The 57,671-nt window shown below is 37.6% G+C and carries 51 protein-coding genes and 1 other annotated feature (1 of these 52 running past the window's edge); of the genes, 42 read left to right on the top strand and 9 right to left on the bottom strand.

Annotated elements, in window-relative coordinates; translation table 11 throughout:
• Window positions 1-384: glycerate kinase (locus ACO6FI_RS07655; protein ID WP_485456830.1), on the top strand; the 384-nt coding region annotated here is incomplete at its 5' end.
• A 42-nt stretch (window positions 385-426) separates the two neighbouring features.
• On the opposite strand, the gene ACO6FI_RS07660 is transcribed toward ACO6FI_RS07655, so the two are convergent.
• Window positions 427-1,515 carry a PTS sugar transporter subunit IIC gene (locus ACO6FI_RS07660; protein WP_485456831.1) on the bottom strand — a complete coding sequence of 363 codons (1,089 nt, stop codon included), beginning with the start codon at window positions 1,513-1,515 and terminating at the stop codon, window positions 427-429.
• Window positions 1,516-1,729: 214 nt separating this feature from the next.
• Here ACO6FI_RS07660 and rpmG point away from each other — a divergent pair, with 214 nt between their 5' ends.
• From rpmG to ACO6FI_RS07730, 14 genes are all read left to right on the top strand, one after another.
• Window positions 1,730-1,879, top strand: coding sequence for a 50S ribosomal protein L33 (gene rpmG, locus ACO6FI_RS07665; RefSeq protein WP_008751059.1), 150 nt, complete (start codon window positions 1,730-1,732; stop codon window positions 1,877-1,879).
• An 8-nt stretch (window positions 1,880-1,887) separates the two neighbouring features.
• Window positions 1,888-2,085, top strand: a complete 198-nt coding sequence (gene secE / locus ACO6FI_RS07670) for a preprotein translocase subunit SecE (RefSeq protein ID WP_009446337.1) — start codon at window positions 1,888-1,890, stop codon at window positions 2,083-2,085.
• An 8-nt stretch (window positions 2,086-2,093) separates the two neighbouring features.
• A complete protein-coding gene (gene nusG, locus ACO6FI_RS07675) occupies window positions 2,094-2,627 on the top strand; it encodes a transcription termination/antitermination protein NusG (RefSeq protein WP_009446338.1) in 534 nt (177 codons plus the stop codon).
• Between the two features lie 80 nt (window positions 2,628-2,707).
• Window positions 2,708-3,133 (top strand): 50S ribosomal protein L11, encoded by a 426-nt coding sequence (rplK, locus tag ACO6FI_RS07680; RefSeq protein WP_060931729.1) that lies wholly within the window; start codon window positions 2,708-2,710, stop codon window positions 3,131-3,133.
• A gap of 17 nt (window positions 3,134-3,150) precedes the next feature.
• Entirely contained in the window at window positions 3,151-3,846 is a 696-nt protein-coding gene (gene rplA / locus ACO6FI_RS07685) for a 50S ribosomal protein L1 (protein ID WP_060931728.1), read from the top strand.
• A 126-nt stretch (window positions 3,847-3,972) separates the two neighbouring features.
• Window positions 3,973-6,300 carry an EcoAI/FtnUII family type I restriction enzme subunit R gene (gene hsdR / locus ACO6FI_RS07690; RefSeq protein WP_485456832.1) on the top strand — a complete coding sequence of 776 codons (2,328 nt, stop codon included), beginning with the start codon at window positions 3,973-3,975 and terminating at the stop codon, window positions 6,298-6,300.
• 2 nt (window positions 6,301-6,302) lie between these two features.
• On the top strand, window positions 6,303-7,823 hold the full coding sequence (locus ACO6FI_RS07695) for a class I SAM-dependent DNA methyltransferase (protein WP_485456833.1): 1,521 nt from the start codon (window positions 6,303-6,305) through the stop codon (window positions 7,821-7,823).
• Window positions 7,820-9,289, top strand: a complete 1,470-nt coding sequence (locus ACO6FI_RS07700) for a restriction endonuclease subunit S (protein WP_485456834.1) — start codon at window positions 7,820-7,822, stop codon at window positions 9,287-9,289. The genes ACO6FI_RS07695 and ACO6FI_RS07700 overlap by 4 nt, the downstream gene beginning before the upstream one ends.
• A gap of 259 nt (window positions 9,290-9,548) precedes the next feature.
• Window positions 9,549-10,655: a hypothetical protein gene (locus tag ACO6FI_RS07705; protein ID WP_485456835.1), complete on the top strand. Its 1,107-nt coding sequence runs from the start codon at window positions 9,549-9,551 to the stop codon at window positions 10,653-10,655.
• A gap of 144 nt (window positions 10,656-10,799) precedes the next feature.
• The gene (locus tag ACO6FI_RS07710; RefSeq protein ID WP_485456836.1) at window positions 10,800-14,945 is read left to right on the top strand and encodes a hypothetical protein; all 4,146 of its coding nucleotides are present in this window, start codon (window positions 10,800-10,802) and stop codon (window positions 14,943-14,945) included.
• 138 nt (window positions 14,946-15,083) lie between these two features.
• The gene (locus tag ACO6FI_RS07715; RefSeq protein ID WP_314767386.1) at window positions 15,084-15,494 is read left to right on the top strand and encodes an endosialidase; all 411 of its coding nucleotides are present in this window, start codon (window positions 15,084-15,086) and stop codon (window positions 15,492-15,494) included.
• A gap of 54 nt (window positions 15,495-15,548) precedes the next feature.
• Window positions 15,549-16,913: a DNA repair protein RadA gene (gene radA, locus ACO6FI_RS07720; RefSeq protein ID WP_485456837.1), complete on the top strand. Its 1,365-nt coding sequence runs from the start codon at window positions 15,549-15,551 to the stop codon at window positions 16,911-16,913.
• A gap of 67 nt (window positions 16,914-16,980) precedes the next feature.
• Window positions 16,981-17,448 (top strand): Cys-tRNA(Pro) deacylase, encoded by a 468-nt coding sequence (gene ybaK / locus ACO6FI_RS07725; protein WP_009446346.1) that lies wholly within the window; start codon window positions 16,981-16,983, stop codon window positions 17,446-17,448.
• 8 nt (window positions 17,449-17,456) lie between these two features.
• Window positions 17,457-20,054, top strand: a complete 2,598-nt coding sequence (locus ACO6FI_RS07730) for an NYN domain-containing protein (RefSeq protein ID WP_485456838.1) — start codon at window positions 17,457-17,459, stop codon at window positions 20,052-20,054.
• Between the two features lie 23 nt (window positions 20,055-20,077).
• On the opposite strand, the gene ACO6FI_RS07735 is transcribed toward ACO6FI_RS07730, so the two are convergent.
• The 4 genes from ACO6FI_RS07735 to ACO6FI_RS07750 all read right to left on the bottom strand — a co-directional run bounded on the left by ACO6FI_RS07735 (window position 20,078) and on the right by ACO6FI_RS07750 (window position 22,945).
• A complete protein-coding gene (locus ACO6FI_RS07735) occupies window positions 20,078-20,218 on the bottom strand; it encodes a FeoB-associated Cys-rich membrane protein (protein ID WP_009446349.1) in 141 nt (46 codons plus the stop codon).
• A 27-nt stretch (window positions 20,219-20,245) separates the two neighbouring features.
• Entirely contained in the window at window positions 20,246-22,405 is a 2,160-nt protein-coding gene (feoB, locus tag ACO6FI_RS07740) for a ferrous iron transport protein B (protein ID WP_485456839.1), read from the bottom strand.
• 9 nt (window positions 22,406-22,414) lie between these two features.
• The gene (locus ACO6FI_RS07745; RefSeq protein ID WP_009446352.1) at window positions 22,415-22,639 is read right to left on the bottom strand and encodes a FeoA family protein; all 225 of its coding nucleotides are present in this window, start codon (window positions 22,637-22,639) and stop codon (window positions 22,415-22,417) included.
• Between the two features lie 93 nt (window positions 22,640-22,732).
• The gene (locus ACO6FI_RS07750; protein WP_008751074.1) at window positions 22,733-22,945 is read right to left on the bottom strand and encodes a FeoA family protein; all 213 of its coding nucleotides are present in this window, start codon (window positions 22,943-22,945) and stop codon (window positions 22,733-22,735) included.
• Window positions 22,946-23,232: 287 nt separating this feature from the next.
• On the opposite strand from ACO6FI_RS07750, the gene ACO6FI_RS07755 reads away from it, so the two are divergent.
• From ACO6FI_RS07755 to thrS, 5 genes are all read left to right on the top strand, one after another.
• Window positions 23,233-23,490: a DUF6110 family protein gene (locus ACO6FI_RS07755; RefSeq protein WP_060931718.1), complete on the top strand. Its 258-nt coding sequence runs from the start codon at window positions 23,233-23,235 to the stop codon at window positions 23,488-23,490.
• 140 nt (window positions 23,491-23,630) lie between these two features.
• Window positions 23,631-25,667, top strand: coding sequence for a heavy metal translocating P-type ATPase (locus tag ACO6FI_RS07760; RefSeq protein ID WP_485456867.1), 2,037 nt, complete (start codon window positions 23,631-23,633; stop codon window positions 25,665-25,667).
• 132 nt (window positions 25,668-25,799) lie between these two features.
• Window positions 25,800-26,165 (top strand): metal-dependent transcriptional regulator, encoded by a 366-nt coding sequence (locus tag ACO6FI_RS07765; protein WP_274970320.1) that lies wholly within the window; start codon window positions 25,800-25,802, stop codon window positions 26,163-26,165.
• Window positions 26,166-26,295: 130 nt separating this feature from the next.
• Entirely contained in the window at window positions 26,296-27,528 is a 1,233-nt protein-coding gene (locus ACO6FI_RS07770; RefSeq protein WP_124952227.1) for an FAD-dependent oxidoreductase, read from the top strand.
• 40 nt (window positions 27,529-27,568) lie between these two features.
• Window positions 27,569-27,761, top strand: a binding site (T-box leader).
• Window positions 27,762-27,804: 43 nt separating this feature from the next.
• Window positions 27,805-29,760 carry a threonine--tRNA ligase gene (thrS, locus tag ACO6FI_RS07775; RefSeq protein ID WP_485456840.1) on the top strand — a complete coding sequence of 652 codons (1,956 nt, stop codon included), beginning with the start codon at window positions 27,805-27,807 and terminating at the stop codon, window positions 29,758-29,760.
• Between the two features lie 47 nt (window positions 29,761-29,807).
• Here thrS and ACO6FI_RS07780 read toward each other — a convergent pair whose 3' ends face one another.
• Entirely contained in the window at window positions 29,808-30,284 is a 477-nt protein-coding gene (locus ACO6FI_RS07780) for an RNHCP domain-containing protein (RefSeq protein ID WP_485456841.1), read from the bottom strand.
• A 235-nt stretch (window positions 30,285-30,519) separates the two neighbouring features.
• On the opposite strand from ACO6FI_RS07780, the gene ACO6FI_RS07785 reads away from it, so the two are divergent.
• Window positions 30,520-31,326, top strand: a complete 807-nt coding sequence (locus ACO6FI_RS07785; RefSeq protein ID WP_485456842.1) for a CAP domain-containing protein — start codon at window positions 30,520-30,522, stop codon at window positions 31,324-31,326.
• A gap of 52 nt (window positions 31,327-31,378) precedes the next feature.
• On the opposite strand, the gene aroA is transcribed toward ACO6FI_RS07785, so the two are convergent.
• Both aroA and ACO6FI_RS07795 read right to left on the bottom strand, forming a co-directional pair.
• The gene (gene aroA, locus ACO6FI_RS07790; protein ID WP_485456843.1) at window positions 31,379-32,629 is read right to left on the bottom strand and encodes a 3-phosphoshikimate 1-carboxyvinyltransferase; all 1,251 of its coding nucleotides are present in this window, start codon (window positions 32,627-32,629) and stop codon (window positions 31,379-31,381) included.
• Between the two features lie 10 nt (window positions 32,630-32,639).
• On the bottom strand, window positions 32,640-33,731 hold the full coding sequence (locus tag ACO6FI_RS07795; RefSeq protein ID WP_485456844.1) for a prephenate dehydrogenase/arogenate dehydrogenase family protein: 1,092 nt from the start codon (window positions 33,729-33,731) through the stop codon (window positions 32,640-32,642).
• Window positions 33,732-34,025: 294 nt separating this feature from the next.
• Here ACO6FI_RS07795 and ACO6FI_RS07800 point away from each other — a divergent pair, with 294 nt between their 5' ends.
• The 4 genes from ACO6FI_RS07800 to htpG all read left to right on the top strand — a co-directional run bounded on the left by ACO6FI_RS07800 (window position 34,026) and on the right by htpG (window position 40,843).
• On the top strand, window positions 34,026-36,128 hold the full coding sequence (locus ACO6FI_RS07800) for an elongation factor G (protein ID WP_485456845.1): 2,103 nt from the start codon (window positions 34,026-34,028) through the stop codon (window positions 36,126-36,128).
• 265 nt (window positions 36,129-36,393) lie between these two features.
• Window positions 36,394-36,915, top strand: coding sequence for a sortase B protein-sorting domain-containing protein (locus ACO6FI_RS07805; RefSeq protein WP_485456846.1), 522 nt, complete (start codon window positions 36,394-36,396; stop codon window positions 36,913-36,915).
• Between the two features lie 229 nt (window positions 36,916-37,144).
• On the top strand, window positions 37,145-38,668 hold the full coding sequence (locus tag ACO6FI_RS07810; RefSeq protein WP_485456847.1) for a 4Fe-4S dicluster domain-containing protein: 1,524 nt from the start codon (window positions 37,145-37,147) through the stop codon (window positions 38,666-38,668).
• Between the two features lie 126 nt (window positions 38,669-38,794).
• Entirely contained in the window at window positions 38,795-40,843 is a 2,049-nt protein-coding gene (htpG, locus tag ACO6FI_RS07815; protein WP_485456848.1) for a molecular chaperone HtpG, read from the top strand.
• A 46-nt stretch (window positions 40,844-40,889) separates the two neighbouring features.
• Here the strand turns inward: htpG and ACO6FI_RS07820 are convergent, their stop codons facing one another.
• A complete protein-coding gene (locus ACO6FI_RS07820; RefSeq protein ID WP_485456849.1) occupies window positions 40,890-41,303 on the bottom strand; it encodes a TOBE domain-containing protein in 414 nt (137 codons plus the stop codon).
• Between the two features lie 209 nt (window positions 41,304-41,512).
• Here ACO6FI_RS07820 and ACO6FI_RS07825 point away from each other — a divergent pair, with 209 nt between their 5' ends.
• From ACO6FI_RS07825 to ileS, 17 genes are all read left to right on the top strand, one after another.
• Window positions 41,513-42,355 (top strand): DegV family protein, encoded by an 843-nt coding sequence (locus ACO6FI_RS07825; RefSeq protein WP_485456850.1) that lies wholly within the window; start codon window positions 41,513-41,515, stop codon window positions 42,353-42,355.
• A gap of 112 nt (window positions 42,356-42,467) precedes the next feature.
• Complete coding sequence (locus tag ACO6FI_RS07830; RefSeq protein ID WP_485456851.1) at window positions 42,468-43,754, top strand: galactokinase; 1,287 nt, start codon at window positions 42,468-42,470, stop codon at window positions 43,752-43,754.
• 11 nt (window positions 43,755-43,765) lie between these two features.
• Window positions 43,766-44,161: a DUF4190 domain-containing protein gene (locus ACO6FI_RS07835; RefSeq protein WP_485456852.1), complete on the top strand. Its 396-nt coding sequence runs from the start codon at window positions 43,766-43,768 to the stop codon at window positions 44,159-44,161.
• 25 nt (window positions 44,162-44,186) lie between these two features.
• Window positions 44,187-44,639, top strand: coding sequence for a transcriptional regulator NrdR (nrdR, locus tag ACO6FI_RS07840; RefSeq protein ID WP_060931703.1), 453 nt, complete (start codon window positions 44,187-44,189; stop codon window positions 44,637-44,639).
• Window positions 44,636-45,157 (top strand): YqeG family HAD IIIA-type phosphatase, encoded by a 522-nt coding sequence (locus ACO6FI_RS07845; protein ID WP_485456853.1) that lies wholly within the window; start codon window positions 44,636-44,638, stop codon window positions 45,155-45,157. Before nrdR ends, ACO6FI_RS07845 begins: the two co-directional genes overlap by 4 nt.
• Window positions 45,150-46,025 (top strand): shikimate dehydrogenase, encoded by an 876-nt coding sequence (gene aroE, locus ACO6FI_RS07850; protein WP_485456854.1) that lies wholly within the window; start codon window positions 45,150-45,152, stop codon window positions 46,023-46,025. The genes ACO6FI_RS07845 and aroE overlap by 8 nt, the downstream gene beginning before the upstream one ends.
• Window positions 46,022-46,462, top strand: coding sequence for a type II 3-dehydroquinate dehydratase (gene aroQ / locus ACO6FI_RS07855; protein ID WP_485456855.1), 441 nt, complete (start codon window positions 46,022-46,024; stop codon window positions 46,460-46,462). The genes aroE and aroQ overlap by 4 nt, the downstream gene beginning before the upstream one ends.
• Window positions 46,463-46,537: 75 nt before the next feature.
• Window positions 46,538-47,098 carry an elongation factor P gene (gene efp, locus ACO6FI_RS07860; RefSeq protein ID WP_288915809.1) on the top strand — a complete coding sequence of 187 codons (561 nt, stop codon included), beginning with the start codon at window positions 46,538-46,540 and terminating at the stop codon, window positions 47,096-47,098.
• Between the two features lie 102 nt (window positions 47,099-47,200).
• On the top strand, window positions 47,201-48,970 hold the full coding sequence (gene argS / locus ACO6FI_RS07865; protein WP_485456856.1) for an arginine--tRNA ligase: 1,770 nt from the start codon (window positions 47,201-47,203) through the stop codon (window positions 48,968-48,970).
• 462 nt (window positions 48,971-49,432) lie between these two features.
• Window positions 49,433-50,779 carry an electron transport complex subunit RsxC gene (rsxC, locus tag ACO6FI_RS07870; protein ID WP_485456857.1) on the top strand — a complete coding sequence of 449 codons (1,347 nt, stop codon included), beginning with the start codon at window positions 49,433-49,435 and terminating at the stop codon, window positions 50,777-50,779.
• Window positions 50,779-51,738, top strand: a complete 960-nt coding sequence (locus ACO6FI_RS07875) for an RnfABCDGE type electron transport complex subunit D (protein WP_298052750.1) — start codon at window positions 50,779-50,781, stop codon at window positions 51,736-51,738. The genes rsxC and ACO6FI_RS07875 overlap by 1 nt, the downstream gene beginning before the upstream one ends.
• Window positions 51,735-52,346, top strand: a complete 612-nt coding sequence (locus tag ACO6FI_RS07880; protein WP_485456858.1) for an RnfABCDGE type electron transport complex subunit G — start codon at window positions 51,735-51,737, stop codon at window positions 52,344-52,346. Before ACO6FI_RS07875 ends, ACO6FI_RS07880 begins: the two co-directional genes overlap by 4 nt.
• A 9-nt stretch (window positions 52,347-52,355) precedes the next feature.
• Window positions 52,356-53,177, top strand: coding sequence for an electron transport complex subunit RsxE (gene rsxE / locus ACO6FI_RS07885; protein WP_485456859.1), 822 nt, complete (start codon window positions 52,356-52,358; stop codon window positions 53,175-53,177).
• The gene (gene rsxA, locus ACO6FI_RS07890) at window positions 53,177-53,755 is read left to right on the top strand and encodes an electron transport complex subunit RsxA (RefSeq protein WP_298052742.1); all 579 of its coding nucleotides are present in this window, start codon (window positions 53,177-53,179) and stop codon (window positions 53,753-53,755) included. The genes rsxE and rsxA overlap by 1 nt, the downstream gene beginning before the upstream one ends.
• 10 nt (window positions 53,756-53,765) lie before the next feature.
• A complete protein-coding gene (locus ACO6FI_RS07895; RefSeq protein ID WP_060931695.1) occupies window positions 53,766-54,581 on the top strand; it encodes an RnfABCDGE type electron transport complex subunit B in 816 nt (271 codons plus the stop codon).
• 589 nt (window positions 54,582-55,170) lie between these two features.
• Window positions 55,171-55,899 carry a DUF554 domain-containing protein gene (locus ACO6FI_RS07900; protein WP_274969362.1) on the top strand — a complete coding sequence of 243 codons (729 nt, stop codon included), beginning with the start codon at window positions 55,171-55,173 and terminating at the stop codon, window positions 55,897-55,899.
• A gap of 298 nt (window positions 55,900-56,197) precedes the next feature.
• On the top strand, window positions 56,198-57,671 hold the start of the coding sequence (ileS, locus tag ACO6FI_RS07905; protein ID WP_485456860.1) for an isoleucine--tRNA ligase. 1,640 nt of this gene lie beyond the right edge of the window; only the first 1,474 of its 3,114 coding nucleotides appear in the window; the start codon lies at window positions 56,198-56,200; its stop codon lies off the right edge, out of view.

Below are 57,671 nucleotides of genomic sequence, written 5' to 3' on the forward strand. Positions count from 1 at the left end.
GCGGCAGGCGGACTTGGATATGCATTCTTTAACTTTACAAATTCAAAGCTTGAATCGGGAATAAAAATAGTCCTTGATGAGACAAAGCTTGAGGAATATGTAAAGGATGCTGATATTGTAGTTACAGGAGAGGGCAGACTCGATCATCAAACCGTTATGGGAAAGGCTCCTGTAGGTGTAGCAAATATTGCAAAGAAGTATGCTAAAAAAGTCATAGCATTCTCAGGAAGTGTAACAGAGGATGCAGGAGTTTGTAATGAGCACGGAATAGACGCATTCTTTCCTATTCTAAGAAGAATAGTTACATTGGAAGAAGCGATGCAAACGGATACTGCGAAGAAAAATCTGACTGATACGGCAGAACAGGTATTCAGACTGCTATAAAAAAAGCAGCTTAGTGAGATAATCATTAAGCTGCTTTTTTCTTTAGAGTTTCAAATCTCCGTCTTTTACAAGTCCCGCTTTTCTTACGAACATATGGATAACAGGTGTGATAACGGCAGGTAGGATAAAGGATATCATAATAAGTCCGATCCAATCAAATGAAGTGATGGCGGATTTGGCACCGCTTGTTACATCATTTATCCAACCTGTATACACTCCGATCTGGCCTACAAGACCGCAGGTACCCATACCGGATGATACTGCGGCACCGTTCATTTGTAACTTGAATATGCAGGTTGCTATAGGTCCCGTAATCATGGATGTGATACATGGCGCTATCCAGACTCTCGGATTCTTTACAATATTGCCCATCTGAAGCATGGATGTACCGATACCTTGTGAGATAAGTCCGCCCCATTTGTTTTCAGGGAATGAGATAATTGCAAAGCCGACCATCTGTGCGCAGCAACCTGCCAGTGCGGCACCGCCTGCAAGTCCTGTAAGTCCGAGTGCGGCACAGATTGCTGCAGATGAAATAGGAAGTGTAAGTGCCACACCTACAAGAAGTGAGACCAGTATTCCCATAAGGAAAGGTTGAAGGCTTGTAGCCCACATGATGACTGTACCAAGCTTCATAGCGGCCTTTCCGAGAGTCGGTGCAAGCAGTGCGGATAAAAGTATTCCGACCGAGATAGTGACAAGCGGAGTGACCAGTATATCTATTTTGGTTTCTTTTGACACCATCTTACCTGCTTCAGAAGCTATTATTGCTACAAATAGTACTGCAAGCGGTCCTCCTGCACCTCCAAGCGCATTTGATGCAAAACCCACAGTAATCAGTGAAAACAGTACAAGCGGCGGAGTGGCAAGTGCATAGCCTATTGCCACTGCCATTGCAGGTCCGCTCATGGCACTTGCAAGAGAACCTACAGTATAGTCAACTCCTGCAATGGTGGCTACAGTGCTTGTAAGAAAGCCGATATTAAACTGCTTTCCTACAGTATTGATAATAGTACCTATTAAAAGTGAACAAAACAGTCCCTGTGCCATAGCTCCCAAAGCGTCGATACCATATCTTTTTGCCGAGATAACGACATCCTTTCGCTTAAGAAATAACTTTAGCTTTTCCATAATGAACGCCTCCATTAAATTATGTTTACTTCCGGTACAATTCTAAAACTTTACAGTGGTTTGTCAAGCCGAATTTATAGCGTATTTACAAAAGTGACAAGAAAAATAGTGCTTGACGAAAATAAGTTATTGTGCTAGAATGTGAAAGATTAAAGGATGCAAAGTCCTTTTTTTTTGGATTTTCAAGTCTAATTCGAACAATGGAGGTGGAATTGTGCGTACAAAGATAACACTTGCTTGTACAGAGTGCAAGCAGAGAAACTATAATACGACTAAGGATAAGAAGAATCATCCTGACCGTATGGAAATCAAAAAGTATTGTAAGTTCTGTAGAACTCATACAGTGCATAAGGAAACAAAATAGGAGTATTTATGGCTGAAGGAAAAAGCGGAAAGATATCTGACTTTTTGAAAGGTATAAAGACAGAGTTTAAAAAGATAGTATGGCCAACTAAGGATGATATTGTAAGAGAGACTATTGCTGTTATTTCATCATCTATAGCTATCGGTATTATAATATCAATACTGGACTTTATCTTCAAACTATTACTAAACTTTGTTATCAAATAGGTGATAATATGGCAGAAGCACAATGGTTCGTAGCCCATACTTATTCAGGCTATGAGAATAAAGTAAAAGTAGATATTGAAAAAACAATTGAGAATCGTGGGCTTCAAGACCAGATACTCGAAGTTACGGTTCCTATGGAAACCATACTTGAAGTGAAAAACGGTGTCGAAAAATCGTCAGATAAGAAACTTTTCCCGGGATATGTCCTTATTCATATGTATATGAATGATGAAACCTGGTATGTCGTAAGAAATACCAGAGGCGTTACAGGTTTCGTAGGTCCGGGAAGCAAGCCGGTACCACTCACCGAAGATGAGCTTGTAGCACTCGGCTACAGCGGCAACGCTACAAAGCCGGAAGCAAGGCTTGAGGTTGACCTCAAGGAAGGCGATATGGTTACAGTCATCAGCGGAGCATGGAAGGATACCGTGGGAGTGATTACCGCTGTCAACGAAAAAAGAAAGACTGTTTCTATCAATGTAGAAATGTTTGGACGAGAGACAAAAGTAGAGCTTGAGTTCACAGAAGTAAAGAAGGTGTAATCCGGCATAAGCCGTTATTACATAATGCATTTTAAATGCGTGGGAGGGAAGTTCCCGAAATTACCACAAGGAGGTGCCATATGGCAAAGAAAGTTACAGGATATATAAAATTGCAGATACCTGCAGGTAAAGCAACACCGGCTCCACCTGTCGGTCCGGCTCTTGGACAGCATGGTGTAAATATAGTTGAGTTTACAAAGCAGTTTAATGCAAGAACAGCAGATCAGGGAGATTTGATCATCCCTGTAGTTATCACAGTTTATGCAGATAGAAGCTTTAGTTTCATAACTAAGACTCCACCGGCTGCAGTTTTACTTAAGAAGGCATGTAAAATAGCTTCAGGATCAGGCGTACCTAACAAGACAAAGGTAGCTAAGATCACAAGAGCTCAGCTTCAGGAAATAGCAGAGCTTAAGATGCCTGACTTAAACGCAGCAAGTATTGACGCAGCTATCTCTATGATAGCAGGTACAGCCCGTTCAATGGGTATCACAGTAGAAGACTAATTTAGGAGGTAATATACATGAAACACGGAAAAAGATATGTTGAAGCTGCCAAATTAGTTGATCGTAGCGTACAATATGATGCAAACGAGGCAGTAGCTATACTTAAGAAAACAGCAGTAGCTAAGTTCGATGAAACAATAGAATTACATATAAGAACAGGTCTTGACGGACGTCATGCAGACCAGCAGATTCGTGGTGCGGTAGTTCTGCCACACGGAACAGGTAAGACTGTTAAAATCTTAGTTTTTGCAAAGGGGCCTAAGGCTGATGAAGCTTTAGCAGCCGGAGCTGACTATGTAGGAGCTGAGGAGCTTATTCCGAAGATCCAGAACGACGGTTGGTTGGACTTTGACGTTATCGTTGCAACACCTGATATGATGGGCGTTGTAGGACGTCTCGGTAAGGTACTCGGACCTAAGGGACTTATGCCGAACCCTAAGGCTGGTACAGTTACAATGGATGTTACAAAGGCTATTGCAGACATCAAAGCAGGTAAAGTAGAGTATCGTCTTGATAAGACAAACTTGGTTCACGTACCTGTAGGAAAGGCTTCATTCAGTGAGCAGCAGCTTTTAGAGAACTTCCAGAGCATCATGGATGCTATCAACAAGGCTAAGCCAAGCACAGTTAAGGGTGCATACATTAAGAACATCGTTTTAACTTCAACAATGGGCCCGGGAATCAGACTCAATGTTGCTAAGCTTGTAGGCTAAAAGCCAATATAATAAAGACGCGCAGACTGCCGCATACTCGTAAAGAGTGTGCGGCAGTTTTTTGTTGTGAAATTCTTAATACATATAGTATAATAGAAGTACTTATTAACTGAGGGGTGTGATGCTATGACTACAGTTGACAAACAGAAAATGACCGAGGAAGAAATTAAATTGTATTATATTACTCCTGCCATTGTGAACGGTTGGGGAAATCATATTGGTATGGAAAATAAGATTACTGACGGCAGAATAAATGTTAGTGGAAATATCACGAATAGGAGCAGTGCAAAATTTGCTGACTATGTTCTATATCTTAATGACGGTAAACCTATAGCAGTTGTGGAAGCAAAATCCAATAAATATCCTGTATCATATGGATTACAGCAGGCAATGGAATATGCTAAGATGATGGATATTCCATTTGCATACTCTTCAAACGGTGATGCATTTTTTGAACATGATTTTTTGACTGGCGAAGAAAAAAGAATTGAACTTGATAAATTTCCGACTCAGGAAGAGCTTATAGCCAGATATTATAGTGAGACAAATGATGGAAAGGGAATGTCCGATAATGAAAAAAAGATTGTATCACAACCTTATTATTCGTCACAAACGACATTTCCACCTAGATATTATCAGAGAAATGCTATAAATAGAACTGTAGAAGCAATCGCAAGAGGTCAGCAAAGGCTTTTAATTGTAATGGCTACAGGTACAGGAAAGACATATACAGCTTTTCAAATAGTATATCGTCTACTTCGTTCAGGACTAAGGAAAAGAGTGTTATATCTGGCAGATAGAAATATTCTTGTGGATCAAAGTATATTACAAGATTTTGCACCACTTGAAAAGACAATTTACAAAGTGAATTTTTCAGATAAAGAATGTCTTAGAAATATAGCTTCACATGAAGTCAATTTTGCACTATATCATCAAATGGTTGGCCAAAATGATGAGGAGAATTTTAGAAAAATTCCAAAAGACTATTTTGATCTTATTATAGTTGACGAATGTCACCGTGGAAGTGCCAAAGAAGACAGCAATTGGAGAAAAGTACTTGAATATTTTTCAGATGCAACTCAGATAGGAATGACAGCAACACCAAAGGAAAGTGAAAAAATTTCTAATATTGATTATTTTGGAGAACCTGTTTATACCTACAGTTTAAAGCAAGGAATTGAAGACGGGTTTCTTGCACCGTTTAAGGTTATTAATATAACAACAAATATAGGTGACGGCTGGAGACCAAGAAAAGGTCAAATAGATATTGAAGGAAATCTTATAGAAGACAGAATCTATAATAATAGAGACTATGACTACAATATAGTAATAGAAGATAGAATTAGAGCTGTAGCTGAGGAAATAACGGAATATCTAAAAAGTACTGACAGAATGCAAAAGACAATAGTGTTCTGTGCATCTGAGGAACATGCCGAGCGTATGAGAATAGCTTTAAATAATCTAAACAAGGATCTAATAAAAGAAAATTCTGATTACTGTGTCAGAATAACCGGTTCAGATGTATATGGAAAGTCAAAACTTGACTACTTTATTTCTGTGTCAAGTAAGTATCCGGTTATCGCAACAACTTCAGAATTGCTTTCAACAGGCGCAGATTGTAAAATGACTAAGCTTATAGTACTTGATAAGATGATTGAAAGTATGACTATGTTTAAACAGATTATAGGTCGTGGAACTCGTATAAGAGAAAAAGAAGGCAAAACACATTTTGTTGTAATGGATTTTAGAAATGTAACAAAGTTGTTTGCAGATCCTGAATGGGATGGTCCTATTGAACAAGATGAAGGCTTTCAAAAGGGAAGTACTACAACAAAAAATAATAGAGTAATAAAAGAGGAAGGCAAATATAATGTCTTACGTCCGATTGTCAATGACAAAGGTTGTAGTGTAAAAATTATAAACAGAATAGTTTCAGTGTACAATCCGGATGGTAAATTGCTAAGACAGGAAGATATTATTGACTACACAAGAACAAACATCAAGGGTGAATATGCTTCGTTATCTGACTTTATTAAAAAGTGGAAAGATTCAGATAAAAAAAGAACTATTGAAGAATTGTTTTTAGAAAAGGGTGTTGACATAAAGGTATTGAAGAAAGACCAAGAAATGGAAGGTATAGATGATTTCGATTTTATCTGTTATGTGGCATATGGAAAGAAGCCGTTGACAAGAAAAGAGAGAGCAAATAATGTGAAAAAGAGGGATTTCTTTAGCAAGTATTCATCTGATGCGCAGGAGGTACTCAATATATTGCTTGACAGATATATGAATCAAGGTATTACAGATGTTGAGGACATTAAGGTATTATCTTTATCGGATTTTGAAAACATTGGTAAGCCGGCAAAAATTGTAAAGATGTTTGGCGGTAAGTCGAGTTATGAAGCTGCATTAAAAGAACTTGAAGATAATATATATGAGGTTGAGGTAGTTTAAATATGGCTATGAAGTCGGGGTTTATAAAAAGAATAAGAGATATTATGCGTATGGATGCAGGTATCAATGGAGATGCTCAAAGAATTGAGCAAATGGTATGGATACTTTTCCTAAAAGCATATGATTCAAAGGAAGATGATTGGGAGGTAAGTGAAGATAATTATAAGTCAATAATACCTGAAGATTTGAGGTGGAGAAATTGGGCAAAAGCGGACAGTAGCGGTCATGCTATGACAGGAGATACACTACTTGATTTTGTTAATAATAAATTATTTCCGGTGTTAAAGGGTAATGATATAAAAGATGGAGATAAGATACTATATAACGGAATCAGAGTTACACCTGATACACCAATGAAAAAGGCAATTGTCTATTCCGCGTTTGAAGATGCCAATAACTATATGAAAGATGGAGTATATTTGCGTCAGGTAATAGATGTTATTGATGAGATCGAGCTTGATGATGTTAAGGAAAGTCATGCTTTTGGATTTGTGTATGAGGAAATTTTGAGGGAGTTGCAGTCTGCAGGCTCATCAGGTGAATTCTATACGCCTAGAGCAGTAACTGATTTTATGGCAAGAATGATACAGCCTAAGCTTGGTGAAAAAATGGCGGATTTTGCCTGTGGAACGGGAGGTTTTATAACATCGTGGCTTAATGTATTATCAGAACAGGTAAATGATACTTTAGATAAAAGGATGCTTGACAGCAGTATTTACGGTATTGAGAAAAAACCGTTTCCATACTTATTATGTGTGACAAATATGCTGTTACATGATATAGAGACGCCAAATATTTATCACACAAATTCTCTTAAACATAATCTGCTTGACTACACAGATGATGATAAATTTGATGTTATACTTATGAATCCACCATATGGTGGGCATGAAGATAAATCTATTCAAGGGTTCTTCCCTGACGACTTGGCAAGTTCTGAAACAGCCGACCTGTTTATGTCGGTTATTATGTATCGTTTAAAGAAAAACGGTAGAGCAGCGGTGGTTGTACCTGATGGATTTTTATTTGGCTTGGACAATACGAAAGTAAATATAAAAAAGAAATTATTAACTGAATTTAACTTGCACACTATTGTGAGACTACCAAATTCAGTATTTAGCCCATATACTTCTATTTCAACCAATTTGCTTTTCTTTGATAATAAGGAACCGAACGGTAAAACTTGGTTCTATAGAATAGATATACCGTCGGATAGAAAGCATTTTTCAAAGACAAAGCCTATGGAACTTAAACATTTTGATGAATGTGTTGAATGGTGGAGTGATCAAAAAAGTATTCCGGATGGAGAAAATTTCAAGGCACAAGAGTTTAGCACAGATTTTCTGGTTAATGAACAGGGATGTAATCTTGATTTATGTGGATATACACATGAAGAAGAAGAAATACTTGATCCGATTGATACAATAAGAGAATATCAAGAAAAGAGAGCTACCTTGAACGCAGAGATAGATAAAGTACTCGCCAAGTTGGAAGCATTATTACCGGGAGGTATCATAGAATGACACCGGAACAATTAAAATCAAGTATCCTACAGTATGCAATACAAGGAAAGTTGGTAGAACAAAGAGCTGAGGAAGGAACAGGAGATGAACTGTATAAGAAGATACAGTCAGAGAAACAAAGACTTCTAAAAGAGGGAAAGATAAAAAAAGAAAAGATACTGCCTGAGATAAGTGAAGATGAGGTTCCTTTTGATATTCCTGAAAGTTGGAAATGGGTAAGGCTTGGTAATATAATTAATAAATTAACAGATGGTACACATTCAACACCAAAATATATTGATTATGGTATCCCATTTCTTTCGGTAAAAGATATAAGTTCAGGAAGACTTGATTTTTCAGGTTGTAAGTATATATCAGATGAAGAACACAAAGAACTATACAAAAGATGTAATGCCGAGAGAGGTGATTTACTATTAACAAAAGTTGGGACAACAGGTATACCTGTAATAGTAGATACAGATATAGAATTTTCACTATTCGTTAGTGTAGCTCTTATAAAAATTTCAACAGGTAATCTTAATGTTAGTTTTTTAAAGTATATTATAAATTCACCACTTGTACAGAATCAGGCCAGAGTGAACACAAGGGGTATTGGAAATAAGAATTGGGTTATTAGAGATATTGCAAATGTTTATTTTCCGCTACCTCCTCTAGCAGAGCAAAAACGTATAGTTAATAAAATAGAAGAACTTCTTTCATATATAGATAGATATGCACTATCATATAAAAAACTTGAAAAGCTTAATGACGAATTTCCAGATTATATGAAAAAGTCTATTTTGCAGTATGCCATTCAAGGTAAACTTGTGGAACAAAGGGCTGAAGAAGGAACAGGAGATGAACTGTATAAGAAGATACAGTCAGAGAAACAAATACTGATAAAAGCGGGAAAGATAAAAAGGGAAAAGGTACTTCCTGAAATAAATGATGATGAAATACCGTTTGAAATACCGGATAGTTGGAAGTGGGTAAGATGGGGTGAACTATCATTTTCTATCCAATACGGTTATAATGCACCGGCAAAAATAAGTGGAAGAATCAAAATGGTACGTATAACAGATATACAAAATGGAGTGATAGATTGGGACAATGTGCCATTTTGTGATATAGATGAAAAAGATATAGATAAATATAAACTGGCTGAAAATGATATTTTATTTGCAAGAACAGGAGGTACTGTTGGAAAATCTTATATTGTAAGAGATATTTTGGAAGAATCTATTTACGCAGGATACCTTATAAGGACTAGGTATAGCAATATGTTAGATCCAATGTATTTATATTACTTTATGCAAACAAATTTGTATTGGAATCAGTTAAGAACTGGCACAATTTCCACTGCACAACCAAATTGTAATGGACAGACATTATCAAAGATGCTTATACCTCTTCCGCCAATTATAGAGCAACAGCGCATTGTTTCGAAGGTTGAAGAACTACTACAATGTATAAATACAAGTAAATAAACTATAGATAAGTAAATATTATATATTAGTAACAATATTATATAATATTTACCATAAATTGGTTTATTTAAGTAGAGGTAGAGTTTAATATAGTTTGAATTTAGAGTTTGTAAAATATTTGAATAATGAAAATTCTATTATAAAGAAATGCTGATAAATAACACTTATATAAGGTATTATATAGTAACTATGGATTAGATACAGCTTGGAGAATTGAAAATGACTAATAATAACAATATATGTGAGGAATGTATTAATTATGAAATTTATTAATTATATTCTTAAAACAAAAATACTAAAGAATATAAAACTTATCATCAAGGAAAGAAACAAAAATATATTATTAAAAAAATTAAAAAGTCAACAGTTGAAAGATATAAAGTTTTTAAAAAATCTTTTAATAAAGATTTTAAAAAAACCAAAAGAATGCTTTGGACTTGATTTTTCTAATATGGAAGAATTTAATATATTTAATGATGTTATAACTAGGTGCAATGAAGTTGATTATGATGATAATAAGACTGTAATGGCTTATGTAATGCTTCATTTGCTAGAAAGATATCATCGTTTTCAATATATGCAATTAAAATTATTAGAGACAAAGGATTGTTATATTATAAGTAATTTAACAGAAAAACAAAATAAGGATGAATTTGATTATACTATTAGAATATTAGATGTAGGAACAGGGCCTGCACCGGCTCTTTTGGCATTTTCGGACTTTTATGATTGGGTTAAACAACATAAAGATATAAGATTAGAGATTAAATCTGACTATGTTGAAAATAGTCATTCATTTAGGGATTTCCTACATAGATTTACAGAAATTGCACTTAAAGAGGGAAAAAAATATCATGTTCCTTTTCATCATGGTAAACATTATAATATTAAAGAATATTCAGGAAACGATAAGTATGAGTTGGTGATTTTTAGTAATTTTTTAACTTCATCAAAATTTCTAAACAGTATTAAGACTAATTTAAATGATATTCTTAATAGAATGACTAACAAATCTATTGTAGTTATCAATGGTGGAAAATATAATAACATATATGATAAAATTAATAATTATTTTAAACATAATAAAATTAAGTATAAACAATACAAAGGCCAATGGGAAACCATCTTTTCAAATTCTAATCGTATAGTGCTGAAAAAGTCTAATGATAAAACAGGAAAAATTGTAAATGAATATTATAGAGAATTAAAACGGCTTCTAAGTGCTAAGGGGGTTTACGATAAGTTACCAGAGAAAGCAAAACAACTTATAGATAATGGTTCAAAGTCAGGGGATAGTTCAATATGGTATTTGCTGGCCTATCAGAAAAGGTCATATGATGTTAATAAATTAAAAAAGATAAAATGATATTAACCTAAATTATTCATAATAAGGCTCTTAATGCGAATAAAGTAATACTGTATAGTATTTATATATTAATAGATACGAAGTATAATATATATAACATAAATACTAGTTAATAAAATGAAATGAATAGAAAGGTGATTTATTATGAAAAAAAGTGTAAAAAGGAAAGCTGAAAAATATAATCAGTTTATACTTAGCACAAATGGTATTAATTACAGGGATAAAAAAGCTGTGATCGATCAATTTAACAAAAGTGTAAGAGAGTATAAGCGATTTTGTGATGTGCTGAGTGGTGGAGATGAGGACTTGGCATCTAAAAAGTTACGAGATGCAGGTACAGACCTCTATACATGTTGTGAATGGGCATTAAAAAACTATTTGTACAAAAGGTATGATGAAAAGCTTAAGTCTGGTGAAATTACAAAACATGAAAGGGAATACAAGGTTGGAAGACTTAGTTCAAGAAAGGCTACAATAATGATGCTTTTAGATGAATTAAAAATTTTGGCATCACCTAGTGTGTCTTCTAATGGAATTGACTGTCAAAAGATTTTAAGTAATGCTAAAGAGGTTAATAACAGGCCTAAGCATGATCGAACTATTCCTAATCCTAGTAAATATAAAGAAGTATTGGGAGAAATTAGAAAAATAATAAATAGTTATATAGATTCTGATGCTAAACTAGAGTTTATAGATGACTCGATTTACGGTGAAGGGAAGGAGTGGTATGAACTATTAGAGAATACTTCTGATTTTAATTCTACATATTCATATGTATTAATAACAAAAAAAGTTGGAACAATTAATCTAAAAGGGCTGTTTTCACTTAAATGGGATCTGGTTATAGATATGGATCCTGATAGTGATATAGATGGTTTGGCTAAGGAATATTTTGAAATAAGAGGGGTCAGGCCGAGAATTTGTACTTTAGATTATACTAACGCAAGAAAAAAGTTTGTATCATCACCCGCACCATACTGGGTAATGGCAAATGGAACTTCAGATAAACCGGAAACTGTGGTAGATCCTAAAAAATGGGGTACTGCCCATGGAAAGTACCTTACTACACTTCTAGAAGAATATCATAAAGAGTATACAAAGCCTGTAAAAGCTTTTATATATTCAATTGAAGATGAAAAGAATCTTAGGAAAATAGTAGAAGCCTTTAATGATATATATGATGGTGGTGAAGAGATAGATTTTTGTTTGCTATCTGCAGATAGGGAGCTTAATTATATTGATTATGAGAATTTTAAATTATCTAAACTTAAATTTGAGGAATTTGCTGATAATTTATTGGTATATAATCAAGATAGTCAGTTTATTGAAAGTATGGTTAAATATGAATTACCGGCAGAAAATAGAAAAAAAGTTAGCATTGATGAAAATTTTGCCACAGAATTACAAGATTCTTTTGAAGCTGTATATATTGATGTTGATCATGAGGACGAACTTGATTCCAGGAAGTGTGACAGAAGTTTTTTTTATAAAGGAATACAGAATATAAGTTGGTATGGATTAAGAGAGCAATTTGATATTATTCAACCTGATAAAAAAATGATTGAAGATAAAATAAGACAGGACTTGAAGGAAAGAGCAAGATTGTTAAGAAAAGTATACTATATTCCCGGGATTGGTGGGACTACCATGATGCGAAGACTGGCATGGGAGTTTAGAGATGTTTATCCAACATTGATTCTGAATCGTTTGAATGAGCATACTAGTAATAACTTACAAAAAATTTATGATTTAACACATATGCCGGTTTTGATCTTTGCAGATAATAATGAAATAGATATTGAGGAAGTGAAAAATCTTCAAATAGACCTTAAGCTGAAGGGCTTTGCTTTTGTTATTTGCTATTTTCAGAGAAAAATTAGAGGAATAAATAGTAATGGAGGAAGTAATTATACATTTATTAATGAGTTTGGAGCAAGCGAAGCTAAACAAATGAAAAGTAAGCTGATTGACTTCTTACCAAATCAAGAGGCTAAAGAAGAGTTTGAGAAACAGGTTTTGAAATTAAATGGAAATGATAGACTGCCATTTATATTAGCTATGTATGCATTTGATAAGGAATTCAAAGGTATAAAACCATTTATAGCAAGGTTTATTGAAGGAATGAATGATCAATTAAAAAAAATACTGTTTGCATTATCTATAGCAGATTATGCGAATGTGGCAATTGATAAACAATATTTTATGGATTTATTCTACGATAAATCGGTGGATAAGTTCTTATTGGAAGAAGCCCCTGGAATTAATGAACTTGTTCGTATTGAAAAAATATATGAAAAAGAAACTATAAGGATACGTTATAATTTGTTCGGTGAAGAGATTCTTAGACAACTTTCAAACGGACGTGAGTCAGAAGAAATTGTATTCTTAAATCTTGTTGATTATATACTTGATTTTATTGAAGATTCTAGGAGTAATAGTTATACGATTAATCAGAATACATTGAGTCTATTAAGAAGCTTGTTTATAAGTAGAAAGACAGATGTTAACTCTGAAAAGCCAGTATTTTCTCCTCTTATAACAAAATTAAGAGAGGAACATCGTACAAATACTGATGGAAAATATGATCCTTCAAAAGATGCAATTGTAAGCATATTTAAAAAGTTGGTTAAAGTATACCCAGAAGAGCCACATTTTACAGCACATCTTGCAAGATTTTATTTCTATATTGATAAGAATTACGAATGCGGATTCCAAAACATTAATGCAGCAATAGAAATGTCAGAAATAGAAAATGGGAAGGTGGATCCTTTGTTTTATCATATGAAAGCGATGGGATACTCCTCAAGAATAACAAATATGTATATTAGGGATTTGCTACGTAGCCTTAGGGAGGATCCTCAGTATGATATTTCAATATATAAAGAAAATATACAGGAAGATGCAGAACGAGCATTTAAGTATTTTGAAATTGTTAGAGATAGCAATATTGGTGTAGCAGGGCATGTTTCAGAGATTAACCTATGTATTCAAATCGCAAATCTTGCAAAGAATTTACTTGAAGGGATAGAAAGCTTTGAGGAGTATATTTCTTCAGAAAATGGTAAATGGGCTATGCAATATGTCGATAGGGCGGAAACAGTTTGGGAAGAACTGAAACAGTTGGCTTCAGATTCAGTATATGAAGATTTAGATGGTATAGAGGAAAGAATTAAAACTCTTACGTCATCTGTAGAAGAAAGTATTGAAATATGGACCAAGTATATAAGTAATTCTAATAACAGAAACTGTGCACAAGCAAGAAGAATTCTTGCCAGATCATATTTGAAGGTTGCCGATAGTACTTCTGATTTAGAATCAAAAAAAGAATATTTTACAAAAGTGGTTAGTCTTATGGAGGATAATATATCAGAAGATAAGCAACATGTAGGGAATATAAGGATTTGGTTTGATGCAGTTAAAAGGCTCGAGGTGGAAAACCAAGATGATTTGATGTATGATGCGATTGTTAAGCTAAATCAGTGGATCAGTATTACTGACTCGGCAGATGCACACTACTATAGATTTGTTTTAAAGTGCATCCAAAGTATTATGGGAAGTACATTGGCTGAAAGCGATTTACCAAAGTTGCTAAGAGAGTTAAAACAAAAATCAGCAACCTTATATAATCGTACAATACCAAGGCATTGGCTTTCAAAGAATGGCGAAGGAATTAACGCACTGGTAACAAACAATAGAAATAAGAAAGATGCTATACCAGAAGATGAAATGTCAAGAATATTGTATCCATTGATAGGTAGAATTAGTAATAGCTATGTCAATGAAAGTCATGCATATATTGACTGGAAAGGGATTGAAGTATATTTTAATCCTTCAGCAACTAATGGTGAGATCAGTAAAATAAATATCGGACAAAGAGTAAAGTTTGGAATTGGATTTAGTTATGACGGACCAAGGGCATATAACAGTTCTATTAAATTATTGGGAAATGATGAAGTAGTTGAGCCTAAAAGAGAAATTGAACCGGGAATTATTGTAAAATGTGAGGTCATTAAAATCGTAGAATATTTTATTCAAGTAAAAATTGTTGGATTCTCTGAGTTTGGAAGCATTCATATTAGTGAATTAGTGGAACCGTTCTCTGCAGATATTCGCCCTAATGTTGGAAGTCTGCTTGAGGGTAAAGTTATAGGTAAAACGTTTGATAGTGCTAAAAATCGTTATATTTGGCGTATAACAATGAATATCGATAATATTCAAGATGATACAAAAGATGAAACAGAAATGGCTAAAGCAATTAGGTTAAGTGGTATGAAAGTAGAGAGAGATTGACTTATTTGGTGTAGCACTTATAAAAGAAAATTTATGTTATAGAATTCACATATCCATTCTCAATAATATACTTGTTTGAAGTTTGCAAATGTTGTATACTATTCATACAAAAACAACATAGCTTGGTGGGAGGTTAATATGCCGGTAGTAGAGAGTTTGATTTGCAAAGAGGCAGATGGTAAACTTAGTTTTGGCAATTATATTCTTGGTACAAAATCAAAAGTAGAAGATTTTGGACATGATGGAGATGTATACAAGGTGAAGACTTATAAAGAGATTACAAAACTTGAGAAGAATTCAGCATTTGTATATGAGTCGGTTCCGGGAAGTACAGTAATGGGATTCGAGACTACCCCAAATTTGACTACATTTGAAATATACGGTTTTGGAGATACTCAGATTACCATCGGGTTGGAAGAGGATACAGAATATGAAGTTTATGTAGACGGAGTCAGCATAGGAGGTATGAAGACAAATCTGTCAGGTAAACTTATATTCAGTGTAGAGCTAAGCGAAAAGAGCACAAAAGTTTTAATCAAAAAAAGATAGTTACATGGGGCATCCGGTTAAGAAGATGCCCCTTTTTTAAATAGAAAGGTTTTTATGGCAAAAGCAAGTAAAAGTGCGTTCTTTTGTAAAGAATGCGGCTATGAGTCGCCGAAGTGGCTTGGGCAATGTCCTATGTGTAAGGCATGGAACAGCCTTATAGAAGAACCGGTAGTAAAGACAAAGACTGTTGCCAAAGGATTGTCAAGTAATACTTACAAAAAGCCCTCAAGACTTTCTGAAATACAGCTGGAAGAAGAAGACAGGTTCCACACAGGATTTGAGGAACTTGACAGAGTGCTTGGAGGCGGAGTGGTAAGAGGCTCGCTGGTATTGGTAGGCGGAGACCCGGGAATAGGAAAGTCCACACTGCTTTTACAGGTATGTAAGAATATCTCGGACAGTAAAAAAGATGTCCTGTATATCTCAGGAGAGGAAAGCCTTAAGCAGATAAAGATGAGGGCAAAGAGAATCGGTGATATCACTGAAAACTTAAGCTTTCTTTGTGAGACAAATCTGAATATTATAAAAGAGACAGTACTTAGTGAGAAGCCTGATGTGGTGGTAATTGACTCAATACAGACCATGTTTAATGAGGAGGTGGCGTCTGCACCCGGAAGTGTAAGTCAGGTAAGGGAGTCCACCAATCTGCTTATGCAGGTGGCTAAGGAAAATAATATTGCCATATTTATAGTAGGTCATGTGACCAAAGAAGGACAAGTTGCAGGCCCGAGGGTTTTGGAGCATATGGTGGATACAGTGCTCTACTTTGAAGGCGACAGGTTTGCCTCATACAGAATACTTCGTGCGGTAAAGAACAGGTTCGGATCCACCAATGAGATAGGAGTGTTTGAGATGCAACAGGCAGGACTTATAGAGGTGAAAAATCCTTCAGAGTTTATGCTCTCAGGCAGACCCAAGAATGCTACCGGAGCGGCTGTAGCCTGCCTTATGGAGGGTAGCAGACCTATTTTGGTAGAGGTACAGGCCTTGGTCGTGCCTACAGCTTTCGGACTTCCAAGAAGGACGTCTACAGGTACGGATGTGAACAGAATCAATCTTTTGATGGCGGTTATAGAAAAAAGGTGCGCACTTGCAATGAGCAGATATGATGCATATATAAATATTGCCGGTGGACTTAGAATAAATGAGCCTGCACTTGACCTCTCCATTATAATGTCGCTTATTTCAAGTATGAAAAACAGGGCAATAGATGAGAAAACCGTAATATTTGGAGAGGTGGGTCTTTCAGGTGAGGTCAGGGCGGTGAGTGTGCCTGAGATCAGGATAAGAGAAGCGATGAAGCTTGGATTTGAAGTATGTATACTGCCTAAGGTAAGCCTTGAAAAGATTTCATTCAAAGGTAATATAAAGCTGATAGGTGTAAGCAATATAAACGAAGCGGTTTCATTACTTAGCTGAGAGAGGTATATAAAGATAATGTAAGCCGATAAGGCAGAATATTTATTGATATAGAAAAGAGAGAAATATGGATGAGAAAACCAATGTAATGCGACTTTTAGATCAAAAGAAGATAAAATATAATCACTATTCATATGTAGATACTCCGTCTACAAACGGTGTTGAAGTGGCCAAGTTACTGGGTCAGGATGAAAACAGAGTATTTAAGACTTTGGTGACTGTGGGCAAATCTAAGGCAAACTATGTCTTTGTAATACCGGTTGCAAAGGAACTGAATCTAAAGGAGGCTGCAAAGGCTGTAGGTGAGAAGTCTATTGAAATGCTTAAGTCTAAGGACCTTTTGCCGCTTACAGGCTATGTACATGGAGGATGTTCTCCTATAGGAATGAAAAAGAGGTTTACGACAGTACTGGATGAGACAGCTAATAACTATGAGAACATAATATTCAGCGGCGGAAAGATAGGATATCAGGTGGAGATGTCGCCAAAGGATTTGGAAAAGTTTGTTCCTTTAAGCTTTGCACCGCTTACATAGGTGAAGGTATGATAAATGTTGGTATATTGGCACATGTAGATGCCGGAAAGACTACATTGATAGAAGCCATACTTTATAAGACCGGGAAACTTAGAAAAGTCGGCAGAGTGGATTTTGGCGACAGCTTCCTCGATAATGATGAATACGAGAGGAAAAGAGGTATTACAATCTTTTCAAAGACGGCAAGGACTAAGATAGGATATAAGGATATAAATATAATAGATACTCCGGGGCATATTGATTTCAGTGCGGAGATGGAAAGGTGTATATCCGTACTTGATATGGCAATACTTGTTATAAGCGGAAGTGAAGGTGTGCAGTCACATTCACATACGCTCTTTAAACTTTTGAAGGAGGCAAATATACCTGTACTTATCTTTGTAAATAAAATTGACAGTGACAAGTTTGATAAAGATAAGGTGATGGATGGCTTAAAAAAGTCGTTATCAAAAAATATAGTAGATTTTTCGGCAGATAAAAAGGTACTTGAGGAAGAAGTGGCATCCTGTGATGAAAGCCTGATAGAAAAATTTGTCGAGGGAAAGAAGATAACAAAGGAAGATATAAAAGAATGTATACAAAAAGCTAAGGTTTTTCCCGTTATCTTCGGTTCGGCTCTTAAGCTTATAAATATAGAAGAAATACTTGAATTTATAGATGAAAAGGATTATCCTGAGGCGCTTTCGGGAATAATATATAAGATAAAATATGATGAGAGCGGCAACAGACTTTCATTTATAAAGCTTATGGGAGGAAGCCTGTGTGTCAAGGATACTCTAAATGACGAAAAGATAAATCAGATAAGGGTATATGACGGTGATAAATATGTAGCGGTTGATATGGCAAATCCCGGAGATATTGTGGCGGTGACAGGGCTTACAAAGTCACATGCAGGTGATACTTTCGGAGATATAAAAAGACCGATACAAAAGCTTTTGCCTGTACTCAGCTACAATATGATATTTCCGGAGGATATAAGTATAAATCAGATATATCCCAAGCTTATTCAGATATTTGACGAAGTACCTGAAATAAGGATGGAGTATGATGAAGAACTTTCAAAAATAAAAGTAAATCTGATGGGTGAAGTTCAGATAGACCTTATAAAGAATCTGATAAATGAGAGGCTTCATATAAGCTGTGAGCTTGTGGACGGAGGCATTATTTATAAGGAGAGTATAGTGGGAAGCGTTGAGGGAGTAGGGCATTTTGAACCTATGAAGCACTATGCGGAGGTGCATATACTCATATCACAAGGTGAGAGAGGCAGCGGTATAGTATATAAAAATGATGTATCTGACGATGAACTGCTAAAGAACTACCAAAGTCAGGTAAGAAATACCGTGGAAAACTCCAAGTTTAAAGGTGTACTTACAGGCAGTGAGCTTACAGATGTGGTGCTTACTTTGGTGGCAGGCAGAGCACATGAAAAGCATACCGAGGGCGGAGATTTTCTTGAAGCCGTACATAGAGCCGTAAGACACGGACTTATGTATGCAAAATCCATACTGCTTGAGCCTTACTATGACTTTGAAATAGAACTTCCTATAGAAAACCTGGGCAGACTCTTAAACGACCTCAACAATATGAATGCCGAGGAGATAAGCTATGAAGGAACGGATGTACTTCGTGTAACCGGATTTGCGCCTACCGTCAATATTCAAAATTACGGCAGTGTACTTTTATCCTATACAAAAGGACTTGGACGGATTGCATTCAGTCTCAGAGGCTTTTTGCCATGTCACAATGCGGATGAGATTATTGAAAAGTGTAATTATTATCCGGAGTTTGACGTTAAAAATACTGCGGATTCCGTGTTTGCTTCACATGGTGAGGGCTTTATAGTACCTTGGAATGAGGTATTTAACTATATGCATATACCGCTTAAGAAGTTTGAACTTGTAAAAGAAGAGGAGAAAATAGAGACCGTTCGTTCCACCTATGATGCAAGCAAGGCTGACAGTGAAGAGCTGATGGCAATCTTTGAGAGGACATACGGTAAGGTAACTCCAAGAATAGGAGACCGGGATGCGCCTGTCAAAAAGACACCTGAAAGAGAATATGTATACAAGGAAAGGGAAAAGAAAAAGCACTATCTGCTGGTAGACGGTTACAATGTTATATTTGCATCAAAGTCACTAAGTGAACTTGCAAATACCAATATTGATGCGGCAAGAGACAGGCTTTTGGAGCTTTTGATTGACTATAAGGCGTATAAGGACTATGAGATAATACTTGTTTTTGACGCATACAGACTGAAAAATCATGATACGGAGATACTTAATTTTTCAGGAGTATATGTGGTATATACAAAGACTGCAGAAACTGCGGACCAGTATATTGAAAAGACCACACATGAGATGATGAAAAAATATGATGTTACTGTAGCCACCTCTGACGGTATTGAGCAGATAATAATAAGAGGCAAGGGTGCCATACTTATATCTGCAAGAGAGTTCTTATATGATCTGGAAGAGACAAAAGAAAACTTCAGAAAAGAGCATATAGAAAAACAAAGTGTCGGTAACAGACTATTTGATTCGCTAAAAGGTGAGTTAAAACAACAAATAGAAGATATAAGACTTGGAAATAAAAAAGAGCCGTAGCTTTTGCTGCGACTCTTAATTTTTTAGTGATGACAGCTGCCTGAACAACCGCCACAGCCACCTCCACAGGATGACTTTCCGTTTTTCTTATCATTGTATATAGTTCTTACAATAAGACCTACTACACCGACCAATACAGCTGAAATAATAACTGTTGCTACCATAGTGATCTCCTTTCTTTAGTAAAACAACTATGCTCTTGCGTCAGCCTTTTGTTCAGGATGTCTCTCTTCATAAGGCTTACGTACAAGACCATAAATAATAGCAATAATACCGATAAATCCGAATATTGTACCGATACCGAACTTACCTGTAATTATAAGTGATCCTATCTGATATATAATCATTCCGACTATATATGCAAACCCACATTGATATCCTACAGCAGTCCAGAACCATTTTACACTGCTCATCTCTCTTCTGATAGCACTCATCGCTGCAATACAAGGAGCACACAGAAGGTTGAATATGAGGTATGAGTAAGCCGTTAGAGGAGTGTAGTCAGCTCTAAGAAGTTGCCAGATACCCTCACCTGTATCTTTATCAAAATTTGAAACATGGTATAGAATACCAAATGTACCTACGACATTCTCTTTTGCCATAAGTCCTGTGATGGCTGCAACTGCCGGTTTCCAAGTACCCCAACCGAGAGGAGCAAAAATCCAGGCAAAAGTATTACCGATATGTGCAAGCAATGACAAATCCATCTGTTCTTCTGTAAGGTATGTGAAAGCACCGTTTACAAAGCCGAAGTAGCTTAAAAACCAAACAAGTATAGTGGCAAGAGTGATGACTGTACCTGCTTTTTTAACAAAGCTTGTTCCTCTCTCAGCCATTGATCTGATTACAGAACCTGCCGTAGGTATATGGTATGCAGGAAGCTCTATAACGAACGGTGAAGGATCACCTGAAAACATCTTGGTCTTCTTAAGCATGATACCTGAGACGACAATAGCGGCAATACCTACAAAGTAAGCTGATGAAGCAACCCACGGGGAGTTATCAAACAATGCACCTGATATAAGTGCTATAACAGGAAGCTTTGCAGAACATGGAATAAATGTGGTTGTAATAACCGTCATTCTTCTGTCATGTTCACTTTCAATAGTTCTTGAAGCCATAATTCCCGGAACACCGCAACCTGTACCGATAAGAATCGGAATAAAGCTCTTACCTGAAAGACCGAATCTTCTGAATACTCTGTCCATAACGAAGGCGATTCTTGCCATATATCCGCAACCCTCCAATATAGCGAGGAAGAAGAACAGTGTAAGCATCTGAGGAAGGAAACCGAGAACCGCACCTACACCGGCTACGATACCGTTTACAATAAGTCCTACAAGCCACTCTGCAGCGCCTACAGACTCTAAAAAGCCTTGAATGCCAGGCTGTATAATGTTTGCGATCAATTCATCATTTACCCAGTCGGTCATTCCTGTACCGATAGTGGTAATAGAGATATAGTAAACCAAGAACATGATGGCTGCAAATATCGGAAGACCTAAGATTCTGTTTGTAACGATCTTATCAATCCTATCTGAAATACTTACATAGTCCTTGTTCTTTACTTTGTAGAAGCTTGCAATTACATTTGAAATATAGTTATATCTCTCGGATGTGATAATACTCTCAGCCTCATCGTCCATAGCATCTTCACAAGTTGTAATTATCTTTTCAATCTTATTAAGTGTGTCATCCGATATGTTAAGCTGTTCAACAGCTTTTGCATCTCTTTGGAAAAGTTTAATTCCGTACCATCTCTTTTGAAGATCAGGTACATTACCCGGCAAAAGATCAATGATATCTTTTACAGCGGACTCTACGTTTTTGTCAAATACATGCTGCTCTTTCGGAAGAGTCTTTGACTTTGCAAGAGAGATAGCCTTTTCAGCTGCTTCCATAATTCCTGTACCCTTAAGTGCGGAAATCTCTACAACAGGACATCCGAGGCTTTCACTCATCTTGTCAAGGTCAAGCTTGTTTCCGCTCTTTTCAAGTACATCAAGCATGTTGACGGCAATAACCACAGGAACACCAAGCTCGGTAACCTGTGAAGTAAGATATAAGTTTCTCTCAAGGTTTGTACCGTCAATTATATTCAGCACAGCGTCAGGCTTTTCATTGAGAATATAATTTCTGGCTACAACTTCTTCCAATGTATATGGAGAAAGAGAATAAATACCCGGAAGGTCTGTGATAATTACATCTGTATGTCCCTTTAACTTACCTTCCTTTTTTTCAACTGTAACGCCCGGCCAGTTACCGACAGTCTGGTTGGAACCTGTCAGGGCATTAAATAATGTAGTTTTACCGGTATTAGGGTTTCCGGTAAGTGCAATTCTGATTGCCATATTGTCTCCTTATCTGGTGATTTCAATATTTTCCGCGTCAGCTTTTCTGATAGAAAGCTCATAACCTCTTACAGTAACCTCGATAGGGTCACCAAGAGGTGCTACCTTACGTACATGTATGCTTGTACCCTTTGTAACTCCCATGTCCATGATTCTTCTCTTTATAGGACCTTCACCATGAACTTTGGCAACAGTTACAGTTTCGCCGATTTTTACATCTCTTAAAGTATCCATTCGTTCTCCTTTCTGTAATGCGAAGTAATCTCAAAACGTAATAATGGAAATTCCATTGCTGTGTAAATAAAATATTTACATTATAAAAACTAACTAGACCATAATCTTTGAAGCAAGTTCTTTGCTGATTGCAACTCTGGAATCCTTAACATTTACTATCAAGTTTCCCGACATGGCATTTACAACAGAAATCTTACCGTCAATAACAAATCCGAGAGTCGCCAAAAAGGTTTTATCCTTCTCACGTCCGTTGATCTGCTTTATTATGTATTCTTCGCCTAAGTTAGCCATAAGCAAAGGCATCATAAAACCCCTCCTTTTCTTTATGTCAAAATACATTCTATAGGTTAGCATACGCTAACATTTAATGCAAGAGTTTTTTAAGAAAAAGTTAGAGAATACTTACTGAATTAACTGACTATTAGTGAAAACTAACTAAAAAGTACTTAAAAAAGTACAATATTAGCAGGTAAAAGGTCAATTTTCCGTCTATTTACTATTTACAAGAACCTTCCTTTATGATATATTATCTGCGTAGTAAATTTTACAAAATAAAATTGTTAATATTAGTGAACACTAACAGGAGGTATGATATGTTATTAATTGATTGGAAGAAGATAGGTTTATTCGCAGCAGGTACATTTTTCGGAACAGCAGGAATTAAGTTGCTTTCAAGCAAGGATGCAAAGAAAGCTTATGCACAGGGAACAGCGGCAGTACTTCGTATGAAGGAATGTGTAATGGATACAGTTTCATGTGTTCAGGAGAATGCAAGCGATATTTTGGCTGAGGCTAAGGACATCAACGAAGAGCGTGCAGCAAAAGAAGAAGCAGCTAACATCGAAGAGTAATACTTTTAAGAAAATATAGTTTTGATAATAAGGAAGAGTCTGACTCTTCCTTAAATTATAATAGATTAGAGTATAATGATTAGAGGTTTAATGTGAATTGTAAGATATTACATGAGTCAAGCAGACGAATGCGTGTGCGCATGGCTCAAAAGAGAATGACAATAAAAGAAGCGGATATGCTTCAATATTATTTGGAAGGTTTTGACTTTGTAAAAAAGGTCGTTGTATACGAGAGAACCTGTGATGTAGCTATTTATTATAAGAACAATAAAAGAGAGTCTGTTATAAAGAGACTGAAAAAGTTCAACTATAATGATACGGCACTGCTTGAAAATATGCCGAATACTTCAGGTAGGCAGATAACAAGAGAGTTCCAGGAAAAGATGGTGGGAATGCTTTTGTCATTCGGTGTAAGAAGATTGTTCTTCCCGAATATTATCAACAGTGTCTATACGATTGTTAAGGCCGCTCCGCTTGTGTGGAGAGGAATCAAATGTATTGTCAGCAGAAAACTTGAAGTTGATTTGCTTGATGCACTTTCAGTGGCTATATCTATTGTACAGGGTAACTATTCAACAGCAGGTTCTTTGATGCTTTTACTTGATATAGGTAACGAGCTTGAGGATTGGACTCATAAGAAGTCTGTAGACGACCTGGCAAGAAGTATGTCACTTAATGTGGATAAGGTTTGGCTTGTTACAGAAAATGAAGAGGTATCCGTACCTATTTCACATATTAAGACAGGTGACCTTATCAGAGTACATACAGGTAATGTAGTACCGCTTGACGGAGAGATGGTAAGCGGTGAAGCAATGTTAAATCAGGCTTCACTTACAGGTGAGTCAGTTCCTGTAGAAAAGAGTGCAGGTTCAAGAGTCTATGCCGGTACGGTAGTTGAAGAGGGTGAGTGCCTTCTCAGAGCGACAGTTACAAACGGACAGAGCAGATATGACAAGATTGTATCTATGATTGAGGACAGCGAGAAGCTTAAGTCAAATACCGAAAACATGGCAAACAGACTTGCGGACAGACTTGTTCCTTATTCACTTCTTACAACAGGACTTACATATCTGTTTACAAGAAATATAACAAGAGCGCTGTCAGTTTTGATGGTTGACTTCTCATGTGCACTTAAGCTTTCCATGCCTCTTGCAGTGCTTTCAGCAATGAGAGAGGCCGGTAATGACAAGATTACCGTAAAGGGCGGTAAGTTTATGGAGGCTATAGCCAAAGCAGACACTATCGTATTTGATAAGACAGGTACACTTACATATGCCTGCCCTAAGGTACAAAGAATCATCGGAATTGACGGAGATGACGAGAATCAGCTCTTAAAGATTGCGGCATGTCTTGAGGAGCATTATCCTCACTCTATAGCCAATGCCGTAGTAAAAGAGGCTAAGGAAAGAAAGATTCGTCATAAGGAGATGCACTCCGAGGTTCAGTATATTGTTGCACACGGTATTGCAAGTACAATCGAGGGCGACAAGGTTGTAATAGGAAGTTATCACTTTGTAATCGAGGATGAAAAGGCATTCCTTAGCGAAGACGCAAAGAGAAAGGTTGAAAACCTTGACCACAGATATTCACATCTGTTTATGGCAATTGCAGGAAGACTTGCAGCTATTATTGAGATTGCGGATCCGCTTAGAGCCGAGGCTAAGGATGTGTTAAAGAAGTTAAAGGCGCTTGGAATCAAAAAGACTGTAATGATGACAGGTGACAATCAATATACCGCCGAGGCAATTGCAAAAGAAGTCGGTGTAGACAAGTACTATGCCGAGGTTTTGCCTGAGGATAAGGCAAGCTATGTTGAAAAAGAAAAGGCAAAGGGAAGAACCGTAATAATGATCGGTGACGGTATCAACGACTCGCCGGCGCTTTCCGCTGCAGACTGCGGTATCGCTATCAGTGAGGGTGCGGCTATTGCAAGAGAGATTGCGGATGTATGTATATCTGCAGACGATCTTAACGAGCTTGTAAAATTAAAAGAGCTTTCAAACAAGCTTACAAAGCGTGTTGAGTCAAACTTCAGATTCATTATGGGATTTAACGGTTCACTTATAGGACTTGGAATCTTAGGTATCTTGGCTCCTGCCACATCATCATTTTTACATAATGCATCAACAGTAGGTATTGCGCTTTCAAGTATGACAAACTTACTGCCTGAGGATTAAGATTAAATGTTTTTTTCGGACATCTTAGGATGTCCGTTTTTATAAAGATATAAATGATTGTAAACAATTGATTTTTGCAATTATTTTGGTTATAATTACACTCAAACAGTTTTTAATAAAAAAGGAGGATATATGGTTATACAAGAGGCGGCAGAAATGTATTTGGAGACTATTCTCAGACTGAAAAACAAAATCGGTGTTGTAAGAGCTGTGGATATTGCCAGAGAGATGGGATATTCAAAGCCTACTATAAGCGAGCAGATGAAAAAATTCAGAGAAAACGGATATGTCGAAGTAAATAACGAGGGACATATCACACTTACCGATAAGGGAATGGAAATTGCCTCATCTACACTTGAAAGACATAATGTACTTGGAAGAATTTTACAAAAGATGGGAGTAAGCAAGGAAACCGCTATAGAGGATGCTTGCAGAATAGAGCATTATATCAGTGAAGAGACTTTCAAATGTTTTAAAAAATATTTCGGAGAAGAATAATCGGAAGAACCACAAAGTATTGATAAAAAAATATCTATATGTATTTTATAAGATACTTTATTGAAAAATTTAATTTTACGCTGTAAACTTATCCCGTCTTATAATAGTTTTTTTAAGTAAGAGGTGAAATATGGGATTACATATAGTAAATGAAGCAAATAAGTGCTTGCAGTGTAAGAAGCCGCTATGTAGTATGCATTGCCCTGTGACTACATCAATTCCGCAGGTTATAGCACTTTTTAAGGAAGGGAAAATAATGGAAGCCGGTGAGATTCTCTTTGAGAACAATCCGCTTTCTTTAGTATGTTCAATAGTTTGCGACCACGAAGCTCAGTGTCTTGGAAACTGTATAATGAACAGAAAGAACAATCCTGTCAGATTTTGTGATATAGAAAGGTTTATATCAGATTTTTATCTTGACAGAATGGAGTTTGTCAAAAAGCCGAGAAAGAATATTATGGTTGCCGTAATTGGCGGAGGCCCGGCAGGAATGACTGTTGCCATCAAGATGATAAAGGAAGGCTACGATGTAACTATTTTCGATGAGAGAAACAGTATCGGAGGAGTGCTTCAGTACGGTATTCCTGATTTCAGATTGCCTAAGTCGCTTATGAAAAGATACTACGACAAGATGGAAGAGATCGGCATTAAGATAAGAAACAATACCGCTGTAGGCGGAGCTCTGGAAATAAAGGACCTCTTTAGAGACGGATACAAAGCCGTATTTGTAGGTACAGGCGTGTGGAGAGCAAAGACTCTCGGTATTGCAGGTGAGAGCTTGCCGAATGTTCATTTCAGTGTGGACTATCTTGCAAACCCTGACGGACATAAACTTGGTGAGAGCGTTGCCATTATCGGAATGGGAAATGCTGCAATGGATGTGGCAAGAACGGCTCTTAGAAGAGGTTCAAGATCCGTTAAACTTTATGCCAGAAGTAAGAGAGTTGCAGCGAATTCAGTTGAGGTTGAGTCTGCAAAGTATGAGGGTGCCGAGTTTATATTCGGTAAGGCTATTGACTCCATTACTTATGACGGACCTGTATTTAAGACAGCTATATTTGATGAAGAAAACAATGTAATCGGATATGAGAAGGATCTTGACTATGTGGAAGCGGATTCTACAATCATATCTGTAAGTAACGGACCTAAAAACAAGCTTGTACTTACAACGGAAGGCTTAAAGGCTTCAGATAAGGGACTTTTGATAGTTGATGAGAACTGTATGACAACAGTTGACGGTGTGTTTGCGGCAGGTGATGTGGTACTCGGCTCAAAGACTGTAGTAAATGCAGTATCACAGGCTAAGGTGGCTGTAGAGGGAATGCTCAGATATTTAGAGGACTTGGAAGCAAAAAAGATGTAATAATACTTGACAAAGATAAAATCAAGTAATATTATATGGTGCATAAACGAAGAAGAGAAGAGTAGCATATATTGAACTTACAGAGAGGGTTGCAGGGCTGAGAGCAACTTACGGATGTATATGTGAAGACCGTCTCTGAGTGGCTTTAATAAAGCACGGTGATTCCGTTATAATCAAATGAGGGATATATTATATATCCGAATTAAGGTGGAACCGCGTACATCGCCCTTAAACGAGAGTTTGAGGGCGATTTTTTGTAGTTTGAATGGAGGAAAGATGAAAGTAACATTAAAAGACGGCTCAGTTAAAGAGTACGACAGCAAGAAAAGTATTATTGATATAGCTAAGGATATAAGTGAAGGACTTGCAAGAAGTGTGGTTGCAGGTGAAGTAAACGGTGTAATGCATGACCTGCGAGATGAGATAGACAGTGACTGTGAACTGAATCTTATTACATTAAAAGATGAAAAAGGACTTTCAGTTATAAGACATACTACTTCACATGTGCTTGCTCAGGCTGTAAAAAGAGTTTTTCCGCAGTCAAAGCTTGCTATAGGACCAAGCATTGCTGAAGGATTTTACTATGACTTTGAGCATGAACCGTTTTCAAGAGACGACCTTGACAAGCTTGAAGCCGAGATGAAGAAGATAATAAAAGAGGGTGAGGCTATAGAGAGATTTGAGCTTCCAAGAGAAGAAGCAATCAAGTTTATGGAAGAAAAAAATGAGCCTTATAAGGTGGAACTTATAAAGGATCTGCCTGAGGGTGAGAAGATATCTTTCTATAAGCAGGGAGATTTCACCGATCTTTGTGCCGGACCTCATCTGCAAAGAACAAAGGATATCAAGGCTTTTAAGCTTGTATCATCGTCAATGGCATATTGGAGAGGAGATTCAAACAAGGCAAGACTTCAAAGAATCTACGGTACGGCATATAACTCAAAGGAAGAGCTTGAAGCATATTTAAAGCATCTTGAGGATATCAAGCTCAGAGACCACAATAAGCTCGGTAGAGAGATGGAGCTGTTTACCACAGTGGATGTGGTAGGTCAGGGACTTCCGCTTATGTTGCCTAAGGGTACAAAGATGATTCAGAAACTTCAAAGATGGATTGAGGACCTTGAGGACAACGAGTGGGGCTATGTAAGAACAAAGACACCTCTTATGGCAAAGTCCGATCTTTATAAGATTTCAGGTCACTGGGATCACTATCAGGACGGTATGTTTATACTTGGAGATCCTCAGCATGACGGAGAAATCCTTGCACTCAGACCTATGACATGTCCGTTCCAGTACTATGTATACAAGAATACTCAAAAATCCTACAGAGATCTTCCATATCGTATGGGTGAGACTTCAACACTTTTCAGAAATGAAGATTCAGGAGAGATGCACGGACTTACAAGAGTAAGACAGTTTACTATATCTGAAGGTCACAATGTAATAAGACCGGATCAGGCTGAAGAAGAGCTTCAAAGCTGTCTTAACCTTGCAATATATGTACTTGAAACACTTGGTCTTAGAGATGATGTAACATTCAGACTGTCAAAGTGGGATAAGAACAATAAGGAAAAATACCTTGGAGATGAGGCTTACTGGGAAGGTACACAGGCCGCACTCAGAAATATCCTTGTAGAGAAGGGACTTCCGTTTACAGAGGCTGACGGCGAGGCCGCATTCTACGGACCTAAGATTGATATTCAGGCAAAGAATGTATACGGCAAAGAGGATACAATGGTTACAATCCAGCTTGATGCCGCTATTGCAGAGAATTTCGACCTTTATTATATCGACCAAAACGGTGCAAAGGTAAGACCTTACATTGTACACAGAACATCACTTGGATGCTATGAGAGAACACTTGCATGGCTTATTGAAAAGTATGCAGGAAAGTTCCCTACATGGTTATGTCCTGAGCAGGTAAGAATTCTTCCTATATCCGATAAGTATGCCGACTATGCAAACTCAGTGTTGAAAGAACTTAAGAAAAACGGCGTAGATGCTACTGTCGATACAAGAACAGAGAAGATAGGATTTAAGATAAGAGATGCAAGACTTGCAAGACTTCCGTATATGCTTGTAGTAGGTGAAAAGGAAGAGGCTGAGGGAAGCGTATCTGTAAGAAGCAGATTTGCAGGAGATGAGGGAAGCAAGAAGCTTTCAGACTTTGTAGATATAATCTGCAAGGAGATAAGAACAAAGGAAATCAGAAAAGAAGAAGTAACTGAATAAGTATAAAATATATGGCAAAGATCGCTTATGGACTTTGCCATATTTGATTATTTTTTTATAACCTCCTCCAATAAATGCAGAGGGAAAGGCGGTGAAGCCAAAGGTCTTACGGCTATTGACATCAAAAGTATCGGATTGTCGTCTGCCGCACTTCTGTTGGTATTAAGTTTACCACATTTTTTACATCTGTGGACTATTGCCCATTCACCTTTGTCCTTAACCCATATGGAAATAGGTTCCATAATACCTTTACAATCACTTTTTCGATCTCCCGGTTCATTGTCTACATGAATAGAGCACAGACAGTAAGGGCAGTGGTTTCTGTGATGTGTGCCTGCGCCTTCAGGATTTATCATTTTACCGCAGTTTGCACATGGGAAAGAATCGTTACAAGCTTCATATCTGTAGTCAGGTTTTATGCTAACGGCATTTTTCTTTTTTATTGTTCCGTTTCTTTTTTGAGGAGCTGAAGTATTGTTAAGATTTTTAAGTGCAGCGTCCAAATCAAATTTTTCTTGACTCATATTTTCATTTCCTTTGTGTATTTCTTACAATTAAATTTATAAAAAATACATAAATAAGCTCTATGAAATGCTTTATGTATCTGATATAATTCGATTGTATAAAAGCCATAATATATATGATACCGAAAAGTATTTATAAATCCGGTATCGGTCATATTATACCTAAGAAATTAGCATCTGTAAAATACATTTTATGACTGAACAGAGCATATTTGTAAAAGATGTAGGAGGAAAAATGAAAAGAGGAATAGTTGTTTTGGCTGCCGCACTCAGTATGAGTATGGGAATGTCGGTAGTTTCATATGCCGCAAGTTGGGAGCATGATTCAAATGGCTGGTGGTATCTGACAGATGATTATAAATATCCGGTATCACAGTGGAGAAATATTGACGGAAATTGGTATTATTTTAATTCAAGCGGCTATACACTTACAGGGTGGCAATGGATAGACGGTAAATCATATTTCTTTAATGATGGAAGAAATAAAAGCTTTCCATACAGTGCAATGCTTAAGAGTACAAAATCTCCTGACGGATATGATCTGAATGCTGACGGTGCATGGACACAAAACGGAGTTGTAATGACTAAGTCGGGAGAAGCCGGACTTAGTGTAGCACAGGGAATAAGCGGTGAGAACTCAGGAGAGAGAGCGGATCTCTTCCTAAAACTTAATGAATATAGAAAGTCTAAGGGACTTCCACAGATGGCGGTAAGTAATGAACTTATGATTGCGGCACAGCAAAGAGCAAAAGAAACCGCAACATCATTCTCACATACCAGACCTGACGGACAGAAGTTTTTTACTGTAAATAATATTACAGACCGTTATGAAGGTTTATCTGAGATAATCACAATGGATAACTCCACATCTACAGATATGAAGATAAACTCATTTAAGAATTCACAAAAGCACAATGAATTGATGTTACAGAGTGAGGGCTATATTGAAAATCTTCCGGCTTCTACAATATATGCGGGAGTCGGCTATTATTACAGCAACGGTAACTACTATGTAGCAATGATTTTCGGACATCAAAAATAAACAGAATTATTGCCGTCAACAATATGATAAATACTATTGTTGACGGCATTTTTTATACATTTACTTTATTCAAATCATTGAAAAATTCAGGATATGATATTTCTACACAATTTTTATTATCAAGTCTTATTTCTCCGTCCGATACCAGATTTAAAACGGCAAAAGTCATGGCAATTCTATGGTCATCATGTGTAGCTATGGTAACATTCCCACAAAGCTTATTTGTTCCGGTAATTTCCATACCGTCTTCGGTCTCAATTACATCAACACCCAGCTTTGAAAGCTCCTCACACATTACACGGATTCTGTTTGACTCTTTTACTTTAAGCTCCCCGGCATCTTTTATAACAGTGGTGCCTTCGGCAAGGGAAGCGAGTGCTGCAAGCAGAGGAAGTTCATCTATAAGTGTAGGTATTATATCTCCGCCGATACAGGTTGCATGAAGCTTTGAATAAGTCACCCTTATCTCCGCTACAGGTTCAAAGGAATCGGTTTGATTTATTATTTCGATATTTGCGCCCATATCTTTCAATACTCTTATTATACCGTCTCTTGTAGGATTGATGCCTACATTTTCAAGTATCAGCTCCGAGTTCGGAACAAGTATTGCGGCAGCCATAAAGAATGCCGCTGAAGATATATCTGAAGGTACATCTATAACATTTGCAAAAAGTTCATTGCATGGATTTACGGTTACACTTGTTTTGGTAGCGGTTAAATTTGCACCGAATTTTTTTAACATCAGCTCGGTATGGTCTCTTGATTTTGCAGGTTCGGTTACACAAGTAGGACTTGACGCATATAATCCGGCAAGCAGTATTGCGGATTTTACCTGTGCACTTGCTACAGGAGAGTTGTATCTTATACCGTGAAGAGAACTTCCTGTAATTGTAAGCGGTGCAAATCCGTCATTACTTTTTATATTTGCTCCCATCATGGAAAGAGGGGTAATTATTCGATTCATCGGTCTTTTTTGTATTGATTTATCACCTGTAAGCACAGATGTAAAGTTTTGTGCCGAGAGTATTCCGCTTATAAGTCTTGTTGTAGTGCCGCTGTTGCCGCAATCAAGTATCTCATGTGGACATCTAAGACCGTAAAGCCCCATTCCATGTACTTTGACCGAGGTGTTGTCAAGTTCTATATTAATTCCCATCTTTTTGAATATTGAAATAGTGGAAATGCAGTCGGCTCCTGTCAAAAATCCTTCTATAGTGGTCGTTCCCTTTGCTATAGAGCCGAACATCACGGCTCTGTGTGAGATTGACTTGTCTCCCGGAACTCTTAATCTTCCTTTTATCATATTACCTCCGTTATAGTACTGTATAATTATATTCTCTTAATAATTTGCCTGCCATTTCACAGGAATCCGCATCGTAGAATGAGATATTTAGAGCACCTTCGCCCTTCTCTCTGTTGTGATTGATACCTATATTTTTGATACTGATTGAGTTTGCAGCCAGTATCGCGGAAATAACGGATATCGCACCGGGTTTATCCTGTATATGCACGCTGATATCATGCTTTGATATAATGACTCCTTGAGAGTTTGAGTCAAAGGAGTTTCTATACTCTCCTGATTTTTCAAACATATTGCTGATATAAAGACTTGATTTGTCAGACAGATGTGCGTATATATCCTCAAGCATATCAATGTACTTTCTCAGTATCTTATTTATAGGCACAGAGTTTACCGTGCATATTTGTTCCCACATAATAGGGGAGGCGGATGCAATCCTTGTTATATCCTTAAAGCCGCCTGCGGCAACTCTTTTCATCACCTCGTCGCTGTAATCATTATCCTTTACAAGATTTACCAAAGCGGCCGCAAGTATATGCGGCAGGTGACTGACTGTAGCTACCACATTGTCATGTTTTTGATAGTCTATTACAAAAGGAATGGCCTTTATCATCGTAACAATATCTGTCAGTACATCAAGTTTTTCTTCAGGAGTCTTTGATGAAGGCGTAATCATATAGTAGGCATTTTCCAAAAGCAGTGCATCCGACGCGGCATAGCCCGTTTTTTCGGAACCTGCCATAGGATGACCGCCTATAAAAACTTCTTCCATATCAAGTTTTTTTGCAAGATTATGAATGGATGATTTCGTTGAACCTACATCCGTTACTATACTTTCTTTCTTAATATACGGCTTTATCTTTTCAAGGTAATACTCATTGAATTCTACCGGAGTGCACAAAAAGATAATGTCACATTCTGAAAGCGCCGTATCTATATCTTCCAAAATAACATCAATGACTCCGTCACTTTTACCCTTTGAAAGTTCAAGACTGTTCTTTGTATAGGCATAGATTTTTGATATAGGTCTGTATTTTTTTATTGCCCTTGCTATGGAGCCGCCTATAAGCCCAAAGCCTATGAAGGCTATATTATTGTACTTCATAATTCTCCGTTTCCGCTTAACTTTGACATATGAAGTCTATTACATTTAAACTCATTAGTCAACAATTTTACTTTAATGATTTAAAGTGATAAAAGAAAAAGGAGATTGTATACTATTTAACTTTACTAAAATGGTATAATTGCACCAAAATATTATAAAATATTCTAACAAATTAACTATAAAAAAATTGTAAAATACATTGTATAAATTGAATATAAAACTTGAAATTTTATTGTTTGTTTAGTAAAATATCTTTATCAGAAAGTCTATTGACGAAAAAGGAGGGATTCTCTTATGAAGGTTTATGAAACTAAACAAATTCGTAATGTCGTATTACTTGGTCATGGAGGCTCGGGCAAGACTACAGTGGCGGAGGCTATGAGCTTTGTAGCGGGAAATATTTCAAAGATGGGAAGTATTTCAAGCGGAAATACCATAAGCGACTATGACAAGGAAGAAATAAAAAGAGGTTTTTCCATCAGTACTTCTTTGGTTCCGGTAGAATATGAGGGCGAATCCGGAAGCTTGAAGATAAATCTTTTGGATACTCCAGGATATTTTGACTTTGTAGGCGAGGTGGAAGAAGCCGTATCTGCTGCAGATGCAGCCATCATTGTAGTCAATTGTAAAGCGGGAATAGAAGTAGGTACCGTAAAAGCATGGGAAATTTGTGAGGAGTACGGATTACCGAGAATATTCTTTGTAACAAATATGGATGATGACAAGGCGAGCTATCGTGAACTGCTTTTGAAGCTTGAGACACGCTTCGGAAGAAAAGTGGCTCCGTTCCATCTTCCGATCAGAGAGAATGAAAAGTTCGTGGGATTTGTAAATGTTGTAAAGATGAAAGGTAGAAGATTTACACATTTATCGGATTATGTTGAGTGTGAGATACCTGACTATGTAGAGGCAAACCTTAAGATTGCAAGAGAAGCGCTTATGGAGGCCGTTGCAGAGACAAGTGAAGAGTATATGGAAAGATATCTTTCAGGTGAAGGCTTCAGTGATGAAGAAATCTCAGGCGCACTCAAGGATAATATTTGCAACGGAGATATAGTGCCTGTTATGATGGGTTCGGGAATCGATGCACAAGGATTTAAGGCACTTATGATGGCTATTGAAAAGTATTTCCCATCACCTGATTTTAAGGAATGTGTAGGCGTGGATGTAAGCAACGGCGAGCATTTCACAGCAAAGTACAATAAGGATGTTTCACTGTCTGCAAGAGTGTTTAAGACAATAGTGGATCCGTTTATCGGAAAGTATTCACTGGTTAAGATATGTACGGGTACACTTAAGCCTGACAGTGCAATCTATAATGTAGGTAAGGAAACGGAAGAAAAGTCCGGAAAGATATATGTACTCAGAGGTAAGAGTGCCATAGAAGTACCTGAGCTTGTAGCAGGTGATATCGGCGCTATGGCAAAACTCAGTGTGACAACAACAGGTGATACTATCGCACTTAAGAGCGCTCCTATACTTTATCACGGTCCTAAGATTTCATCACCGTATACATGTATGAGATATAAGATAGTGAATAAGGGTGAAGAAGATAAACTTTCATCAGGCTTGTCAAAGCTTATGGAAGAGGATTTGACACTTAAGCATGTAAACGATACTGCAAACAGACAGACTCTTATATACGGTATAGGCGACCAGCAGCTTGAAGTTGTGGTTAGTAAACTTTTAGACAGATATAAGGTTAAGATAGAGCTTTCAAGACCTAAGGTAGCCTTCAAAGAGACTATCAGACAAAAGGTTGAGGCGGCAGGAAGGTATAAGAAGCAGTCAGGCGGACACGGACAGTTCGGTGATGTTAAGATGAGCTTTGAGCCTTCAGGAGATCTTGAAAAGCCGTATGTATTTGAGGAGACTGTATTTGGAGGTTCCGTTCCGAAGAACTATTTCCCTGCGGTAGAAAAAGGTATTGCAGAGTGTTGCGTTAAGGGACCTTTGGCTGCATATCCTGTAGTAGGTGTTAAGGCTGTGCTTTTGGACGGTTCTTACCATCCGGTTGATTCATCGGAAATGGCATTTAAGATGGCTGCAACTATTGCATTTAAGGACGGATTTATGAAGGCCGCTCCTGTACTCTTGGAGCCTATATATACAGTCAGTGTAATAGTACCTGATAAATTCACAGGTGATGTTATGGGAGATCTTAATAAGAGGCGCGGCAGAGTACTCGGTATGGAGTCAGTTAACCACGGTAAGCAGCTTATTAAAGCTGATGTTCCTATGCTTGAAATGTTCGGATACAATACGGAACTTCGTTCTATGACAGGCGGTATGGGCGTGTTCAGCTATGAGTTTGCAAGATACGAACAGACTCCGGGTGATATCCAGAAAAAAGAGGTTGAGGCAAGAGCGTCAAAGCTTGATGCGGATACCGAATAATATATTGAATTAAATGCTTGCTCCATATATGGCTTCATATGTGGGGCAGTTTTATTTTATTATTCTATTTCTTTCTCATATAGCTTTTATTACAGGTCAGAAACTTTGTGTTATTATACTTTTTAAAATAGTAAAATATTCTGTATTATCCTTGTAAGAATTCTTACTATAATGTTACAGATTAAATAAAGGGGTTGAAAATTTTTTCATATGGGTCTATATTAGTGCCAACGAAATAAAATTTATAAAAAAGGAGATATCATTCATGCGTTTATCAAACATTAAAAAGGTAGTTGTTTCAGCAGGCTTAGCTTTAGGTTTGGTTTCAGGCAGTATGGTGGCTTTCGGTGCACCTTCACAGGTTATCACACCGGGTGCGGCTACAAACACTCAGATCAGAAGAGCTACTTTCAGCAATGCGACAGTTTCAAATGCAACAAGTTCTAACTCTTCATCATCTTCAAGCAGAGGAAGATCATCAGGCTCAAGCTACGGCGGTGGAAGTGCAAGACCTGTAAGCACAAACAATACAAATACTACAAACAATGTAGGACCTAACGGAAACTCATACAACTCAAATACAGCTAATACAAATACAAGAAATGTAGGACCTGCAGGCGCTAATAACAACGGTGCAACAAAGGGAGATGTTACAGCTGCTAAGAGAGGCAGATTAAATGTTCCAAAGACAGCAGATGCTTCAGCAATGGGATTATATGCAGCATTACTCGGTCTTTCAGCTGTAGGCGGTGCTTTTGTAGTAGCTACAAAGAAGAAAGAAAACTAATTTAGACATATTTTTAAGTCTATAGTGTATAAACATTTTAGGCAGGCTATATAGCCTGCCTTTTTGTGTATTTATATTTTAAATTGGCTGTTTCTTATAAAAAACATGAAATTGCCAAAGAAATAACGAACCTTACTTTATTTTATATTTTGGATATAGTAAAATATAACTGCTCATGGAGGCGGTTACCCGTCTCTTAAACAAAGGATTTATTTAGTGGAGGAATATTGTGAGAGGTGTTGAAACAAGAATTCAGGAAATAAGGCATAGAATCTTTAGGGAAGTTGCAAGAATGGCATACCACACGGAGTGGCCTGTGGATAAGAGAATAGAAGAACTCCCGTATAAGATAATTCCGGGTGAAGTCGGAAATTTTAGAAACAATGTTTTCCTGGAGAGAGCTATAGTCGGAGAGAGATTAAGACTTGCTATGGGATTGCCTTACAGAAGTGCTGCAAATCATGCCCCGCTCTCAGAGGGCATAGAACTGGCTGATAAGGCTGAGACATATTATACACCACCGTTGATCAATATTATAAAATTTGCCTGTCACGGCTGTGTGGAAAAAAGAGTCTATGTAACCAACGGCTGTCAGGGTTGTCTTGCACATCCATGTGCCGAGGTTTGTCCTACAGGTGCTGTAAGCATCGACAAAGAAAGCGGATTTTCAAGTATCAATCAGGAAAAGTGTATCAAATGCGGAAGATGTGCAAATGTCTGTGCTTACAATGCAATAATAATACAGACAAGACCTTGTGCGGCTTCATGCGGTATGGACGCCATTTCCTCAGATGAGAACGGGAAGGCCGATATCGACTATGACAAATGTGTATCATGCGGACAATGCCTTGTAAACTGTCCTTTCGGTGCTATCTCGGACAAGTCACAGATTTTCCAGACTATCAGAGCCATACAGTCGGGAGAGAGAGTATATGCGGCAATTGCACCTGCATTCGTAGGACAGTTCGGACCTAAGGTTACACCGGGAAAACTTCGTGCGGCTATGAAAGCGCTCGGATTTGCTGATGTATTTGAGGTTGCAATAGGTGCCGATCTTTGTGCTACTCAAGAGGCTGAGGACTTCCTTGCGGAAGTTCCTGAAAAGTTGCCTTTTATGGGTACATCATGTTGTCCTTCATGGGCATTGATGGCAAAGAAGGTATTCCCGGATCAGGCAAATTGTATATCAATGGCACTTACACCTATGACACTGACAGCCAGACTTATAAAGAAACATCATCCTGACGGTAAGGTGGTATTTATAGGACCTTGCTCCGCAAAGAAGCTTGAGGCTATGTGGACAGAGGTTAGAAGTGAGGTGGATTTTGTACTGACATTTGAGGAGATGGCCGGAATCTTTGATGCCAAGCATATAGATATTGAAAATCTTGAGGAAGATCCTAACGGTGTCAACGATGCTTCTACAGCCGGAAGAAACTTTGCCGTAGCGGGAGGAGTTGCAAAGGCGGTAGTAGGTGTTATAAAGAAGCAATATCCTGACAAAGAAGTTAAGGTTATGAATGCCGAGGGATTGGTTGACTGTAGGAAGATGGTAATGATGGCAAAGGCCGGAAAATATCCGGGATATCTTCTTGAAGGTATGGCTTGTCCGGGAGGCTGTGTTGCAGGACCTGGTACAATGCAAAATATCAAGAAGTCACAGGGAGCCGTAAACCAATACGCATCAAAAGCAAGCCATATAGTGGCAAGTGAAACCGAATCCGTAAAGGAACTTGATAAATTGGTTGAATAAAATTAAAACTATTAGCACTTGAGTTACTCGAGTGCTAATTTTTTGTTGACATTTGTATTTTGGTTGATATAATAGATATATCAGGCAGATGTGAAGCATTTGCTAATTTATTTGAGAGGTGATGACATGAAAAAGGGAAATTTATCAATAAACAGTGAAAATATTTTTCCGATTATAAAAAAATGGCTGTATTCAGATCATGATATATTTGTTAGAGAGTTGATATCAAATGCAACAGATGCAATAACAAAACTTAAAAAATTGAGTCTTGCAGGCGAGTTTACAAAGCCTGAAGATGAGAAGTATAAGATTGATGTTGAAATCAGTCCTAAGCAAAAGATTATCCGTTTTATCGACAACGGTATCGGTATGACTGAGGAAGAAGTTGAAAAGTATATAAATCAAATAGCTTTTTCAGGAGCGGTTGATTTTATAGAAAAGTATAAGGACAAGGCAAATGAAGAGCAGATAATAGGACATTTCGGACTCGGATTTTATTCCGCATTTATGGTTGCCGATAAGGTTACTATAGATACATTGTCATATAAGGAAGGTTCAAAGTCTGTTCACTGGGTAAGTGACGGCGGACTTGAGTTTGAAATGGGTGAAGGAGATAAAGATACAAGAGGAACTTCCATCACACTTTATCTTAATGAGAACTGCCACGAGTTTGCAAATGAGTTCAGAGTAAGAGAAATTTTAAACAAATACTGTTCCTTTATGCCTGAAGAGATTTTCTTAAAGGATATTGATGCCGAAGAGTCTACGCAGACAATAGATAAATCAGAGCTTTTGGATACCGATACCGTTATAGAGAATATCATAGAGCCTGCAAAGACTGAGGAAAAGGAGAAAGAAGACGGTACCAAAGAAGTTGTGGAAGTTGAACCTGCAAAGGAAAAGGTAAAGATAGTAAAGCGTCCTGTTCCGATAAATGATATACATCCGCTTTGGACAAAGCATCCTAACGAGTGCAGCGATGAGGAGTATATTGAATTCTACAGAAAAGTGTTTATGGACTACAAGGAGCCGCTTTTCTGGATTCATTTGAATATGGATTATCCTTTCAATCTGAAAGGTATACTTTACTTCCCTAAGATAAACAGCGAGTACGATTCTATAGAGGGTACTATAAAGCTTTACAACAATCAGGTATTTATTGCCGACAATATAAAAGAAGTTATTCCTGAGTTTTTACTGCTGCTAAAGGGTGTAATAGACAGTGCGGATATTCCTCTTAATGTATCAAGATCTGCACTGCAAAATGACGGTTCTGTAAAGAAAATCTCAGAGTATATTGCAAAGAAGGTAGCGGACAAGCTTTCCGGAATGTGCAAGACCGAGAGAGATAAGTATGAGAAGTACTGGGATGATATAGCACCTTTTATAAAGTACGGTTACTTAAAAGATGAGAAGTTCGGCAAGAAGGTAGAGGATTACATTTTATTCAAAACCATAAATGACAAATACCTTACAGTTGATGAGCTTATAAAAGAAAACAAGTCTGATGAGCCTGAGGATTTAGCAGATGAGAAAACGGGCAGTGATGAAAAGGCAAAAGAAAATGAAGAGAAAAAGACCGATATCTTCTATGTAAATGATGTAAAAGAGCAGAGTCAGTATGTAAATATCTTCAAATCGGCAGGCAAGGATGCTGTAGTACTTCCGCACAGTATCGATGTACCTTTTATATCTACTCTTGAAATGAAGAGAGGAGATGTAAAGTTCTTAAGAATAGACTCCGATGTCAGTGATGATATGAGAAGTGAGGATATAAGCGAGGAATCAAAGAAGGCTTATGATGAATTATGTGAGAAGGTAAAGAGTGCACTTCACAATGATAAGCTTAAGGTAAGTGTGGAGCATCTGAAGAATGATGAGATTTCTTCAGTTATTACGATATCTGAAGAGAGTAGAAGAATGCAGGAGATGATGAAGCAGTACGGTATGATGGGAATGGACCCTTCCATGTTCGGAGGAGAAGGAGAGACACTTGTACTTAATGCAAATCATCCGCTTGTAAAGGAACTCTTATCAGACAGTAACAAAGAGTATTTCGATATGATTTGTGAGCAGCTCTATGATATGGCTTCCATATCACATAGCCCGCTCTCACCTGAGAGAATGACTGCATTTATAAAAAGAAGCAATGAACTTATGTTAAAACTTAAATAAAAAATGAGGCTGTCACATCAAATGTGGCAGCCTCATTTTTATTAAATTACTCAACGCCTACCATAACGGATGTGGCCTTGATAATTGCATATGCTTCCTTACCTACGGCAAGTTCAAGCTCCTCTACAGCATTTTTTGAAATTGTAGAAGAAACTATACCGAGCTTTGTTTCAAGAGTTACGATATCATTTACGGCACCTACCTGAATATTTTTTACTGTACCTTTGAATTTGTTTCTTGCAGATATCTTCGGGAGCTCTGTAGCAATCATAACTTCTGTAGCCTTGATGACGGCAATTGCTTCAACACCCTCTTTAAGTCCCAATTCCTTGATGGCATTCATTGAAATAGTGGATGAAACAATCTCATCATTTACCTTGATAGATACGATACCGTTTACAGCACCTTCGTTAACATTAGCAACAATTCCTTTGAATTGATTTCTTGCACTTAATTTCATTTTGTAAAACCCCTTTTGCAAATAATTTACATAAAGCATATAGCCTTATGTATTTAAAGATTTTACCATATAACTGTAAAATATCAAGAAATTTTATAAAATATGGTAAGATATGTGTGGATATATTTTTACTTATAACTTGACTTATATAGGCGGTATAATTATAATGAATGTAGTTTTTAAAACTACATTAAACGGAGTTGAGATATATGACATGTAGATTGATTGGAGACAGTTGTACCGATTTGGATGATAATCTGAAGAAAGATGACAATATAGTCATTGTACCTCTCACACTTGAAATCGGAGATTACAGTGTTAAAGATGATGATAAATTTAATCAAAAAGATTTTATAAAAAGAATGGCGGAGTCAAAGATAGGAGCAAAGAGTGCCTGTCCGTCTCCGGAGGCTTTTAAAGAAGCTATGGAATGTGATACCGACATGGCTTTTGTGGTGACACTTTCAGAACATTTGAGCGGAAGCTGGCAAAGTGCGGAGGTTGGAAAGAAGCTTTATGAAGAGGAGCATGACCACAAGGATATTTTGGTGCTTTCTTCAAAGTCGGCTTCCGCAGGTCAATACAGACTGATGTTGGAGCTTGACAAACTTTGTAAGCAGGGGTTTGGATTTGAGGAGATTTCAAAGAAAATCACCAAGCTTAGAGATGAGATGAAGACATACTTTGTTATTGAAACTCTTGATACATTAAGGAAAAACGGAAGACTTTCTGCAGTTACAGCATTTATAGCGTCAGCACTTAATATAAAGCCTATAATGGGTGCCGAGGACGGCGTAATAATAAAAAAAGACCAACAAAGAGGTATGCAAAAGGCACTTACAAAGATGGTAGAGATAGCCGTAAAAGAGGCGGGAGATAATGTATCCGAGAAGACTGTATGTATCACACATATAAATAATTTGGAGAGAGGTGAATATGTGGCCGATCTTTTTAAAAAGTCACGTAAGTTTAAGGATATAAAGATTGTAAACGGTGCAGGAGTTGCGACATTGTATGCAGGTGACGGAGGTATAGTCATCGCTGTAGGATAAATTAAAAGTACACAATAATAAATTGTGTACTTTTTTTGATTTTATGATAAACTACTTTTAGAAAACATGAGGTTATTTAGAACTTGTTTTACTAATATAGAGCGAGGATTTTATGAATTTACTTGATACAAAGGCTACGTTGGAAAACAAAGGGCAGAATTTATTGGAGAAATTATATACCAAGGTGGGAGTTAAGGATAATTTAAAGAGATATGAAGATGTTTTACAAGGATTTGTAAGAGAGTTCGGTGAAAAAAATGTTAAGCTGTTTTCATCTCCGGGAAGAACCGAAATCTCAGGAAATCACACGGACCACAACAACGGCAAGGTGCTTGGAGGAAGTATAAACCTTGACTGTATAGCGGCTGCGGCGGATAACGGTTCAAATATTGTAAATATTGTGAGTGAATCATTTTCACAAAAGTTCAGTATAGATATAAACGATATAAAACCGGGAGTTGAAAAGGTAGGCACTACTGAGTTACTTAAAGGTATTTTGGCCGGTTTCATAGAAAGAAATGCAAAGATAGGGGGATTTGACGCATATATCACAAGTAATGTTATTTCAAGTGCAGGTGTAAGCTCATCTGCAGCTTTTGAGACTCTTATATGCCAGATAATAAATACACTGTTCAATGACGGGAAACTCTCAAAGACGGATTATGCATATATAGGAAAGTATGCAGAGAATCACTATTGGGATAAGGCAAGCGGACTTTTGGACCAGATGTGTTGTGCCTACGGCGGACTTATCAGTATCGACTTTAAAAATCCTGATATGCCCAAGGTTACAGAGATAGATTTTGACTTTTCAGCTGCAAAGCATGATCTTATTATAGTTCAAACAGGAAGAGGACATGCCGACCTTTCTGCAGATTACTCATCCATACCGTCAGAGATGAAGAAAGTTGCGGAGTACTTTGGTAAAAAGACATTGTCTGAGGTGGATGAAAAGGAATTCTACAACAATTTGCCGAAGATAAGAGAGTATGCAAATGACAGAGCGGTGTTAAGGAGCATACATTTCTTTGATGAGAACAAGAGAGTGGAAGCTGAGGTGAATGCACTTGCACATAATGACTTTGATACATTCTTGAAAAATATAACCGAAAGCGGCAATTCGTCATGGAAGTATCTTCAGAATGTGTATACAAATGCTGCACCGAACGAACAGGGTATCACTGTGGCACTTGCACTTTCAGAGAGATTTTTGAAGGATAAAAATGTAGGTGCAACCAGAGTACATGGCGGAGGCTTTGCAGGAGTAATAATGGCAATGGTACCTGAAGAGTACAGTGATGAGTATGTTGCATATATGGACGGATTCTTAGGCGAGGGTTCTTCTTATAAGATGAAGATAAGACCTTACGGGTCTATTTGCCTGAATGATTTTATTTAAGGAGGAAAATATTGGAAAAGCAATATTCGGTAGCATGTTTGATAGTGGGAATACTAAGCTGTGTACTATGTTGTATGTGTGTAGGATTTCCGCTTGGAATAGCAGGAGTGGTACTGTTTGTACTGTCCACAAGAAACGGTAACGAAGCGGATGCAAAGGCTGTAATAGGTTTGATACTTTCAATAATCGGATTTATACTTTCTATAATATCCGCGGTATTTATTATTATCGCGGTTTTAAATTCACCTGATTCAGACAGAAATTACTATAATCATGACAGTGTATTTGACTACTTTGATTATGATAACGATTCGCTTGACTATGACGATGATTACAGATACTTGCCGTATGAATATGATGACGGTGTTTTTGACTACAACAAAAGTGACGGACTTAAAGAATTTTAATATATAAAGGATAGCGTATTAGCGTATGAAATGCCCATTTTGCCAAGCACAGGATACAAAGGTTATAGACTCACGCCCTGCCGACGATAACTCTTCAATAAAGAGAAGAAGGCAGTGTGAGAGCTGTAATAAGAGATTTACCACATATGAAAAGCTTGAGACAATACCTCTTATGGTAATAAAAAAGGACGAGTCCAGAGAGAATTTTGACAGATCAAAGATAGAAGCCGGAATCATACAAAGTTGTCATAAGAGGCCTGTATCCACTGCGGAAATTAAAAAGACCGTTGATGAGATAGAAAATCAAATATATGCGATGGAAGTCAGTGAAATACCTACAAGGACGATAGGTGAACTTGTGATGGAACAACTGAAAAATCTTGATGAGGTGGCCTATGTAAGGTTTGCGTCCGTATACAGAGAGTTTAAGGATGTAAGTACTTTTATGGATGAAATTGCAAAGCTTTTAAAGAAATGATATTTATGAATAAACTTTTTCCAAGATTGTACAAAAAAGATATATATGATATTGACTACAGGGGGCTTTATAACAGAGGGGTTCGGGCGGTACTTTTTGATATAGACAATACTCTTACCACACATGGGACAAGAGCCGACAGTTCAAATGTCGCTTTTTTCAAAAACTTAAGAGATATAGGCTTTAAGACCTGTCTTATATCGAATAATAAAGAAAAAAGAGTGCTTCCGTTTGCAAAAGCGGTAAATTCACCATATATTTATAAGGCAAATAAGCCTTCAAAAAGAGGATATATAAAGGCGATGGAGCTGCTTGAAGTAAAGGATAATCAGACTGTTTTTATAGGAGATCAGATCTTTACTGATATCTGGGGAGCAAACAGTGCAGGAGTTTATTCCATACTGGTAGATCCCATAAGCCCGAAAGAAGAGATACAGATAGTTTTGAAAAGACACCTTGAAAGAATTGTATTGTTCTTTTATAAAAGAGCTTTAGAAAAAGGAAGAAACAATGATTAGTGCAAGTACAAGTGTATACGGTATAGTAGGCAATCCGATAGAACACAGCCTGTCACCGCTTTTACAAAACGTTTTGGCAAAAGAGATAAATATTGATATGAGCTATGTGGCATTTCATGTGACGGATAATATAAAAGCTGCAATAGACGGCGCTTATCTGCTTGGAATAAAGGGATTTAATGTAACGATTCCTTTCAAAAAAGATATGATGAATATAGTAACCGACATAGACGAGAGAGCAAAAAAAATCGGAGCCATAAATACTCTAAAAAGGGTAAAGAGCGGATATAAGGGCTATAACACCGATATCCTCGGCTTAAAGCACAGCATAAAAATTAACGGAATGAGCATACACGGTAAGAATGTGATAATTCTCGGTGCAGGAGGTGCGGCAAAGGCTGCATTATATCTGGTGGTAGAAGAAGGTGCAAAGTCTATAACCCTTATAAACAGAAATGTAAAGAGAGCGGATGAGCTGAAAAAAGAGGTATGTGATACTTTTAAAAATATATCGGTAGTGCCATTGGATGAACTTAAACAAAATTTAGATGTTTTGGAGCATAACGATTATTTTGTATTTCAGACTACAAATGTGGGTATGTATCCGAAAATTGATGAGTGCATAATAGATGATGCAGGGTTCTATGAAAAATGTGACTGCGGAATTGATTTAATCTACACTCCTTTTGAGACTGTATTTATCAAAAATATGCTAAAAGCAAATAAAAAATGCATCAACGGACTTGATATGCTTATACTTCAGGGAGTTGCAAGCTTTGAGATATGGAATGATGTAAAGGCGGATAATACCGTAGTCAAAAAGGTAAAGGTTTTACTTACTGAAAAGTTAAAAGAGAGAATGAAATGAAGATTTTGGTAATAAACGGTGTAAATATGAACTTCCTCGGTATCAGAAACAAGGAAGTCTATGGAAATAAGGACTACAGTTATCTTCTGAAGATGATTGAAGAAAAGGCTAAAGAGCTTAAAGTGGAAGTGGAATGTTTTCAAAGCAATCATGAGGGTGCAATAGTTGACAAGCTTCAGGAAGCATACTTTGAAGATGTGGCAGGTATTGTAATAAATCCTGCGGCATTTACACATACAAGTGTGGCAATAAGAGACGCGCTTGAAAGTCTTGGCTGTATAAAGGTGGAAGTACATATATCAAATATCTCCGACAGAGAGGAGTTCAGGCATAAATCACTTACACAGCCCGTGTGTGACGGACAGATAGCCGGGCTTGGGCTTGATGGATATACATTGGCAATGGAATATATAGTAAAGAATGTTACCGGACGGTAAATTTTAGCTTGATTTGAATTAAAAATTGTTATAAAATATCGTGAGTATCGCATGAAAGTTTAGGAGGAGATATAAATGGTTTCAGCAGGTGATTTTAAAAATGGTTTGACATTGGAGATTGAGGAGGGTCAGGTTTTTCAGATTCTTGAGTTTCAGCATGTTAAGCCGGGAAAGGGAGCTGCATTCGTTCGTACAAAGATTAAGAATGTAATCACAGGTAGCGTTGTTGAGAGAACTTTCCGACCTACTGAGAAATTCCCACAGGCAAGAATTGACAGAGCGGATATGCAGTATCTGTATTCAGACGGTGATATGTACAACTTCATGAATGTAGAGACATTTGACCAGATAGCACTCAACAAGGACAAGGTCGGAGATGCACTTAAGTTTGTAAAAGAAAATGAGATGGTCAAGATTTGTTCATTCAACGGCAATGTATTTTCAGTAGAGCCGCCATTGTTTGTAGAGTTGGAAATCACAGATACAGAGCCGGGATTTGCCGGAAATACGGCACAGGGAGCTACAAAGCCTGCAACAGTTGAGACAGGTGCTACCGTATATGTTCCGCTGTTTGTAAATCTTGGTGATAAGATCAAGATTGATACAAGAACAGGTGAGTATCTATCAAGAGTTTAATGATTTAGTATTTGGCGGTCTTAGGACCGTCCTTTTTTGTAACAGTCAAGTCCGAAGGCCTTTATAAAGGCTTACAAAACGTAAATAATCAAGTGGAGAAGTATGAAGACAATTATAGAATTGATTTCAGATGAATTAAAATCCGCCTTTGCAAAATTGTATGGTGACGACAATTACGGTAAGGTCAATATTTCAAACAGACCTGACCTGTGTGAGTATCAGTGTAACGGTGCAATGGCGGCTGCTAAGGTGTTTAAGAAAAAACCTATTGATATTGCAAATGAAGTTGCGGAGCTTTTAAAAGAAAGTGAGAGCTTTGATAAAATAGAGGCTGTTATGCCGGGATTTATCAATATAAATATAAGTGCCGCTTTTATAGAAAAGTATATTAAGGATATGTCAAACTCTGAAAAATACGGAGTGGAGCCGGACAATCCTTCAAAGAAAATAATGATCGACTACGGCGGTGCAAATGTAGCAAAGCCTTTGCATATAGGGCATCTTCGTTCGGCCATTATAGGTGAGTGTCTAAAGAGGATGGGAAGATTCTTCGGAAATGAAGTGATATCTGACGTGCATCTGGGCGACTGGGGACTTCAGATGGGACTTATAATAGAAGAGCTGAGAGAAAGAAACCCTGAGCTTGTATATTTTAAGAAGGACTTTGACGGAGAGTATCCTAAGGAGGCGCCGTTTACATTGAACGATCTTGAGGAGATATATCCTGCAGCCTCCAAAAAATCAAAGGTGGACGAGAACTTTAAGCAAAGGGCACAGGAAGCCACATTGGAGCTTCAAAAGGGATACAAACCTTACAGAGCCATATGGCAGCATATTATGGATTTGTCGGTAGAGGATTTGAAGAAAAACTACGGTTCACTGCTTGTGGATTTTGACCTTTGGAAGGGTGAATCGGATGCTGATCCGTACATCCCTGCTCTTATAAAGGACCTTGAAGACAGAAAGATTGCAAGAGTATCGGAGGGTGCACTTGTAGTTGATATAGGTGTGGAGGGAGATAAGAAGGAATTACCACCATGTATTATCAGAAAGTCTGACGGTGCGGCACTCTATGCGACCTCGGACCTCGGAACTCTTGTTGAGAGAGAAAAGCTTTATTCTCCTGATGAGTACATCTATATAGCCGATAAAAGACAGGAACTTCACTATACACAGTTTTTCAGAGTGGCAAGAATAGCCGAGATTGTACCGAATAATCATGAGCTTAAGTATATAGGTTTCGGTACAATCAACGGTAAGGACGGCAAGCCTCTAAAGACCAGAGACGGCGGCGTAGTTCGTCTGGAAGCTGTTATAAGTGATATTGCAGACGAGGTTTTTGCAAAGATAAAACAAAGCCGAGACATATCTGATGAAGAGGCAAGAAATACCGCAAAGATTGTAGGACTTGCCGCTATAAAGTATGCGGATCTCAGCAATCAGGCTGCAAAGGACTATATATTCGATATAGACAGATTTACTTCATTTGAAGGAAATACAGGACCTTATATCCTATATACAATAGTCAGAATAAAGTCTATTTTGGAAAAATATTATGAAAGCAGTTCACAACAGGTAAGTCTTAATGATTTGACAGTACCGGTAGAAGATATTCATAAAAAGCTGTATATGGAATTGTCACAGTACAATGAGGTTATGAAGACGGCATGGGAAGAACTGGCACCGCATAGAATATGTCAGTTTATATATTCGGTTTCAAACACATTCAATTCATTCTATCATGAGATAAAGATACTTACAGAGAGTGATGAGAAAAAGAAAAAGGGATATCTGGCAACTATTCTGTTAACAAAGGAAATACTTGAAACAGCTATAAACTTACTTGGAATAGAAGCACCTGATAAGATGTAATATAAAAACTGTCGCTTTTAGAAATAAGAGCGATAGTTTTTTTGTTTTCAAAAAAATATTTTTGCTATATTATTTTTATTTAGATTGAAATTATATGTATAAAATTATAGACTAAGTGTAGTATAGTAAAGAGATGATATATGGATTTATATCACGTAATATTTTGCAATAGATACATAAGGTATATAATTTTACACAATGTATGCAAAAAAGTGCAATATAAATTCTTGATAATCACCTTTAAGTTTGTACAAATATGGTATAATAAAGAAAAATGTGGGTGATAAAACGCTTTTGACGGCGGTATACCGATTGACTAAGAATTTTTGCGGCTTCTTGGTTTATTTGTGTTTTAAGAGATTATGATTTGCTTTAGTAATCTGCTTGTGAGTTGACATTATATGTACCTGTATACTGCTTTAAATTACATTTTATTTACCCGGATAGGAAGAGGAGAAAAATATGGGATTAGCTACATTTATTGGTGGTGTGCATCCGTATGAAGGTAAGGAACTTTCAATGGAACACCCTATAACAGTGCTACAACCAAAGGGTTCCGAGATGATTTTTCCGTTAGTTCAACATATCGGTGCACCTGCAAAACCTTTGGTGGCTGTCGGAGATGAAGTGCTGGTCGGACAAATCATTGCAGAGGCCGGAGGATTTATTTCAGCCAATGTAGTAAGCTCAGTGTCCGGAAAAGTGAAAAAAATCGAGCCGAGAAGAGTCGCTAACGGTTCAATGGTGAATTCCGTTATCATCGAAGATGATAAAGAGTACCGTGCAATAGAAGGTTTCGGAGAAAAAAGAGATTACACCAAGCTTTCTAAGGATGAAATCAGAAATATAGTGAAAGCGGCAGGTATAGTAGGTCTTGGAGGTGCGGGATTTCCTACACATGTAAAGCTTTCACCGAAGAATGAAAATGAGATTGATTATATCATTGTAAACGGTGCCGAGTGTGAGCCTTATCTTACAAGCGACTACAGACTTATGATGGAAGAACCTGAAAAAATAGTCGGAGGACTGAAGGTTATACTTCAACTTTTCCCTAATGCAAAGGGTATTATAGGAATTGAAAACAATAAGCCTAAAGCTATTGAAAAACTTAGAGAACTTGTGAAAAACGAGTCCAAGATAGAAGTGGTGGAGCTTTATACAAAGTATCCGCAAGGCGGTGAGCGTTCACTTATCTATGCCTGTACAGGAAGAAAGTTAAACTCAAGTAAGTTGCCTGCGGATGTGGGATGTATAGTGGACAATACAGATACCGTTATATCTATTTATAATGCGGTAGTGGAGTCTACACCGCTTATCAGAAGAATTGTTACAATAACAGGTGATGCGATTACAACACCGCAGAACTTCAAAGTCAGAACAGGTATGAACTATCAGGAGCTTATAGAGGCCGCAGGAGGCTTCAAAAAAGAACCGAGAAAAGTTCTTTCCGGAGGACCTATGATGGGTCAGGCGCTCTTTACACTGGATATACCTGTCACAAAGGCATCATCTTCCATAACAACATTTGTAAACGATGAAGTTGAGGATAATCCTGAGACACCTTGTATCAAATGCGGAAGATGTGTTGACGCTTGTCCAAGCTTCCTTGTTCCTGTGCTTATGATGGAAAAGGCACTTGCAGATGATACCGAGGGGTTTGAGAAGTTAAACGGTATGGAATGTGTGGAATGCGGTTCATGTGCCTATGTATGTCCGGCAAAGAGACCGCTTACACAAGGATTTAAATATATGCGTCAGGCTGTGGCGGCAAAGAGAAGAGCTGCAGCGGCAAAGAAGGAGGGGAAATAATGGCAAGCAAATTTAATGTTTCATCATCTCCTCATGTAAGGGACAATTCATCTACTGCCGGTATCATGAAGGATGTCTGCATTGCAATGATTCCGACATTGGCTTTCGGATGCTTTCAATTCGGTATTTCTGCACTTATAGTTGTTATATGTACAGTTCTTTCATGTGTACTTGCTGAATACTTATATGAGAAATTTATGAATAAACCGATAACTATAGGAGATTTTTCAGCTGTAGTTACAGGACTTATATTAGCCCTCAATATGCCGCCGCAGATTCCTGTGTGGATGCCTATACTTGGCGGTGTGTTTGCAATAATTGTTGTAAAGCAGCTCTACGGCGGACTCGGACAGAACTTTATGAATCCGGCACTTGCCGCAAGATGCTTTATGCTTATATCATTTGCGGGAGCTATGACAAACTTCAGCTCTACGGCACTAAAGTTTGATTCAACATCAACACCTACACCGCTCGGATTTTTAAGAGCAAACGGTATAGAGAAGGCACTTGATCAGTACAAGCTTTTGAATATTTTCCTCGGCAGAATACCGGGAACAATAGGAGAGGTTTCAACAATTGCGCTTCTTATAGGTGCAATCTATTTGGTGGTAAGAAAGGTTATTTCACTCAGAATACCTCTTATATATATTGCAACTGTAGCGGTATTTGTATTTATCTTCGGTGACCACAATCCTACAACAGTACTTTATCATGTACTTGGCGGCGGACTTATCTTCGGTGCGTTCTTTATGGCAACAGACTATGTAAGTACTCCGGTCACAAAGATGGGACAGGTTTACTTCGCTGTATTTATAGGTATATTGACAGGATTGTTCAGACTTTTCGGAGGTAATGCGGAAGGTGTATCATACGCAATCATTATCGGAAATATCGTTGCACCTTTGATTGAAAAAGCAACATTACCTAAGGCATTCGGAAGGGAGGCAAAGAAGGCATGAAAAAGCAATCAGGATTTATAAAAGATGCGATTATTTTATTTGCTATAACCCTTATTTCAGGACTTATACTGGGCTTTGTATATGATATTACAAAGGCACCTATAGCGGCAGCCGCAAAGGCTGCAAAGAATGAAGCTTATGCAGTGGTTTTCCCGGATGCAAAGGACTTTGAGGCAAGCGATGCGGAAACAGCAAAGATTGCGGAGACTGCAGATGAAATATCAGGTAAGGGCTTCGGTCATGTAAATATTGACGAAGTTGTGGATGCAAAGGATGCCTCCGGAAACAATGTCGGAAGAGTTATTACCGCAACATCAAAGGACGGCTACAATGGTACCGTTCAGCTTTCAGTAGGTATTAAATCTGACGGTACGGTAGTGGGAATTACATTCCTTACATTGGCTGAGACACCGGGACTTGGTATGAGAGCCGGAGAAAAAGATTTCTACTCTCAGTATGCAAACAAAAATACAAAAGAGTTTAAGCTTGTAAAGGGCAGTGCAAGCGGTGACAATGAAATCGCTGCTATAAGCGGTTCAACCATCACAAGCAGTGCCGTTACAAATGCTGTCAATGCAGCGCTTTACTTTAATTCAATATTGGAATAAGGAGGAAATATGAACAAGAGTTTAGAGCGTTTATATAACGGTATATTCAAAGAAAATCCTACCTTTGTTCTGATGTTAGGTATGTGTCCTACACTTGCAGTTACCACATCATTTGTAAATGCTATCGGTATGGGACTTTCTACAACAGCCGTTTTAATGTTTTCAAATTTGATTATCTCAGCAATGAGAAATATAATACCTGACAGAGTGAGAATCCCTGCGTTTATAGTTATCGTTGCGTCTTTGGTTACAGTGGTACAGCTTTTAATGCAGGGCTATACACCTGAACTTTATAAGTCATTGGGTATCTATATACCGCTTATAGTTGTTAACTGTATTATTCTTGGTAGAGCGGAGAGTTATGCTTCAAAGAACCCTGCACTCCCTTCATTCTTTGACGGACTTGGAATGGGTCTGGGATTCACACTTTCACTCTCATGTATAGGAATCGTGAGAGAGCTTATAGGTGGAGGTACTTTCTTAAAAGGATTTTTACCTGCGGCATCATTCCCGAACGGTATAGTAATTATTCCTGACGGATACAGAATTTCCATATTTGTACTTGCACCGGGTGCATTCTTTGTACTTGCTCTGCTTTCAGCATTACAAAATCATTTCAAGGCTCCAAGTGCTACAAATACAGGTAATACATCGGAGATAGCATGTGGAGGTAACTGTGCGGCTTGCTTCGGTGAGGCTAAGCTTGAAAACCATATCACTATTGATAAGGATCTTGAAAAGAAAGAACTTGAAGCAAAGAAGAAAAAAGAAGAGGCTCTTGCTAAGGCAAAGGCCGCAAAAGAAAATGAAAATACGGGGGAGGGTAAATAATGACTCAACTGATTTTACTTTTGGTTAGTGCGGCACTCGTAAACAATGTAGTGCTCAGCAGATTCTTGGGACTGTGTCCTTTCCTCGGTGTATCAAAAAAGACGGAGACTTCTGTAGGTATGGGTGCAGCGGTTATATTCGTTATCACTCTTTCAAGTATGGCGGCAAGTCTTATATATGCACATATTTTGATACCGCTGCATCTTGAATATCTGCAAACTATCGTATTTATCTTGGTTATTGCAGCTTTGGTACAGTTTGTTGAGATGGTTTTAAAGAAAAATATGCCTTCACTTTATGAGGCGCTCGGTGTATACCTGCCTCTTATTACGACCAACTGTGCAGTGCTCGGTGTGGCACTTGACAATGTTGCAAAAGAGTACAATTTTGCACAGAGCTTGGTATATGGTGTAGGTACAGCCAGCGGTTTTGCTTTGGCAATAGTATTACTTTCAGGTGTAAGAGAGAAGATTGAACACAATGATATTCCTCACACCGTATCAGGTATGCCTATTGTCCTTATCACAGCAGGTCTTATGGCTATTGCCTTTACAGGATTCTCAGGACTTATAAAATAGGAGGAAAGATATGAACGGTGTAATTATTGCTGCGGCTGTAGTCGGTATAGTCGGTATTCTTATTGGTCTCCTACTTGGAGTTGCCAGCGAGAAGTTTAAAGTAGAGGTGGATGAAAAAGAGATAGCGGTAAGAGAAGCGTTACCCGGAAACAACTGCGGCGGTTGCGGTTATCCGGGTTGTGACGGTCTTGCAAAGGCTATTGCGGCAGGTGAGGCGCCTGTAAATAAATGTCCTGTAGGAGGACCTCCTGTAGCGGCCGTTATCGGTGAGATTATGGGTGTAAGCGCAGGAGAAGCCGTAAAAGAGGTTGCATTTGTAAAATGTAAGGGTACTTGTGACAAGGCAAAGCAAAACTTTACATATTTCGGTATTACAGACTGTAATTCAGCTATGAATGTACCGGGTCAGGGCGGTAAAGCTTGCGGCTACGGCTGTATGGGATTCGGTTCATGTGTAAAGGCTTGTGAGTTCGATTCTATACATATAGTGGACGGTATTGCGCTTGTAGACAGAGAAAAATGTGTTGCCTGCGGCAAATGCGTTGAGGCCTGTCCTAAGAAGCTTATCGACCTTGTACCTTATGAGACATTTACATTTGTACAGTGTAACTCACAGGATAAGGGTAAAGCTGTTAAGGAAGTATGTGAGGTAGGATGTATCGCATGTACTATGTGTGTAAAGGCTTGTGAGAGCGATGCAATACATATGAACGGAAATGTTGCGCTTATAGATTATTCCAAGTGTATAAACTGTGGAAAATGTGCGGCTAAATGTCCGACCAAGGTCATTCAGGTTGTAGACGGAAAGCTTGCAATGACAGCGTAATATATAGATTTTAATGAAATAATGATTTTAAGATAGGGGCTTACTTTAAAGTAGGCTCTTTTTTATATGCGTATAAGAAATATTAAAACGCAGATGTTTTGAAAGTGCTTTCAGAACATTACTACATTTCTAACAATAAAGAAACTCGGTTTCAAATTCAATATACGAAAAAACCACCCGGGAAAAAGGTGGTTTAACATTTTTAGGGGGGCCGGACAGTTAAACTGTCCGGTATGAGTATGAAAAAGCTTTGTAGTTCCAGTAATTCTGAAACCTGCATTAGCCATTCGCTAATGCTCCTATAATATAATGAATAATTGTGTCTATAATATGGAAATAAAATAAAAAAATAATTAAGAAAAACAATTATAAATAAATAATGGTGATGCTTGATTCATAAAAAATTTAGGTTACAAAAACAGAGATTTTAGCAAAATATTTCTGTTTAAAATTTAGAAAAAATGGAATGTTAAGTATAACTATAAGTAATATTAGAATTTGAATCTTCATATAAAATTTATTCCGGAATTTCGTTGGACATAAGTTAAATATTACATTATTATATATGTCGTGAATGAGAGGAGAAAAAATGCCGATAGGAGTTATATTTTGTTCGTCATCAATTATAATTGGTGGAATATTGGGAACATTGTTCGGAAAGTATTTGAGTGTTGATTTTAAGGAAAAAATAAACATGGTATTCGGAGCCTGTGCTTTGGCAATGGGTATTACAAGTGTAATGCTTATGAAAAATATGCCGGCGGTTATATTCGCCACTGTTGCAGGTACTACAATAGGTCTTATAATTCATTTCGGAGATCTGATAAACAGGCTTGGAGTGCTTTTAAAAAATCTGATATTCGGACTTGTAAAAAGAAAAGAGAGCGATATATCGGATAAGGAATACGATGAAATGCTGCTTACCATTATAGTGCTGTTTTGTGCAGGCGGAACAGGTATCTACGGTTCTATAGTATCGGGAATGAGCGGCGATCACACTTTACTTATATCAAAGGCAATACTTGATTTATTTACCGCTATGATTTTTTCATGTCTGTTGGGACCTGTGGTATCGTTTATTGCCATACCGCAGTTTATTATATTCTTTACACTGTTTTCATGCGGAGGAATGATTATGCCCTATACAACACCTGAGATGGTTGACGATTTTAAGGCGGTAGGCGGAATAATACTGCTTGCCACAAGTTTCAGAATGATAAAGGTAAAGATGTTTCCGGTGGCAGATATGATACCGGCTATGATACTTGCAATGCCGATAAGCCATATCTGGACAACTTATATAATGCCGCTGCTGTGATTTGCGGCATTGACAGAATATCTACAAGTGATTATAATATCCCTAGTTATAAAGACTGAGACGGAGAGAGTAGTTCTTGACAGAAATTTCAGCGAGCCGGTGACGGTGAAAGACCGGTATGGAGTCAAGAGTGAAGATCACTCCCGAGTTGCCGCCTGAAATATCAGTAGGGTGAGCCGGTTTCCCCGTTATAGGAGCACATATGACAGTATGTTGTAAAGGTGGTTTATAAGTTTTTGACTTGTCCTGTTACAGGACAGGTCTTTTTTATAATCCGGCTTACAAAGAAAGGATTTTTATGTATAAAAAAGTACCTACAGATCTAAAGTTTGTGGAGAGAGAAAGAGAAGTTGAGAAGTTTTGGCGTGACAACCATATTTTTGAAAAAAGTATCGAAGACAGAAAAGATGCTCCGACATATATGTTCTATGACGGACCGCCTACAGCCAACGGAAAGCCGCATATAGGACATGCACTTACAAGAGTTATCAAGGATATGATTCCACGATACAGGACAATGAAAGGCTACAAAGTTCCGAGAAAAGCAGGTTGGGATACACATGGACTTCCTGTGGAGATAGAAGTTGAGAAAGAACTCGGCATCAACGGAAAAGAGCAGATAGAAAAATACGGAGTTGCACCTTTTATAGAGAAGTGTAAAGAGTCTGTTTGGAGGTATAAGAGCATGTGGGAGCAGTTCTCAAATGTAATAGGCTTCTGGGCGGATATGGACGACCCGTATGTAACATACCACAACTCATATATAGAGTCGGAGTGGTGGGCACTTAAGCAGATTTGGGATAAGGGACTTCTTTATAAAGGATTTAAGGTAGTACCTTACTGCCCAAGATGCGGAACACCGCTTTCAAGCCATGAGGTGGCACAGGGATATAAGGATGTAAAGGAAAGATCCGCTATTGTAAGATTTAAGAAAAAGGATGAGAATGTATACTTCCTTGCATGGACCACAACACCTTGGACATTGCCAAGTAATGTGGCTCTTTGTGTAAATCCTGACGAAGAGTATTCAAAGGTAAAGCAGGGAGATTATACATATATTCTTGCGAGTGCATTGGTTGAAACAGTTTTAAAAGATGACTATACCGTACTTGAAACATATAAGGGTAAGGAACTTGAAGGCATTGAGTATGAGCCGCTTTGGGGCGGACTTAATGTAAAGGGTAAGGCATGGTATGTGGTATGTGACAGCTATGTAACTCTTACAGACGGTACAGGTATTGTACATATAGCTCCCGCATTCGGTGAGGACGACTCAAGAATAGGAAGAAACTATAATCTTCCTTTTGTTCAGCTTGTAGATGCACAGGGTAATCTTACAAAAGAGACAAAGTGGGAAGGCGTATTTGTAAAGGATGCCGATAAGCTTGTATTAAAAGACCTTGAGGAAAACGGAAAGCTCTTTGACGCACCTGTATTTGAGCACAGCTATCCTCACTGCTGGAGATGTAATACACCGCTTATCTACTATGCAAGAGAGTCTTGGTATATCAAGATGACGGCGGTAAAAGAAGATATAATAAGAAACAACAATACAATCAACTGGATACCTGAGAGCATAGGTAAGGGAAGATTCGGTGATTGGCTTGAGAATATTCAGGATTGGGCTGTATCAAGAAACAGATATTGGGGTACACCTCTTAATGTTTGGATTTGTGAATGCGGACATATGCACAGTATCGGAAGCATTGAAGAACTTAAGTCCATGTCAAAGAACTGTCCTGAAGATATAGAACTTCACAGACCTTATATTG

This window comes from Lachnoanaerobaculum sp., assembly GCF_057250505.1.

Bases quoted from the DNA above. Each gene is read 5' to 3' on its own strand.
- ACO6FI_RS07660 (WP_485456831.1), bottom strand. From the start codon at position 1,515: ATGGAAAAGCTAAAGTTATTTCTTAAGCGAAAGGATGTCGTTATCTCG.
- secE (WP_009446337.1), top strand. From the start codon at position 1,888: ATGGCTGAAGGAAAAAGCGGAAAGATATCTGACTTTTTGAAAGGTATA.
- nusG (WP_009446338.1), top strand. From the start codon at position 2,094: ATGGCAGAAGCACAATGGTTCGTAGCCCATACTTATTCAGGCTATGAG.
- rplK (WP_060931729.1), top strand. From the start codon at position 2,708: ATGGCAAAGAAAGTTACAGGATATATAAAATTGCAGATACCTGCAGGT.
- rplA (WP_060931728.1), top strand. From the start codon at position 3,151: ATGAAACACGGAAAAAGATATGTTGAAGCTGCCAAATTAGTTGATCGT.
- hsdR (WP_485456832.1), top strand. From the start codon at position 3,973: ATGACTACAGTTGACAAACAGAAAATGACCGAGGAAGAAATTAAATTG.
- ACO6FI_RS07695 (WP_485456833.1), top strand. From the start codon at position 6,303: ATGGCTATGAAGTCGGGGTTTATAAAAAGAATAAGAGATATTATGCGT.
- ACO6FI_RS07700 (WP_485456834.1), top strand. From the start codon at position 7,820: ATGACACCGGAACAATTAAAATCAAGTATCCTACAGTATGCAATACAA.
- ACO6FI_RS07705 (WP_485456835.1), top strand. From the start codon at position 9,549: ATGAAATTTATTAATTATATTCTTAAAACAAAAATACTAAAGAATATA.
- ACO6FI_RS07710 (WP_485456836.1), top strand. From the start codon at position 10,800: ATGAAAAAAAGTGTAAAAAGGAAAGCTGAAAAATATAATCAGTTTATA.
- ACO6FI_RS07715 (WP_314767386.1), top strand. From the start codon at position 15,084: ATGCCGGTAGTAGAGAGTTTGATTTGCAAAGAGGCAGATGGTAAACTT.
- radA (WP_485456837.1), top strand. From the start codon at position 15,549: ATGGCAAAAGCAAGTAAAAGTGCGTTCTTTTGTAAAGAATGCGGCTAT.
- ybaK (WP_009446346.1), top strand. From the start codon at position 16,981: ATGGATGAGAAAACCAATGTAATGCGACTTTTAGATCAAAAGAAGATA.
- ACO6FI_RS07730 (WP_485456838.1), top strand. From the start codon at position 17,457: ATGATAAATGTTGGTATATTGGCACATGTAGATGCCGGAAAGACTACA.
- ACO6FI_RS07735 (WP_009446349.1), bottom strand. From the start codon at position 20,218: ATGGTAGCAACAGTTATTATTTCAGCTGTATTGGTCGGTGTAGTAGGT.
- feoB (WP_485456839.1), bottom strand. From the start codon at position 22,405: ATGGCAATCAGAATTGCACTTACCGGAAACCCTAATACCGGTAAAACT.
- ACO6FI_RS07745 (WP_009446352.1), bottom strand. From the start codon at position 22,639: ATGGATACTTTAAGAGATGTAAAAATCGGCGAAACTGTAACTGTTGCC.
- ACO6FI_RS07750 (WP_008751074.1), bottom strand. From the start codon at position 22,945: ATGATGCCTTTGCTTATGGCTAACTTAGGCGAAGAATACATAATAAAG.
- ACO6FI_RS07755 (WP_060931718.1), top strand. From the start codon at position 23,233: ATGTTATTAATTGATTGGAAGAAGATAGGTTTATTCGCAGCAGGTACA.
- ACO6FI_RS07760 (WP_485456867.1), top strand. From the start codon at position 23,631: ATGGCTCAAAAGAGAATGACAATAAAAGAAGCGGATATGCTTCAATAT.
- ACO6FI_RS07765 (WP_274970320.1), top strand. From the start codon at position 25,800: ATGGTTATACAAGAGGCGGCAGAAATGTATTTGGAGACTATTCTCAGA.
- ACO6FI_RS07770 (WP_124952227.1), top strand. From the start codon at position 26,296: ATGGGATTACATATAGTAAATGAAGCAAATAAGTGCTTGCAGTGTAAG.
- thrS (WP_485456840.1), top strand. From the start codon at position 27,805: ATGAAAGTAACATTAAAAGACGGCTCAGTTAAAGAGTACGACAGCAAG.
- ACO6FI_RS07780 (WP_485456841.1), bottom strand. From the start codon at position 30,284: ATGAGTCAAGAAAAATTTGATTTGGACGCTGCACTTAAAAATCTTAAC.
- ACO6FI_RS07785 (WP_485456842.1), top strand. From the start codon at position 30,520: ATGAAAAGAGGAATAGTTGTTTTGGCTGCCGCACTCAGTATGAGTATG.
- aroA (WP_485456843.1), bottom strand. From the start codon at position 32,629: ATGATAAAAGGAAGATTAAGAGTTCCGGGAGACAAGTCAATCTCACAC.
- ACO6FI_RS07795 (WP_485456844.1), bottom strand. From the start codon at position 33,731: ATGAAGTACAATAATATAGCCTTCATAGGCTTTGGGCTTATAGGCGGC.
- ACO6FI_RS07800 (WP_485456845.1), top strand. From the start codon at position 34,026: ATGAAGGTTTATGAAACTAAACAAATTCGTAATGTCGTATTACTTGGT.
- ACO6FI_RS07805 (WP_485456846.1), top strand. From the start codon at position 36,394: ATGCGTTTATCAAACATTAAAAAGGTAGTTGTTTCAGCAGGCTTAGCT.
- htpG (WP_485456848.1), top strand. From the start codon at position 38,795: ATGAAAAAGGGAAATTTATCAATAAACAGTGAAAATATTTTTCCGATT.
- ACO6FI_RS07820 (WP_485456849.1), bottom strand. From the start codon at position 41,303: ATGAAATTAAGTGCAAGAAATCAATTCAAAGGAATTGTTGCTAATGTT.
- ACO6FI_RS07825 (WP_485456850.1), top strand. From the start codon at position 41,513: ATGACATGTAGATTGATTGGAGACAGTTGTACCGATTTGGATGATAAT.
- ACO6FI_RS07830 (WP_485456851.1), top strand. From the start codon at position 42,468: ATGAATTTACTTGATACAAAGGCTACGTTGGAAAACAAAGGGCAGAAT.
- nrdR (WP_060931703.1), top strand. From the start codon at position 44,187: ATGAAATGCCCATTTTGCCAAGCACAGGATACAAAGGTTATAGACTCA.
- ACO6FI_RS07845 (WP_485456853.1), top strand. From the start codon at position 44,636: ATGATATTTATGAATAAACTTTTTCCAAGATTGTACAAAAAAGATATA.
- aroE (WP_485456854.1), top strand. From the start codon at position 45,150: ATGATTAGTGCAAGTACAAGTGTATACGGTATAGTAGGCAATCCGATA.
- aroQ (WP_485456855.1), top strand. From the start codon at position 46,022: ATGAAGATTTTGGTAATAAACGGTGTAAATATGAACTTCCTCGGTATC.
- efp (WP_288915809.1), top strand. From the start codon at position 46,538: ATGGTTTCAGCAGGTGATTTTAAAAATGGTTTGACATTGGAGATTGAG.
- argS (WP_485456856.1), top strand. From the start codon at position 47,201: ATGAAGACAATTATAGAATTGATTTCAGATGAATTAAAATCCGCCTTT.
- rsxC (WP_485456857.1), top strand. From the start codon at position 49,433: ATGGGATTAGCTACATTTATTGGTGGTGTGCATCCGTATGAAGGTAAG.
- ACO6FI_RS07875 (WP_298052750.1), top strand. From the start codon at position 50,779: ATGGCAAGCAAATTTAATGTTTCATCATCTCCTCATGTAAGGGACAAT.
- ACO6FI_RS07880 (WP_485456858.1), top strand. From the start codon at position 51,735: ATGAAAAAGCAATCAGGATTTATAAAAGATGCGATTATTTTATTTGCT.
- rsxE (WP_485456859.1), top strand. From the start codon at position 52,356: ATGAACAAGAGTTTAGAGCGTTTATATAACGGTATATTCAAAGAAAAT.
- rsxA (WP_298052742.1), top strand. From the start codon at position 53,177: ATGACTCAACTGATTTTACTTTTGGTTAGTGCGGCACTCGTAAACAAT.
- ACO6FI_RS07895 (WP_060931695.1), top strand. From the start codon at position 53,766: ATGAACGGTGTAATTATTGCTGCGGCTGTAGTCGGTATAGTCGGTATT.
- ACO6FI_RS07900 (WP_274969362.1), top strand. From the start codon at position 55,171: ATGCCGATAGGAGTTATATTTTGTTCGTCATCAATTATAATTGGTGGA.